The 54,810-nt window shown below is 64.1% G+C and carries 53 protein-coding genes and 1 tRNA gene (1 of these 54 only partly in view); 25 read left to right on the forward strand and 29 right to left on the reverse strand.

Annotated elements, in window-relative coordinates; all coding sequences use genetic code 11:
- Nucleotides 1–218: 218 nt before the first annotated feature.
- Nucleotides 219–842, reverse strand: a complete 624-nt coding sequence (gene msrQ / locus AB1A62_RS03705; RefSeq protein WP_366660020.1) for a protein-methionine-sulfoxide reductase heme-binding subunit MsrQ — start codon at nt 840–842, stop codon at nt 219–221.
- An 11-nt stretch (nt 843–853) separates the two neighbouring features.
- Nucleotides 854–1,759: a protein-methionine-sulfoxide reductase catalytic subunit MsrP gene (gene msrP / locus AB1A62_RS03710; protein ID WP_366660022.1), complete on the reverse strand. Its 906-nt coding sequence runs from the start codon at nt 1,757–1,759 to the stop codon at nt 854–856.
- Nucleotides 1,760–2,035: 276 nt separating this feature from the next.
- Here msrP and AB1A62_RS03715 point away from each other — a divergent pair, with 276 nt between their 5' ends.
- The gene (locus AB1A62_RS03715; protein WP_366660023.1) at nt 2,036–2,605 is read left to right on the forward strand and encodes a hypothetical protein; all 570 of its coding nucleotides are present in this window, start codon (nt 2,036–2,038) and stop codon (nt 2,603–2,605) included.
- A gap of 33 nt (nt 2,606–2,638) precedes the next feature.
- Here AB1A62_RS03715 and AB1A62_RS03720 read toward each other — a convergent pair whose 3' ends face one another.
- Both AB1A62_RS03720 and clpB read right to left on the reverse strand, forming a co-directional pair.
- Complete coding sequence (locus AB1A62_RS03720) at nt 2,639–3,280, reverse strand: TVP38/TMEM64 family protein (RefSeq protein ID WP_366660025.1); 642 nt, start codon at nt 3,278–3,280, stop codon at nt 2,639–2,641.
- 143 nt (nt 3,281–3,423) lie between these two features.
- Nucleotides 3,424–6,042 (reverse strand): ATP-dependent chaperone ClpB, encoded by a 2,619-nt coding sequence (gene clpB / locus AB1A62_RS03725; RefSeq protein ID WP_366660027.1) that lies wholly within the window; start codon nt 6,040–6,042, stop codon nt 3,424–3,426.
- 341 nt (nt 6,043–6,383) lie between these two features.
- On the opposite strand from clpB, the gene pyrF reads away from it, so the two are divergent.
- Nucleotides 6,384–7,100, forward strand: coding sequence for an orotidine-5'-phosphate decarboxylase (gene pyrF / locus AB1A62_RS03730; RefSeq protein WP_366660028.1), 717 nt, complete (start codon nt 6,384–6,386; stop codon nt 7,098–7,100).
- A gap of 396 nt (nt 7,101–7,496) precedes the next feature.
- Here pyrF and AB1A62_RS03735 read toward each other — a convergent pair whose 3' ends face one another.
- The gene (locus tag AB1A62_RS03735; RefSeq protein ID WP_366660030.1) at nt 7,497–7,919 is read right to left on the reverse strand and encodes an NUDIX hydrolase; all 423 of its coding nucleotides are present in this window, start codon (nt 7,917–7,919) and stop codon (nt 7,497–7,499) included.
- 87 nt (nt 7,920–8,006) lie between these two features.
- On the opposite strand from AB1A62_RS03735, the gene AB1A62_RS03740 reads away from it, so the two are divergent.
- A complete protein-coding gene (locus AB1A62_RS03740) occupies nt 8,007–9,260 on the forward strand; it encodes a DNA polymerase IV (RefSeq protein ID WP_366660032.1) in 1,254 nt (417 codons plus the stop codon).
- A gap of 15 nt (nt 9,261–9,275) precedes the next feature.
- Here the strand turns inward: AB1A62_RS03740 and AB1A62_RS03745 are convergent, their stop codons facing one another.
- On the reverse strand, nt 9,276–10,136 hold the full coding sequence (locus tag AB1A62_RS03745) for an N-formylglutamate amidohydrolase (RefSeq protein ID WP_366660034.1): 861 nt from the start codon (nt 10,134–10,136) through the stop codon (nt 9,276–9,278).
- Nucleotides 10,137–10,299: 163 nt separating this feature from the next.
- Here AB1A62_RS03745 and AB1A62_RS03750 point away from each other — a divergent pair.
- From AB1A62_RS03750 to AB1A62_RS03765, 4 genes are all read left to right on the forward strand, one after another.
- A tRNA-Val gene (locus AB1A62_RS03750) sits at nt 10,300–10,374 on the forward strand.
- Nucleotides 10,375–10,453: 79 nt separating this feature from the next.
- Nucleotides 10,454–10,579: a type B 50S ribosomal protein L36 gene (ykgO, locus tag AB1A62_RS03755; protein WP_005648635.1), complete on the forward strand. Its 126-nt coding sequence runs from the start codon at nt 10,454–10,456 to the stop codon at nt 10,577–10,579.
- A gap of 420 nt (nt 10,580–10,999) precedes the next feature.
- Nucleotides 11,000–12,016: a Fe(3+) ABC transporter substrate-binding protein gene (locus AB1A62_RS03760; protein ID WP_366660035.1), complete on the forward strand. Its 1,017-nt coding sequence runs from the start codon at nt 11,000–11,002 to the stop codon at nt 12,014–12,016.
- A gap of 221 nt (nt 12,017–12,237) precedes the next feature.
- Entirely contained in the window at nt 12,238–13,098 is an 861-nt protein-coding gene (locus AB1A62_RS03765) for a CobW family GTP-binding protein (RefSeq protein ID WP_366660037.1), read from the forward strand.
- A gap of 21 nt (nt 13,099–13,119) precedes the next feature.
- Here AB1A62_RS03765 and AB1A62_RS03770 read toward each other — a convergent pair whose 3' ends face one another.
- The 6 genes from AB1A62_RS03770 to AB1A62_RS03795 form a co-directional block, all read right to left on the reverse strand.
- A complete protein-coding gene (locus AB1A62_RS03770) occupies nt 13,120–14,799 on the reverse strand; it encodes an iron ABC transporter permease (protein WP_366660039.1) in 1,680 nt (559 codons plus the stop codon).
- 159 nt (nt 14,800–14,958) lie between these two features.
- Nucleotides 14,959–16,176 (reverse strand): phenylacetate--CoA ligase family protein, encoded by a 1,218-nt coding sequence (locus AB1A62_RS03775; protein WP_366660041.1) that lies wholly within the window; start codon nt 16,174–16,176, stop codon nt 14,959–14,961.
- Between the two features lie 17 nt (nt 16,177–16,193).
- Nucleotides 16,194–17,042, reverse strand: coding sequence for an ABC transporter ATP-binding protein (locus AB1A62_RS03780; protein WP_366660042.1), 849 nt, complete (start codon nt 17,040–17,042; stop codon nt 16,194–16,196).
- A 118-nt stretch (nt 17,043–17,160) separates the two neighbouring features.
- A complete protein-coding gene (locus AB1A62_RS03785; RefSeq protein WP_366660043.1) occupies nt 17,161–18,444 on the reverse strand; it encodes an ABC transporter substrate-binding protein in 1,284 nt (427 codons plus the stop codon).
- A 94-nt stretch (nt 18,445–18,538) separates the two neighbouring features.
- Complete coding sequence (locus AB1A62_RS03790; protein WP_366660045.1) at nt 18,539–19,615, reverse strand: branched-chain amino acid ABC transporter permease; 1,077 nt, start codon at nt 19,613–19,615, stop codon at nt 18,539–18,541.
- A gap of 74 nt (nt 19,616–19,689) precedes the next feature.
- Nucleotides 19,690–19,953, reverse strand: coding sequence for a hypothetical protein (locus AB1A62_RS03795; protein ID WP_260016919.1), 264 nt, complete (start codon nt 19,951–19,953; stop codon nt 19,690–19,692).
- Between the two features lie 102 nt (nt 19,954–20,055).
- On the opposite strand from AB1A62_RS03795, the gene AB1A62_RS03800 reads away from it, so the two are divergent.
- The gene (locus AB1A62_RS03800) at nt 20,056–20,388 is read left to right on the forward strand and encodes an SHOCT domain-containing protein (protein WP_366660046.1); all 333 of its coding nucleotides are present in this window, start codon (nt 20,056–20,058) and stop codon (nt 20,386–20,388) included.
- A 27-nt stretch (nt 20,389–20,415) separates the two neighbouring features.
- Here AB1A62_RS03800 and AB1A62_RS03805 read toward each other — a convergent pair whose 3' ends face one another.
- Nucleotides 20,416–21,402, reverse strand: a complete 987-nt coding sequence (locus AB1A62_RS03805) for a branched-chain amino acid ABC transporter permease (RefSeq protein ID WP_366660047.1) — start codon at nt 21,400–21,402, stop codon at nt 20,416–20,418.
- Between the two features lie 102 nt (nt 21,403–21,504).
- The gene (locus AB1A62_RS03810) at nt 21,505–22,323 is read right to left on the reverse strand and encodes an ABC transporter ATP-binding protein (RefSeq protein ID WP_366660048.1); all 819 of its coding nucleotides are present in this window, start codon (nt 22,321–22,323) and stop codon (nt 21,505–21,507) included.
- Between the two features lie 88 nt (nt 22,324–22,411).
- Between AB1A62_RS03810 and AB1A62_RS03815 the strand changes: the two genes are divergently transcribed.
- Nucleotides 22,412–22,597, forward strand: a complete 186-nt coding sequence (locus tag AB1A62_RS03815) for a hypothetical protein (RefSeq protein WP_019295098.1) — start codon at nt 22,412–22,414, stop codon at nt 22,595–22,597.
- 53 nt (nt 22,598–22,650) lie between these two features.
- Here the strand turns inward: AB1A62_RS03815 and AB1A62_RS03820 are convergent, their stop codons facing one another.
- On the reverse strand, nt 22,651–24,615 hold the full coding sequence (locus AB1A62_RS03820) for an AMP-binding protein (RefSeq protein ID WP_366660525.1): 1,965 nt from the start codon (nt 24,613–24,615) through the stop codon (nt 22,651–22,653).
- Nucleotides 24,616–25,071: 456 nt separating this feature from the next.
- Between AB1A62_RS03820 and AB1A62_RS03825 the strand changes: the two genes are divergently transcribed.
- The 4 genes from AB1A62_RS03825 (at nt 25,072) to AB1A62_RS03840 (ending at nt 28,409) form a co-directional block, all read left to right on the forward strand.
- Nucleotides 25,072–26,973: a PAS-domain containing protein gene (locus AB1A62_RS03825; RefSeq protein ID WP_366660049.1), complete on the forward strand. Its 1,902-nt coding sequence runs from the start codon at nt 25,072–25,074 to the stop codon at nt 26,971–26,973.
- Nucleotides 26,970–27,674 carry a response regulator transcription factor gene (locus tag AB1A62_RS03830; protein ID WP_366660051.1) on the forward strand — a complete coding sequence of 235 codons (705 nt, stop codon included), beginning with the start codon at nt 26,970–26,972 and terminating at the stop codon, nt 27,672–27,674. Before AB1A62_RS03825 ends, AB1A62_RS03830 begins: the two co-directional genes overlap by 4 nt.
- Before the next feature lie 67 nt (nt 27,675–27,741).
- Nucleotides 27,742–28,140, forward strand: a complete 399-nt coding sequence (locus AB1A62_RS03835; protein WP_366660053.1) for an MAPEG family protein — start codon at nt 27,742–27,744, stop codon at nt 28,138–28,140.
- Nucleotides 28,141–28,181: 41 nt separating this feature from the next.
- Entirely contained in the window at nt 28,182–28,409 is a 228-nt protein-coding gene (locus AB1A62_RS03840) for a WGR domain-containing protein (RefSeq protein ID WP_222504269.1), read from the forward strand.
- A gap of 87 nt (nt 28,410–28,496) precedes the next feature.
- Here the strand turns inward: AB1A62_RS03840 and AB1A62_RS03845 are convergent, their stop codons facing one another.
- Nucleotides 28,497–29,696, reverse strand: a complete 1,200-nt coding sequence (locus AB1A62_RS03845; RefSeq protein WP_366660055.1) for a hydantoinase/carbamoylase family amidase — start codon at nt 29,694–29,696, stop codon at nt 28,497–28,499.
- Between the two features lie 144 nt (nt 29,697–29,840).
- Here AB1A62_RS03845 and AB1A62_RS03850 point away from each other — a divergent pair, with 144 nt between their 5' ends.
- Genes AB1A62_RS03850 through AB1A62_RS03870 form a run of 5 tightly spaced genes read left to right on the forward strand, consistent with a single transcriptional unit; the run spans nt 29,841 to nt 33,593 of the window.
- On the forward strand, nt 29,841–30,491 hold the full coding sequence (locus tag AB1A62_RS03850; protein WP_366660057.1) for a histidine phosphatase family protein: 651 nt from the start codon (nt 29,841–29,843) through the stop codon (nt 30,489–30,491).
- A 21-nt stretch (nt 30,492–30,512) separates the two neighbouring features.
- A complete protein-coding gene (locus tag AB1A62_RS03855) occupies nt 30,513–31,127 on the forward strand; it encodes a glutathione S-transferase family protein (RefSeq protein ID WP_366660059.1) in 615 nt (204 codons plus the stop codon).
- 11 nt (nt 31,128–31,138) lie between these two features.
- On the forward strand, nt 31,139–32,191 hold the full coding sequence (locus AB1A62_RS03860) for a saccharopine dehydrogenase (RefSeq protein ID WP_366660062.1): 1,053 nt from the start codon (nt 31,139–31,141) through the stop codon (nt 32,189–32,191).
- Nucleotides 32,188–32,454: a SemiSWEET family transporter gene (locus tag AB1A62_RS03865; RefSeq protein WP_366660064.1), complete on the forward strand. Its 267-nt coding sequence runs from the start codon at nt 32,188–32,190 to the stop codon at nt 32,452–32,454. Before AB1A62_RS03860 ends, AB1A62_RS03865 begins: the two co-directional genes overlap by 4 nt.
- Complete coding sequence (locus AB1A62_RS03870; RefSeq protein WP_366660066.1) at nt 32,451–33,593, forward strand: saccharopine dehydrogenase family protein; 1,143 nt, start codon at nt 32,451–32,453, stop codon at nt 33,591–33,593. Before AB1A62_RS03865 ends, AB1A62_RS03870 begins: the two co-directional genes overlap by 4 nt.
- 70 nt (nt 33,594–33,663) lie before the next feature.
- On the opposite strand, the gene AB1A62_RS03875 is transcribed toward AB1A62_RS03870, so the two are convergent.
- The 4 genes from AB1A62_RS03875 to mutL all read right to left on the reverse strand — a co-directional run bounded on the left by AB1A62_RS03875 (nt 33,664) and on the right by mutL (nt 38,740).
- Nucleotides 33,664–33,987 (reverse strand): DUF3775 domain-containing protein, encoded by a 324-nt coding sequence (locus AB1A62_RS03875; RefSeq protein ID WP_366660068.1) that lies wholly within the window; start codon nt 33,985–33,987, stop codon nt 33,664–33,666.
- A gap of 87 nt (nt 33,988–34,074) precedes the next feature.
- Complete coding sequence (locus tag AB1A62_RS03880) at nt 34,075–35,379, reverse strand: adenylate/guanylate cyclase domain-containing protein (RefSeq protein WP_366660069.1); 1,305 nt, start codon at nt 35,377–35,379, stop codon at nt 34,075–34,077.
- Complete coding sequence (locus AB1A62_RS03885) at nt 35,380–36,756, reverse strand: DNA recombination protein RmuC (protein WP_366660526.1); 1,377 nt, start codon at nt 36,754–36,756, stop codon at nt 35,380–35,382.
- A gap of 37 nt (nt 36,757–36,793) precedes the next feature.
- A complete protein-coding gene (gene mutL / locus AB1A62_RS03890) occupies nt 36,794–38,740 on the reverse strand; it encodes a DNA mismatch repair endonuclease MutL (protein ID WP_366660071.1) in 1,947 nt (648 codons plus the stop codon).
- A 245-nt stretch (nt 38,741–38,985) separates the two neighbouring features.
- Here mutL and deoC point away from each other — a divergent pair, with 245 nt between their 5' ends.
- Both deoC and AB1A62_RS03900 read left to right on the forward strand, forming a co-directional pair.
- On the forward strand, nt 38,986–39,975 hold the full coding sequence (deoC, locus tag AB1A62_RS03895; protein ID WP_366660073.1) for a deoxyribose-phosphate aldolase: 990 nt from the start codon (nt 38,986–38,988) through the stop codon (nt 39,973–39,975).
- 11 nt (nt 39,976–39,986) lie between these two features.
- On the forward strand, nt 39,987–42,323 hold the full coding sequence (locus AB1A62_RS03900) for an aldehyde dehydrogenase family protein (protein WP_366660074.1): 2,337 nt from the start codon (nt 39,987–39,989) through the stop codon (nt 42,321–42,323).
- A 263-nt stretch (nt 42,324–42,586) separates the two neighbouring features.
- On the opposite strand, the gene rpsO is transcribed toward AB1A62_RS03900, so the two are convergent.
- From rpsO to AB1A62_RS03915, 3 genes are all read right to left on the reverse strand, one after another.
- Nucleotides 42,587–42,856, reverse strand: a complete 270-nt coding sequence (gene rpsO, locus AB1A62_RS03905) for a 30S ribosomal protein S15 (RefSeq protein WP_019295116.1) — start codon at nt 42,854–42,856, stop codon at nt 42,587–42,589.
- A gap of 163 nt (nt 42,857–43,019) precedes the next feature.
- Nucleotides 43,020–44,018 carry a calcium-binding protein gene (locus AB1A62_RS03910; RefSeq protein WP_366660076.1) on the reverse strand — a complete coding sequence of 333 codons (999 nt, stop codon included), beginning with the start codon at nt 44,016–44,018 and terminating at the stop codon, nt 43,020–43,022.
- Nucleotides 44,019–44,150: 132 nt separating this feature from the next.
- Complete coding sequence (locus AB1A62_RS03915) at nt 44,151–44,672, reverse strand: DUF1643 domain-containing protein (protein ID WP_366660078.1); 522 nt, start codon at nt 44,670–44,672, stop codon at nt 44,151–44,153.
- Nucleotides 44,673–44,791: 119 nt separating this feature from the next.
- On the opposite strand from AB1A62_RS03915, the gene AB1A62_RS03920 reads away from it, so the two are divergent.
- The gene (locus tag AB1A62_RS03920; RefSeq protein ID WP_366660079.1) at nt 44,792–46,081 is read left to right on the forward strand and encodes a hypothetical protein; all 1,290 of its coding nucleotides are present in this window, start codon (nt 44,792–44,794) and stop codon (nt 46,079–46,081) included.
- Between the two features lie 43 nt (nt 46,082–46,124).
- Here AB1A62_RS03920 and truB read toward each other — a convergent pair whose 3' ends face one another.
- Nucleotides 46,125–47,051, reverse strand: a complete 927-nt coding sequence (gene truB / locus AB1A62_RS03925) for a tRNA pseudouridine(55) synthase TruB (RefSeq protein WP_366660080.1) — start codon at nt 47,049–47,051, stop codon at nt 46,125–46,127.
- A 137-nt stretch (nt 47,052–47,188) separates the two neighbouring features.
- On the opposite strand from truB, the gene AB1A62_RS03930 reads away from it, so the two are divergent.
- Complete coding sequence (locus AB1A62_RS03930; protein WP_366660081.1) at nt 47,189–47,842, forward strand: RluA family pseudouridine synthase; 654 nt, start codon at nt 47,189–47,191, stop codon at nt 47,840–47,842.
- A 9-nt stretch (nt 47,843–47,851) separates the two neighbouring features.
- Here AB1A62_RS03930 and AB1A62_RS03935 read toward each other — a convergent pair whose 3' ends face one another.
- Nucleotides 47,852–48,382: an XRE family transcriptional regulator gene (locus tag AB1A62_RS03935; protein WP_366660083.1), complete on the reverse strand. Its 531-nt coding sequence runs from the start codon at nt 48,380–48,382 to the stop codon at nt 47,852–47,854.
- A gap of 129 nt (nt 48,383–48,511) precedes the next feature.
- On the opposite strand from AB1A62_RS03935, the gene AB1A62_RS03940 reads away from it, so the two are divergent.
- Both AB1A62_RS03940 and AB1A62_RS03945 read left to right on the forward strand, forming a co-directional pair.
- On the forward strand, nt 48,512–49,225 hold the full coding sequence (locus AB1A62_RS03940) for an AzlC family ABC transporter permease (protein ID WP_366660084.1): 714 nt from the start codon (nt 48,512–48,514) through the stop codon (nt 49,223–49,225).
- Nucleotides 49,218–49,511, forward strand: coding sequence for an AzlD domain-containing protein (locus AB1A62_RS03945; RefSeq protein WP_366660086.1), 294 nt, complete (start codon nt 49,218–49,220; stop codon nt 49,509–49,511). Before AB1A62_RS03940 ends, AB1A62_RS03945 begins: the two co-directional genes overlap by 8 nt.
- Nucleotides 49,512–49,679: 168 nt before the next feature.
- Here the strand turns inward: AB1A62_RS03945 and AB1A62_RS03950 are convergent, their stop codons facing one another.
- Entirely contained in the window at nt 49,680–51,119 is a 1,440-nt protein-coding gene (locus AB1A62_RS03950; protein WP_366660087.1) for an aldehyde dehydrogenase family protein, read from the reverse strand.
- A 267-nt stretch (nt 51,120–51,386) separates the two neighbouring features.
- Here AB1A62_RS03950 and AB1A62_RS03955 point away from each other — a divergent pair, with 267 nt between their 5' ends.
- The gene (locus AB1A62_RS03955) at nt 51,387–52,037 is read left to right on the forward strand and encodes a peroxiredoxin (protein WP_366660088.1); all 651 of its coding nucleotides are present in this window, start codon (nt 51,387–51,389) and stop codon (nt 52,035–52,037) included.
- A gap of 69 nt (nt 52,038–52,106) precedes the next feature.
- On the opposite strand, the gene AB1A62_RS03960 is transcribed toward AB1A62_RS03955, so the two are convergent.
- The 3 genes from AB1A62_RS03960 to pnp form a co-directional block, all read right to left on the reverse strand.
- Nucleotides 52,107–53,261: a rhamnan synthesis F family protein gene (locus tag AB1A62_RS03960; RefSeq protein ID WP_366660089.1), complete on the reverse strand. Its 1,155-nt coding sequence runs from the start codon at nt 53,259–53,261 to the stop codon at nt 52,107–52,109.
- Between the two features lie 51 nt (nt 53,262–53,312).
- Nucleotides 53,313–54,191, reverse strand: coding sequence for a glycosyltransferase family 2 protein (locus AB1A62_RS03965; protein WP_366660090.1), 879 nt, complete (start codon nt 54,189–54,191; stop codon nt 53,313–53,315).
- Nucleotides 54,192–54,270: 79 nt separating this feature from the next.
- Nucleotides 54,271–54,810: the 3' portion of a polyribonucleotide nucleotidyltransferase gene (pnp, locus tag AB1A62_RS03970; RefSeq protein ID WP_366660091.1), read on the reverse strand. The gene runs 1,605 nt beyond the window's last position; 540 of the gene's 2,145 nt are visible here — the last part of the coding sequence; its start codon lies off the right edge, out of view — the gene reads right to left on this strand; it ends in the stop codon at nt 54,271–54,273.

Below are 54,810 nucleotides of genomic sequence, written 5' to 3' on the forward strand. Positions count from 1 at the left end.
AAACCAATGCCCGGGGCACTTACCCACAGACTCAACCACCTTACCCACAGACACAAAGCCAGGAATCGCGGATTCCGAAGCCGGGATTCCCTCCGCCCAGCCTCCTGCCGGTCCAAAGCCCCCCCCCCAGGACAGTCGAGAGAAAAGCCAGAAAGAGGGTGGCCTAAAAAAGGACGGCACATCGGCCGCCCTTCGGACGTCTTCCAAAAGCTCCGGATCTAGGTCCGGCCCGAGACCAGCGCGCCCGATGCCTGTCTCAGCCAGCGGCTGCCGGCCAGGCGCAGCGCCAGCAGGAACAGCACCAGTCCCAGGTAGATCAGCGGCTCGATCTGAAATCCCTTCGACACCATTACAAAATGCACGGCACCCAGCACGGCAGCAGCATAGGTCAGCCGGTGCAGCCGGGACCAGGCGCGGCCGAGCCTGCGGACCGAGAGGTTGTTGGAGGTCATCGCCAGCGGCAGCATCAGGACAAAGGCGCCCATTCCAATAGTGATATAAGGACGCTTGGCAATATCGGTGAGGATCTGGCCCAGGATCTGCACATCCAGCACCAGCCAGACCAGCAGGTGGCACAGGACATAGAAGAAGCACAGAAGCCCAACCGCCCTCCGGAATTTCATCAGGTTGAGGCCCAGCAGGCGGCGCAGCGGGGAAATGGCCAGCGTCAGGATCAGAAGCTGCAGCGCCAGCTCGCCGTATTCATGCTCCAGCGCCTTGATCGGCTCCACGCCGAGGCCGCCTGTCAGGCCAAGGCAGAACAGCCAGGGCGCAGGCAGCGCGCCAAGAAGGTAGACCGCCCACACAGGCAGGCGCCGGAGAAGCTGGTTTGCAAATTCCATCCTCGGCCTCCTCAGAAATATTCGCCCAGGTCCATGCCTTCATACAGGACGGCGACCTCGTCCTCGTATCCATTGAACATCAGCGTCGGCTGGCGGCGCGCAAACAGCCCGCCGCCGATGCGGCGCTCGCTGGCCTGGCTCCAGCGCGGGTGCGAGACATCCGGGTTCACATTACTATAGAAGCCGTATTCGCGCGGGTTGGCCATGTTCCAGCTGGCTGGCGGCTCCTCATCGGTCAGGGTGATCCGCACCACCGACTTGATCGACTTAAAACCGTATTTCCATGGCACCACCAGCCGCAGCGGCGCGCCGTTCTGGTTGGGCAGCGGCTTGCCGAAGATCCCGGCCGCCATGATCGTCAGCGGATGCATCGCCTCATCCAGGCGCAGGCCTTCGCGATAGGGCCAGTCGAGCACCTTATAAGCGGTGCCGGGCATCTCGGACGGGCGGTAGAGGGTCTCAAAGGCCACATACCTGGCGCCGTCCTGCACCCCCGCCAGGTTCAGCAGGTCGGCAAGCTCAAACCCCTGCCAGGGCACCACCATCGACCAGGCCTCGACGCAGCGGAACCGGTAGATGCGCTCCTCCAGCGTCATCTCCCCCAGGATCTGCTCAAAGGAGTAGTCGCCGGGGTTATCAACCAGCCCGTCGATCTTCACGCTCCAGGGCTTCGTTGTCATCCGGTCCGCGTATTTGGACGGATCCCCCTTGCCGGTGCCGAACTCATAGAAATTGCAGTAGCTGGTCACCTCATCCCAGGTGTTGGGCTCCAGCGCCTCTTCCGCCTGTGCGCGGCCGCCCAGCGCAGCCGCCAGCCCGCTGCCTGCCAGCCCCGCCATGATCCGGCGCCGGTTCCAGAACGCAGCCTCCGGGGTTGCATCGGCAAGGGTCAAGTCATTGGTCCAGCGGCGCGCCATCTGCGTCTCCTGATTTTGCGGGTCTCTCCTGAGGTAACGGTCCCGGGCGCAAAACCCAAAACATATCCCGTCACGACTGCGCGAGAGAGATGTAACGTTGCAAGCCCTGCCAGTATCCGCGAAAAACCGGCCGCGTGCGCCTCCGCTGACAGAAATGTGAAGCCATGCCCGGTCAAGAGGCCGGAATTTCCCCGGGAGCCGGAAAATTCCCCGCTGCACCCCGGGAGCGATTTCACTATGCTGGCTGGAAATCAAAACCGCTTCGGGCAGACCACGATGAAATCCCTAGTTGCACCCCTGATGATGCTGGCCGCCGCGGCACTGGCTGCCTGCACGGCCGCCCCGACCGCGACCAAAAACGATGTCGAGGCGCTCTCACTCGCCATCCAATCCCTTGATCCGCAGGTGGACGCCGGCGAGGCCCGCCGCGCGGCTGAGCTTGCGTACAGCCACTCTGCCCGGCTGGCGGAACAGTATAATGTCACCACCTCTCCGATCATCCACAACACGCTGGTGAACAGCGGCGTCAAGGAGCGCGGCATCTGCGTGCATTACGCCGAGGACATGGAAGCGCGCCTCGATCAGGAAAACTTCCGGACGCTCACAATGCTGCGCGCCATTGCCGAGCCCAAGAACGAGTTCCGCATCGACCACTCGACGGCGGTGATCGCCGCCAGGGGCGACGGCATCTACGAGGGCATTGTGCTCGACCCCTGGCGCTATGGCGGCAAACTCTACTGGTCGGCCACCACCGACGACCCCCGTTATGACTGGGAACCGCGCCTGAAGGTCCTGCGCCGCAAGTATGAGCGCCGGATGGCCAAGGAAGCGGCGGCGGGCACCTAGTCCTTACACAATTCCGCGCGGCTTGGCCCGGTATCAGATCCAGGGCCGCGCCAGACGGTGTATGGCAAACAGGACAATCAGCAACCCGGCCGAAACCGCCGCCAGCACCGGCCAGTCCATATCCAGCATCTGCGCCCCGAACCATGTGGACAGCAGTGTCACCGGCAGGATGCCCAGCGCCGTGGTCCACACAAAGGTCCAAAGGCTGACCCGGGTCAGCCCTGCGGCATAGTTGATCAGATTGAAGGCGATCACCGGGATCAGGCGCGCGGCCAGAAGCGCCAGCGTCCCCCGCTCCTCGGTCCAGGCATCCAACTGCCGCGCCTGCGTTTCGCTCAGCCAGGCCCGGACCGTCTCCTGCCCCAGCCGGCGCGCCAGCCAAAAGGCCACCAGCGCCCCCAGCATCGCCCCGGCCCAGATCAGCGCCGCCCCCAAAAGCGTGCCGAAAACCGCCCCCGCGCACAGCGCCAGGATTTCCGCCGGAAACGGCACAAAGGAATGCACCACCATCAGGACGATCACCGCCAGCGGCGCCCAGGCCCCTGTGCTGCGCAGCCAGGCAACCATGTCCTCCACCGGGCGCGCCTGCCCATCCAGCACATAAGCCGCCAGCGCGCCGCACAGCAGCACGAGGAGAAATGCGGCAAAGGCCGTTCTGCGCCTGATGCGGATCATGGGACCGGCGCCTTTGCTAGGAACAGCTGCCAGTCTAATGCTTTCCGCCACCGCCGCAAAATGCGCGCCCCGGCAGACATGAAAAGGCCCGCCGCAACGGACGGGCCTTTCCGGGTCACATCCTGCGCTGAATGCACGACCGTTTAATGCACCACGGCATCATCGGGGCGCGGCCTGCCGCTGGTGCCCAGCCGCTCGCCGATAATCAGCCCGTCGCTGCCGGCCGAGACCGGGACGGTGTCGCCGTCCTTGATCTCGCCGCCCAGCAGGGCCTCCGCCAGCGGGTTCTGCAGGGCGCGCTGGATCACCCGCTTCAGGGGCCGGGCGCCGAACACCGGGTCATAGCCCTCATCCGCCAGCCAGGTCTTGGCCGCCTCGTCCAGCTCCAGCGTGATCTTGCGGCCTGCCAGGCGTTTCAGCAGCCGGGCCAGCTGGATCTCGACGATACCGTCCATGTCGGCGCGGGCCAGACGGTCGAAGATGATGGTCTCATCCAGCCGGTTCAGGAACTCGGGCCGGAAATGCGCCCGGACCGCATCCATCACATCACGCCGCGCGTCCGAAGCATCAGCCCCTTCCGGCAGCTGGCTCAGCGCCTGCGCACCCAGGTTAGAGGTCAGCACGATCAGCGTCTGCTTGAAGTCCACGGTGCGGCCCTGGCCGTCGGTCAGGACACCATCGTCCAGCACCTGCAGCAGAACGTTGAACACATCCGGATGCGCCTTCTCGACCTCGTCGAACAGCACCACCTGATAGGGGCGGCGGCGCACGGCCTCGGTCAGCGCTCCGCCCTCGTCATACCCGACATAGCCCGGAGGCGCGCCGATCAACCGGGCGACCGAGTGCTTCTCCATGTACTCGGACATGTCGATGCGCACCATCGCGTGCTCGTCGTCGAACAGGAACCCGGCAACCGCCTTGGTCAGCTCCGTTTTACCCACGCCGGTCGGCCCCAGGAACAGGAACGACCCCAGCGGCCGGTTCTCGTCATTCAGACCCGCCCGCGCCCGGCGCACCGAATTGGCAACCGCAGTTACGGCGGCATTCTGGCCGATCACCCGGCGGTGCAGCTCATCTTCCATGCGCAAGAGCTTCTCGCGCTCGCCCTCCAGCATCTTGGAGGTCGGAATGCCGGTCCAGCGTTCGACAACGGCCGCAATCTGCTCGGGCCGCACGGCCTCCTCGACCATCAGCCCCTGCTCTTCCTTCTTCTCGGCATCCGCCAGCTGCTTCTCGAGCCCCGGAATGACGCCATAAGACAGCTCCCCTGCCTTGGCGAGGTTACCTTCCCGCTTGGCGATGTCCAGTTCCGCACGGGCGCGGTCCAGCTGCTCCTTCAGGTCGCGGGCCGAGGCCAGCTTGTCCCGCTCCGACTGCCACTGCGCGGTCATCTCGGCGGACTGCTCCTGCAGCTCAGCCAGTTCCTTTTGCAGCTTTTCCAGCCGGTCCTTGGATGCGGCATCATCCTCCAGCTTCAGCGCCTCTTCCTCGATTTGCATCTGCAGGATCTGCCGGTCCAGCGCATCCAGCTCTTCCGGTTTCGAATCCACCTGCATCCGCAGGCGGGAGGCCGCCTCGTCCATCAGGTCGATTGCCTTGTCCGGCAGGAAGCGGTCGGTGATATAGCGGTTCGACAAAGTCGCCGCCGCCACCAGCGCCGCGTCGGCGATGCGCACCCCGTGGTGCAGCTCATACTTTTCCTTGATGCCGCGCAGGATCGAGACGGTGTCCTCCACCGTCGGCTCTGTCACCATCACCGGCTGGAACCGGCGGGCCAGGGCCGCATCCTTCTCCACATATTTACGGTATTCATCCAGCGTGGTCGCACCGACGCAGTGCAGCTCGCCGCGTGCCAGCGCCGGCTTGATCAGGTTGGCCGCATCCATCGCGCCGTCGGATTTGCCGGCACCGACCAGCGTGTGCATCTCGTCGATGAACAGGATGATCTCGCCTGCGGCCTCGGTCACTTCAGTGAGCACTGCCTTCAAGCGCTCCTCGAACTCACCCCGGTATTTCGCGCCGGCAATCAGCGCCCCCATGTCCAAAGACAGGAGCTTCTTGTCACGCAGGGATTCCGGCACATCGCCATTCACAATGCGCAACGCCATGCCCTCGGCAATCGCGGTCTTACCAACGCCCGGCTCGCCAATCAGCACAGGATTGTTTTTGGTCCGGCGCGACAGCACCTGCATCGAGCGGCGGATTTCCTCGTCCCGGCCGATGATCGGGTCGATCTTGCCCTCACGCGCCGCCTCAGTCAGGTCGCGGGCGTATTTCTTCAGCGCGTCATAGCCTTCCTCAGCCGTGGCAGAGTCTGCCGTGCGCCCCTTGCGGATGTCATTGATCGCTTCATTCAGCTTCTGCGCAGTGACGGCACCGGCCTCCAAGGCGTCCTTGGCCTTCGACTTCACCATGCACAGCGCCATCAGCAGGCGCTCCACCGGCACAAAGCTGTCGCCCGCCTTCTCGGCGATCTTGGCGGCCTCATCCAGCACCTTAGCAGTCTGCCCGTCCAGATAGATCTGGGCCGCATCGCCGCTCACCTTGGGCTGCTTGGCGACAGCGGCGTCAACGGCCTCGGCGACGCGCGCAGGCGCACCGCCCGCGCGGGAAATCAGGTTGCTCGCCAGCCCCTGATCATCGTCCATCAATGCTTTCAGAATATGCTCCGGCACCAGCCGCTGGTGCCCCTCACGCATCGCAATGGTCTGCGCCGCCTGCACAAAACCCCGTGCACGCTCCGTGAACTTGTTCAAGTCCATCTTGCTCTCCTTTTTCAAGCGCCCAGTTTTTGGCAGCGCCCGCTTGGCGGCACGCCCCGGTCCGGGCCTCAAGGTTCAATTTGGGAAGCGATCCCGCCGCTTCAACCCATACTCGCCGGAAAAGGTGAGCAAATCCCTGACCTGCGTCAACTTTGCACCCAACCCGCCGCTGCCGGGCGCGGCCCCGCCGCGCGCCAGCGCAGCGCAGGGCCCAAAACTGTTATCTGTCCCGCAAGGGGCAGCTTCAGTTGCGGGAGCGCCCTGCTGCGCCTTGCCCATTCGCAGCCCCTTGCGTATGAAACGCCAGTTTCACGCCGAACCCGCCACAAGAGGACCCCGCCATGACCCAAACTCCGCGCGCCGATGACCGCCTGATTGTTGCCATGGATGTTCCCAATGCACTGGCGGGGCTGAAGCTGGCCGAGCAGCTGGGCGATGCGGTCTCCTTCTACAAGATCGGCCTTGGCATGCTCACCGGCGGCGGGCTGGCGCTGGCCAATGAGCTGAAGCAGGAGCACGGCAAGCGCATCTTCCTCGACATGAAACTCTTTGATATCGGCGCCACCGTGGAAAACGCGGTGCGCGGCCTTGCGCAGTTCGACCTCGACTTCCTCACCGTGCACGGCGACCCCTATGTGGTGCGCGCCGCCAAGGAAGGCGCGGCAGGCAAGGATCTCAAGATCCTCGCCGTCACCATCCTCACCTCACTCGACCGTCAGGATCTGGACGGCGCACTGATCAAGGACGGCGCGGTGCAGGATCTGGTGCTGGAGCGCGCAGGCAATGCCTTTGCCGCCGGCGCCGACGGCGTCATCGCCAGCCCGCAGGAAGCCGCCCTGATCCGCGCCCTGCCCGAGGCTGAAGGCAAGCTGATCGTCACCCCGGGCGTCCGCCCGGCCGGAGCGGACCTGGGCGACCAAAAACGCGTCGCCACCCCGGCCAGCGCCATTTCCGATGGCGCTGATCACATCGTGGTGGGCCGACCGATCTGGAAAGCGGACAGCCCCCGCACCGCAGCAGAAGCCATCCTGGCAGAGCTGGCCGGGGTAAAAGCGTAGACCCCGGACACTGCCGGAAACGGGGAAGACAGCGGAAACCGCACGTCCCGTAACCGGTACAGCCTCGCTTCTGCCTAAAATTTAGGCAGAAAGAAAAATGTGCGGCAGGTGCACCATTTCCTGACAAGGCGCACCTCCGCCCGCCAGTGACGTAACGTCAAGCCGCTCTTTTCGCTGACGAAACCCGTCGCAGAGGCGATTTCTGCGCCAAATCGTCCTGTGCCTCAAAAAGCACACCCGCAGAACCAGCAGCCAATGCACGGCCCCGCAAACTTTGCGAAACAGCGCCATGTGGGAGATTCTCAAATTGAGACACTCCCCAGACGGGCTTTTCTTCCTGAGACCCGTCACCTTCCCCCCGCATACCAGCGGGGGATCTTTCTTTTCAGCCCTCAGTCACTCCGGCCGCACGGCAAGATATTCCCGCAGCCGTTCCGCGAAATGGGGCACCGCCAAAGGGTGCGCGCAATAGGCCTCTGGCGCCATCAGCGCCCAGCCCCGCCCCTCATTGCCGAACCGGATCGCGCTGACAGCCTCCGCAGGCAGATGCGCGGCAAAGAACCAGACCCGCCCGTGCGGCCGCTGATACACCCTGGACCAGATCAGCAGCTCCGGCGGCAGCACCAGGCCGACTTCTTCATATGTCTCGCGCAGCGCGCAGTCCGCCGGGCTTTCATCCGCCTCACGGCCGCCGCCCGGCAGGTCCCAGTGCCCGGGGTAAGGGATATCCGGCTTGTCATCGCGCTGTATGACCAGCAGATCCTGCCCCAGAAACACCGCCAGCTTTGCGCCGGCAAAATCTTCGCCTGCTGATGTCATGACCTGTCACTTGGCAACCCGCCGCGCTAAAGACAAGGCCTCCGACGCAAGCTAGACTTACCCTGCCCGAATTCAGCGACCCGCCCGATGCACGCCCTCTGCCGAGACTGCCTGAGCCAGATCACTCCCGCCCGGCGCTGCCCCCATTGCGGCAGCCCGCGGATCAAGGCGCATGAGGAGTTGTTCTCCCTCAGCATCGCCCATATGGACTGCGATGCCTTCTATGCCAGCGTCGAAAAACGCGACAACCCGGAGCTCGCCACCAAGCCGGTGATCATCGGCGGCGGCAAGCGCGGCGTGGTCTCCACCGCCTGCTACGTCGCCCGCATCCGCGGCGTGCGCTCCGCCATGCCGATGTTTCAGGCGCTCAAGCTCTGCCCCGACGCGGTGGTGATCAAGCCGCGGATGAATGTCTACGTCGAGGTCAGCCGCGAAATCCGCAAGATGATGAATGAGCTGACCCCGGACGTGGAGCCGCTGTCGCTGGACGAGGCCTTCATGGATCTGACCGGCACCGAAAAACTGCACGGCGCGCCGCCCGCGGTGATGCTGGCGCGGCTGGTCAAGCGGATGAAGGATGAGCTGGGTGTCACCGGTTCCATCGGCCTTTCCCATAACAAGTTCCTGGCCAAGGTCGCCTCCGACCTCGACAAGCCGCGCGGATTCTCGGTGATCGGCAAGGCCGAGACCGCCGATTTCCTGCGCGAAAAACCGGTGCGGCTGATCTGGGGCATCGGCCCCGCCGCCCAGGAAAGCCTGGACAAGGCCGGCATCCGCACCTTCTGCGACCTGCTGCGCTGGGACCGCGAGGCGCTGCACAGCCGCTTCGGCTCCATGGGCGACCGGCTCTGGCTTCTGGCCCGCGGCCAGGACCGGCGCCGGGTCTCTGCGCATGAGCCGGTCAAGTCGATCTCCAACGAGACTACCTTCTTTGAGGATACCGCCTGCCTGGACGTGCTGGACGGCCACCTGTGGCGGCTGGCTGAAAAGGTTTCGGACCGGGCCAAGGCGCGGGAACTGGCGGGCCGGGTAGTGACGCTCAAACTGAAACGCGCCAACCATTCCGCTCTGACCCGCCGCGTCACCCTCCGCAGCCCGACCCAGATTGCCGACCGCATCTACCGCACCGCCCGCAGCCTGCTGGATCAGGTGGGCGACGAAGGCCCCTACCGGCTCTTGGGCTGCGGGATTTCAGACCTGGTGCCCGAATCGCAAGCGGACGACAGCGGCGACCTGCTGGACCCGGATGCCGGCAAGCGCGCAGAGGCCGAACGCGCCACCGACGCCATCCGCAAGAGATTCGGCGACAGCGCGATTCTGAAAGGCCGCGCCCTGCGCTGAAATCACGGCACAGGATTATTCCGCCGCCAGTGGCAGTTCCTCCCGCCCGATTGCTGCAATTTCGGCCACCACCTGGCGCAGCAGCTGCTGCAAGGCATCGAAATTCGCATTGGGCCGGATGCTGGCCTCATCCATGTAAAGCGCCCGGTCGAGCTCGATCTGTACCGCATGCTGGCGCCGCGACGGGCGGCCATAGGTCTGGGCGATATAGGCCCCGGCAAAGGGTGTGTTGCGCGCGACCTTCAGCCCGGCCGCGGCAAAGGCCGCCTCGATCCGGTCCACCACGCCGCTGTCCGCAGCTGCCCCGAACCGGTCGCCCAGCACCACCTCCGGCTTGCCCGCGCCCCGCGGGGCCATCGCCTCCACCGCCTCATGCGGCATTGAATGGCAATCCACCAGAATCGCCTGGCCGAATTCCCGGTGCGCCTGATCCAGCAGCCCTTTCAGAGCCTGATGGTAGGGATGCCAGCAGCACCTGATCCGCCGCTCCGCTTCTGCCAGCGGCAGCTTGCCGCTGTAGATCGCCCGGCCGTTGGCCACCACCCGCGGAATCACCCCAAGGCCGGAAGCCACCCGCGGGTTCTGCCCGCGCCGCTGCACCCCCTCGATCACCGCAGGGTCCAGCTCATCGGGAGAGCGGTTCAGGTCCAGATAGGCCCTTGGTTTCAAGGCCTTCAGCAGCGGCGCCCCGAACTCCGGCGCGGCTAGGAACAGCTGGTCAACAAAGGCGTCCTCCGAGCTGCGGATCTCCCGCCGCCCCAGAATCGACTGTGCCAGAAAGGAATCGGAATAGTCCGTGCCGCTGTGCGGAGAGGCAAAAACCGCCGCCGAGGCCAGTTTCTGCGGGGAAATCACGGAAAACGCTGTATCAGGCATCCTTGCTCCGGTGCTTCTTGTGCAAGAAACAGCATATCGCGGAAATTTCTGCGGTCAAAAGCTCTTGCGCCCGCCGGCGACTCTATTTATAGACCCCCTCACCGGCGCGGCACCCCGCGCCCCTTTCACTTCTGAGGGGCAGGAACGGCGCGCAGGCCAGAGTGGGCGATTAGCTCAGCGGTAGAGCACTTCGTTGACATCGAAGGGGTCACAAGTTCGATCCTTGTATCGCCCACCATTCCATTCACTGCCCTGGCCACGGCCAAGGCACCCGCTAACCCAGGCGCTGGTTCGCGCCGCAGACAAGGAGAGAGACCATGAAGGTCAAGAACTCGCTCCGTTCGCTGAAGAACCGGCACCGCGATTGCCGGGTTGTGCGCCGTAAAGGCCGCGTGTACGTGATCAACAAGACCCAGCGCAAGTTCAAAGCGCGCCAGGGCTAAGATCCGCTACAGCGACATGCAGAAAACCGCATCATCCGATGCGGTTTTTTTGCGTTTGGGGCTGCCTTCTTTTTGAACCAGGCCAAGGCGGCACTCCCGCACCTCCAGATACCCCGGCTGCTGCCAAGCAATATTTGGCCGCCCGTTGGGCGTGGCAGCACGCGTGGCGCGGTGCCGCGCCCAACGGGAGCGGACCTGCATAGGCCCGGCGACAGACGGGAGAAGCCAACAGTAAACGGGCCAGGCCCGGCATCGCGTCCCGAACAGGTGCGGCCTGAAACCAGCAGGGCTCCGCCCCTGACGTGCGCCGCCGCGGCAAATTATCCGATTTCTTTTGTCGGAAATTGATTGCATCCGCCGGAAAACTCCTTAATTGACTATTTCAGTCGGAAAAAGAGCCACTAACGAACGGGACAAAACATGCTGAAAGCCACCACCGTACTGGCCGGCGCGCTGACCGCTGCCATTGCCACCACTGCTGCAGCCGAGGGCGAGCTGAACATCTACTCCTCGCGCCACTATGACACTGACGAGCAGCTCTACTCTGAATTCGAAAAGGCCACCGGCATCACCATCAACCGGATCGAAGGCAACGCCGATGAGCTGATCGCCCGGATGAACGCCGAAGGCGAAAACTCCCCGGCGGACATCCTGATCACCGTCGACACCTCCCGCCTGACCCGGGCCAAGGATGCCGGCGTGCTGCAAAGCATCGAGAGCGACGTGCTGGAGGCCCGCGTGCCCGCCTATCTGCAGGACGAGGGCAACCAGTGGTTCGGCTTCAGCCAGCGCTCGCGGATCATCTTCTATGACAAGGACGAGGTCGCCAATCCGCCGCTGACCTACCTGGACCTGGCCGACCCCGCCTACAAGGGCAAGGTCTGCATCCGCTCCTCCAAGAACACCTACAACCAGACCCTGCTGGCCTCGATCGTGACCCATCACGGCGCCGAGAAGGCCCGCGGCTGGGCCGAAGGCGTGGTCGCCAACATGGCGCGCGACCCGCAGGGCGGCGACACGGACCAGATTCGCGGCCTGGTCTCCGGCGAGTGCGATATCGCGGTTGCCAACAGCTATTACTTCGCCCGCTCGATCCGCAAGGAGGTCAAGGGCGTGTCGGAACACCGTGACCAGATCGGCTGGCTGTTCCCCTCGCAGAACGAGGAAGGCGCGCATATGAACCTGTCCGGCGGCGGTGTTGCCTTGCACGCACCGAACAAGGAGAACGCCATCAAGTTCCTGGAATACCTCGCCAGTGATTCCGCCCAGGCGTATTTCTCGGCCGGCAATGATGAATACCCGGCAGTCTCCGGCGTTGGCCTGGCCCCGTCAATTGCGGCGCTTGGCCACTTCAAGCCGGATGACGTGAACCTGTCCGAGGTCGCCAAAAACCTCCCCGAAGCGCAGAAGATCTTCAACGACGTCGGCTGGAAGTAACGCCAGCCTTCAAAGAAACTGGAAAAGCGCGGCCCTGGCCGCGCTTTTTTATGCCTGTACGTTTCCCAAATGGCACAGCAGCCGCCAGTTTGGCAAAAGTTCGAAGCAATCCCAGCTTTTCCTAGACCCGCTTGCACCACATGCCTATAGGTTCGCGCATCTTGAAATTCGGGGGGAAACATGCAGTCGGGAGCACGCCGCGCTCTGGAGGAACAGAGCCTATGAACCGGTTGCCAGTAACGATTATCAGCGGATATCTGGGTGCGGGGAAGACCACCCTGATCAACCGCCTGCTGGCCGAGGATCACGGGCTGAAACTGGCCGTGATCGTCAACGACTTTGGCGCAGTCAATATTGATGACGCCCTGATTCAGGACGCGGATGGCGGCAAGATCGCCCTGACCAACGGCTGCGTCTGCTGCACCATGGGCGATGATCTCGCGCTTGCCCTGCGCGATGTTCTGAACCGACCCGAGCGTCCGGATCACCTGGTGATCGAGGCCAGCGGCATTTCCGACCCGGTGGCCATCGCCAATTCCGTCCTGAATGAATCCGGCCTCAGCTACGGCGGCATCGTCTCCCTGGTGGATGCGGAAAATGCCGGGACCCTGCTGAACGACCCGCTGCTCGCACCGCAGGCGGAACAGCAGATCCGTGCCGCTGACCTGGTGATCGCCACCAAATGCGATGAACTGGACGAAGCGCTCAGCGCGCTGCTGGCCAAGGCAGGCGCCCGCACGCCCACCGTGCTGAACAGCTCGCCGGTGGCGGAATTGCTGTTTGACGTGGTGCCGCTGCCCAAGGGCCGCGCGGTGGCGGCGCATCCCGCCTACACCACCTGGCAGCACCGCAGCAGCACTGTTCTGGACCGACGCGCGCTGGGGGACAAGCTGGCGGCGCGGCCCACGGGGCTTTACCGGATGAAGGGCTTTGTGCTGACCACCGGCGGCGCCTATGAGCTGCATGTTGTCGGCCGCCATGTCGAAGCCAAACGCTGCGCGGCGGAGGAAACCGTCCTGGTCGGCCTGGGACCGGCAGACCGGATTTCCCGCGACGAGATCGAGGCCTGGTGGGCGGCATAAGCCGCCCCAAAGCGCTGCTCTTTAGCGCCGCTGCCCCACTTGGCGGCAGATCAGGATCACCGGCAGCAGCCCCACCGCCATGATCACCAGCGACGGCACCGCGGCCCCCTCCAGCCGCTCGTCTGCGGCCAGCCGGTGCGCCTGCACCGCCAGGGTGTCAAAGTTGAAGGGCCGCATGATCAGCGTCGCGGGCAGCTCCTTCATCACATCGACAAATACGATCAGCAGCGCCGTCAGCAGGCTGGGCGTCAGAATCGGCAGATGCACCCGCCGCAGCATGCCCATCGGCCCCTGCCCCAGAGACCGTGCCGCCGCATCCATATTCGAATGCATCGTGGCCTGGCCGCCCTCATAGGCCCCCAAAGCGGCCGCCATGAACCGCACGCCGTAAGCCGCCACCAGCAGCCAGATCGAACCGGTGACCAGCAGCCCGGTGCGGATGCCGAAGCTCTCCCGCATCCAGGCGTCCAGCGCGTTGTCAAAGGCGGCGAAGGGCACGATCAGCCCCACCGCGATCACCCCGCCCGGCACCGCATAACCCAGCCGCGCGAAGTACGCCGCGGTCGCGGACAGCCGCCCGGGCCGCAGCCGCTGATAGAACCCGAGGCAAACCGCCGCTGCCACAGTCAGCACCGCCGCCGCCGCGGCCAGGGTGATCGAGTTGGTGGTGAAATCGATGTAGCGGCGGCTGAACAGGTTCTGCTCGGAATCAAAACTCATCGCGAACAGCACCGCCACCGGCAGCAGGAAGCCCAGCACCACCGGCACCGCGCAGAAGAAAACCGCTACTGCCGCCTTGATCCCGCCCAGCTCGGCCGGCGGCATCTGGTTGTGATGCTTGCCCGCGTGGTGGTATTTCGCCCGCCCCCGCGTGGCCCGCTCCACCACCGCCAGGGTCAGCGCAAAGCCCAGCAGGCACAGCGCCAGCTGCGCCGCGCCGCCCCGGTCGCCCAGCGAGAACCAGCTGGTGTAGATGCCGGTGGCAAAGGTCTGCACCCCGAAGTAGGAGACCGTGCCGAAATCCGCGATGGTCTCCATCACCGCCAGCAGCACGCCCGAGGCAATGGCCGGCCGCGCCATCGGCAGGCTGACCAGCCAGAACGCCTGCCAGGAATTCTTGCCAAGCGCCCGCGCCGCCAGAAAAGCGCCTGCGCTCTGCTGCATGAAGGCCGCCCGCGCCAGCAGGTAGACATAGGGGTAGAGCACCAGCACCAGCATCGCCGCCGCCCCGCCGGTGGAGCGGATCTCCGGGAACCAGTAATCCCGCGGCCCCCAGCCGGTCACCTCGCGCAACGTGGACTGCACGATGCCGGGATGATCCAGGATATGGGTATAGGCATAGGCCAGCACATAGGCCGGAAAAGCCAGCGGCAGGACCAGCGCGATCTCCAGCAGCCGGGCGCCGGGAAACCGGGTCATCGTCACCAGCCACGCCGCGCCAGTGCCGATCGCAAAGGTGCCAAGCGCCACCATCGCCACCAGCGCCAGCGTGGTCAGCGAATACCCCGGCAGCACGGTCCCGGCCAGATGGCTGATGGTATCGGTGCCGCCGAACGCCGCTGCGAATGCCACCGCAACCATCGGCAGCAGGCAGGACAGCGCCACCGCCCAGGCCAGCACAGCAAAGACACCGCCACCGGTCTTGCCGCCGCGGCGGCGCCCGTGCGGGGCATATTCTATGGGATCGTCTGCAGCTGTCATTTTGCGGATGCCTGGGTCCGGTTTAAGCGTCACACCGCCCTATTTCGACTATTCCAGTCAGAAATTCCAGCCGGAAAGCGCGGCCTCGCTCTTCGGCCCCTCAAAACAGAAAACGGGCGCCCGCATCCGGCGCCCGTGCTTGCCTGCAAAGCAGACATCTCAGTCGTAGGTCCGCTGATCCTCGATCACCAGCCCGTCCTTGGGCAGCGCCCCGGGCGCGACCACCTCGACCTTGCCCTTCAGCTTCAGCACCTCGATCACCGACCGCGCATATGCCGCCTCGTCGCCGCCTGCGGCTTCGATCTGCACGGTCATCGCGTCCATTTCGCCGTCGCGGCTGGCAATCACCCGGGCCTTGACGATCTCGTCATGCTTCTCGACCAGCGCCGCCACCTGTTCCGGGCGCACGAACATGCCCTTGATCTTGGTGGTCTGATCGGCGCGGCCCATCCAGCCCTTGATCCGCATATTGGTGCGGCCGCAGGGCGAGACCCCCGGCATCACCGCCGACAGATCGCCGGTAGCGAACCGGATCAGCGGGTAATCCGGGTTCAGCGTGGTCACCACAACTTCGCCCACCTCGCCAGGGCTGACAGGATTGCCGGTGCCGGGGGTGACGATCTCGACGATCACATGCTCGTCGACAATCATCCCCTCCATCGCTGGGCTTTCATAGGCGATATTGCCCAGATCGGCGGTGGCATAGCACTGCAGGCAGGAAATCCCGCGGTCGGCGTATTCCTGGCGCAGGCTCGGGAACAGCGCGCCGCCGCCCACCGCGGCCTTGGAGAACATCAGTTCCACGCCCATGGCGTCGGCCTTGTCCAGGATCACCTTCAGGTAATCCGGCGTCCCGGCATAGGCGGTGGCACCGACATCATGCGCGGCGGTCACCTGCAGCTCGGTCTGGCCGGTGCCGGCCGGCAGCACCGCGGCGCCAACCGCCCGCGCGCCGTTTTCAAAGATCATGCCGGCAGGCGTCAGGTGGTAGCCGAAACAGTTCTGCACCACATCGCCCTGGCCGATCCCGGCGGCGTTCAGGAACCGCCCCATACGCCACCAGTCGCCGTCCACGCCGCCCGGCTCATAAATCGGGCCGGGGCTCTGGAAGATATGGGCAAAGCCGGTTGCAGGCTTCACGGTGAAGCCGCCAAAGGGCGGGTTTGCCGCCTGGGCGCGGCTCAATTCGGACTTGCGCAGCACCGGCAGTGCCGCCAGCGCCTCAGCCGAATTCACCGCTGCAGGGTCCACCCCGTCCAGCAGCCCGGCATATCCGGCTGCGGTTTTGGCGCGGGCAATCTGCTCCGGCAGCGCCTTGGCCAAGTCTGCGGCGCGTTCGTCTGCGCTGCGGGTTTCAAGCGTGTCAAAATAGCTCATCACATCACCATCCCGCATCAGCTCAGCCACCGCTTGCGGCGGCGGTAGGACCGCACGTCGCGGAAGCTCTTGCGCCCCTCATCCGACATGCCGAGGTAGAATTCCTTCACGTCCGGATTCTCCCGCAGCTCTGCCGCGGGCCCGTCCATCACCACCCGGCCGGATTCCAGGATGTAGCCGTAATGGGCATAGCGCAGCGCCACGTTGGTGTTCTGCTCCGCCAGCAGGAAGGTCACGCCCTCCTGCTCGTTGATCGACTTCACGATCTCGAAGATCTGCTCCACCAGCTGCGGCGCCAGCCCCATCGACGGCTCGTCCAGCAGGATCGTCTCCGGCCGGGACATCAGCGCGCGGCCCATCGCCACCATCTGCTGCTCGCCGCCAGAGGTATAGCCCGCCTGCGATTTGCGGCGCTCCTTCAGGCGCGGGAAGTAATGATAGACCATCTCCAGGTCTTTCTGGATATCGGCACCGCCGTCGCGGCGGGTATAGGCGCCGGTCAGCAGGTTTTCCTCCACCGTCAGGTGCTCAAAGCAGTGGCGGCCTTCCATCACCTGAATGACGCCCTTCTTCACCAGCTCCGCCGGGTCCTGTTCATGCACGTGCTCGCCGCGGTACTTGATCGATCCCTTGGTCACCTCGCCGCGTTCCGAATGCAGCAGGTTCGAAATTGCCTTCAGCGTCGTGGTCTTGCCGGCCCCGTTGCCGCCCAAAAGCGCGGTAATGCCGCCCTTGGGCACATTCAGGCTCACGCCCTTCAGAACGAGGATCACGTGATTGTAGATCACCTCGATATTGTTGACCTCCAGCAGGGTCTCGGCCTGCACGTCGGAAGTATCGGCGGCGGTGTTCGCTGCATCCAGCATCAAAGCGTGTCCTCATACCTGTCCCGGATCTTGTCCCGGGACCCTGTTTGCGTGGCGCGGCGGCTCCCCGCCGCACCGGTTGTTTCCGGCCCCGCCACGGCAGGGCCGGAGGGAGCCCTTAGTTGCAGCGGGGCTCGATGTTGTTCTCAGACGCGTAGGCGGCCGAGTCCTCTTCGATCAGCTTGCCGATCACTTCGGTATCAGACGGTTTGAAGTCCGAAATCAGCGACCAGGTCTGGGTGTCCGCGTCCCACTGGGTCACGCCCACCAGGCCGGGCCCGCCGTGGTTTTCGCAAGAGACGTTGAAGGCCGGGCCGAAGTTCGGCATCCCCAGCGCCGCCATCTTGGCTTCGTCGATCACCAGCGCTTCCATGCCGTCACGCATCATCGCCGCGGTGATATCCGCAGTGCCGTGGATTTCCTGTGCGGTCTTGGCGGCCTCTGCTGCCAGCATCGCCGCGTACATGCCGCGGTTATAGAGCACATTGCCCACCTGATCGCCTGCACCTGCGGCCTTGCCCGCATCCACGACATATTTCTGGATGTCGTCAAACACCGGGAAGTCGCGGCCCACGTTGTGGAAGGTCACCGCCTTGTAACCGTCGGCCTTGGCGCCTGCCGGCATCACGTCATGCTCGGCACCGGACCACCACACGCCGATGAAGTTCTCCATCGGGAAGCGGATGTTGGCGGCTTCCTGGATCGCCACTTGGTTCATCACGCCCCAGCCCCACATCACGACATAGTCGGGACGGTCGCGGCGGATCTGAAGCCACTGCGACTTCTGCTCCTGGCCCGGGTGATCCACCGGCAGCGCCACCAGCTCAAAGCCATGCTTCGCGGACAGCTCCTCCAGGGTGCGGATCGGCTCCTTGCCGTAAGCCGAGTTGTGGTAGACCAGCGAGATCTTCTTGCCGCTCAGATCGCCGCCGTTTTCCTCCAGCAGGTAGTTCACCACACCCGAGGCACCGTTCCAGTAGTTGGCCGGGTAGTTGAACACATGGCTGAACACTTCGCCGTTTGCCGCCGAGGTGCGGCCGTAACCCATGGTGTGCAGCGGGATGTTGTCGGCAGTCACTTTGGGGATCAGCTGATAGGTGATGCCGGTGGACAGCGGCTGATAGATCAGCGCGCCCTGGCCCTTAGTGGACTCGTAGCATTCCACACCCTTCTCGGTGTTATAGCCGGTCTCGCATTCGACCACTCGGGCCGGAACACCGCCGATGCCGCCGTCGCGCTCGTTCAGCAGGGTGAAATAGTCGTTGTAGCCGTCCGAGAACGGGATGCCGCCCGCCGCATAAGGCCCGGTCCGGTAGCTGAGGTCCGGGAACACCAGGTCCGCCATTGCCGGACCGGCTGCCATCGCGGCGCCCAGCGCCAGTGTGGTCAGTGTCTTTTTCATCGGCTTAAATCCTCCCTTTGGTCTTATCCGATGGTTGTCTTCAAACGGGGGTGGTCTTCTTGTTCTCCCCGCCAGCTCTCGAAGGCCGCCCGCATCAGTGCGGGAAGGGCCACAGTCTCAGTTTCTCCTTGGCGACGCGCCACAGCTGCGCCATCCCGTGCGGCTCCGCGATCAGGAAGACGATGATCAGCGCGCCCACGATCACCAGCTGGAAATGCGCCACGATGTCGGTGGGCCAGCCCATCAGGTCGACACCCACCACCTTCAGCACCACCGGCAGCAGCACCAGGAAGGCAGCCCCGGCAAAGGAGCCGAAGATCGAGCCCAGCCCGCCCAGGATCACCATGAACAGCACCAGGAACGATTTCTGGATGCCGAACGCCTCGCCGACCTCGACCGCACCCAGGTAGACCGCAAAGAACAGCGCGCCGGAGATGCCGATGAAGAAGCCGGAGACCGCAAAGGCCGTCAGCTTGGCTTTCAGCGGGTTCACCCCGATGATCTCGGCGGCGATGTCCATGTCGCGGATCGCCATCCAGGTCCGGCCCACGGTGCCGCGGGTCAGGTTGCGGGCAATCAGCGCGCAAACGGTCAGGAAGATCAGGCAGAACAGATAGGTGGCCCAGGCCGGCGCATTGGGGCCGGTGATGATGATGCCGAAGGTGTCACGTTCCGGCGCGTTGATCTGGCCGGAGGCGGAGTAGTTGTAGAACCACGGCACCCGGTTGAACAGCCACACCAGGAAGAACTGCGCCGCCAGCGTCGCCACCGCCAGGTAGAACCCCTTGATGCGCAAGCTGGGCAGGCCGAACAGAACGCAGACAAGCGCGGTGATGCCGCCCGCCAGCAGCACATGGATGAACATGCTGACTTCCGGAAAGGCGGTCATCAGCTTGTAGCAGGCATAGGCCCCCACAGCCATGAAGCCGCCGGTGCCGAGCGACACCTGCCCGCAGTAGCCGACCAGAATGTTCAGCCCGATCGCCGCGATCGAATAGATCAGGAACGGCAGCAGGATCGCATTGGCCCAGTAATCATTGATCAGGAAGGGGATGAGACCGAACGCAACCGCCAGCACCGCATAGTAGCGGTAGCGGTCGAACTTGATCGGAAACGTCTGGCTGTCATCGGCATAGGAGACTTTGAAATCCCCGGCTTCACGGTAGAACATGTCTCAGATGCTCCCTTTCTGTTGCGCGTGGGCGGTGCTGCCTGCGCGGATACTGTTTCTTGTTACGGCGGCGCTCATTCGATCTGCCCCCACTGGGCCTGCGCCGCATCGCGCTGATCGCGCGTCATCCGGTTCGAAGGCTTGGCATAGCCGCTGCGCTCGCTGCCGCGCACCAGCCGCAGATAGGCGATGATGCCGGTGATCAGCCCGGCCGAGGCCAAGAGCGCCGCGGTCACCACCTGGGTCTCGCTGTAGCTTTCCGCCGAAAGCGCCAGGTAGCCGAAGGCCCAGAACCCGGCCCAGGCAATGACGTTGATGACGGCGATCAGCTTGGTCATGCCGCACCCCCGGCGTTAACCACTTTGTCAGATTTCCGGGCTTGGACACATTTTGCCCACTTCTTTGTGGAACCCTGCGCTTGGGTAGAGTGAGTGGAACCAATGACCGTGATTTTCGAGGAAATCCGGCGGCTGGAGGCCGCGCGGAAGAAGGGCGACATATCCGAAGCCGAATTTGCCAAAGCCAAGCGCCGGCTGCTGGAAACCGTGGAAGACGCAACCGTCCTGCCGCCCTTCGAGTTTGAGCAGCCGCGGCGGCGGGTCTCCGGCGCAGCACCCGGACCGTGGGGAACGGTGCTGATCGGGCTCTTGATGGCCGGGCTGCTGACCTTCGTGGCCGGGCAGATGATCGGCAACATCACCATTGCCTTCACCCTGGTTGCCACGGTCTGCGCCGCCATCGTCGTTGCCGCCTTTCGCCGGCTGGAGGGCTGAGTGTGCCGGGAGCAGATCATATGAGCCTCAGACCCGTTCAATGATCTTCTCCCCGAACAGGCCCTGCGGGCGGAACACCAGGAACAGAAGCGCCAGCACATAGGCAAACCAGTTCTCGGTCGCGCCGCCCACCAGCGGGCCGATGGCGAATTCGAACAGTTTTTCACCCACGCCGATGATCAGCCCGCCGACGATGGCGCCGGGGATCGAGGTGAAGCCGCCCAGCATCAGAACCGGCAGCGCCTTCAGCGCGATCAGCGACAGCGAGAACTGCACGCCGGATTTGGTGCCCCAGACGATGCCCGCGACCAGCGCCACGAAACCGGCAACCGACCACACCAGCACCCAGATGAAATTCAACGAGATGCCGACCGACAGCGCCGCCTGGTGGTCATCCGCCACCGCGCGCATCGCCCGGCCCTGCTTGGTGTACTGGCTGAAGGCCACCAGACCCGCCACCAGCAGCGCTGCAATCACCGTCGCCACGATATCCAGATTGTCGATAAAGAAGCCGTAGCCGAAGATGTTGAAGGTGGTCTCGTCGATCCACAGGTTGATGCCCTGCGGCAGGCCGACGTCCAGCGTCTTGATCTCGGAGCCCCACATCAGGTCGGCAACGCCTTCCAGGAAGTAGGCCAGACCGATTGTCGCCATGAACAGGATGATCGGCTCCTGCCCCACCAGGTGCTTCATCACAAGGACCTGAACCAGCCAGGCCAGCAGCACCATCACGCCGACGGTCAGCGCAATCGCCACGGCGCCCGGAACATTCCAGCCGAAATGGGTGATATGGCCGCCAAAGACGGCGTTGATCAGATGCGAGAACGGCACCTGCCCCTGCATGATCCCTACCAGCGTCATCGCCGCAAACAGCGCCAGAACACCTTGGGCATAGTTGAAGATACCGGAGGCCTTGTAGATCAGGACGAACCCCAGCGCGACCAGCGCATACAGAACGCCGGCCATCAGGCCGTTCAGCGTCACTTCCATCGCAAAGACGAGTTGTTCGGGCATTAGAGGCTCTCCTCGGAATTCTGCGCTGCGGCGGTGCACAGGCGGTGCACAGGGGGTGTACGGGTGTCACCCTGCCGGGGCCGGGTGTTGCTGCGGTGCAACTCAGTCATGGCTGACCCCCAGGTAAGCGTCGATCACATCCTGGTTGTTGCGCACCTCATCCGGGGTGCCGTCGCCGATTTTCTTGCCGTAATCCATCACCACGACCCGGTCGCTGAGGTCCATCACAACGCCCATATCGTGCTCGATCAGCGCGATGGTGGTGCCGAACTCGTCGTTCACATCCAGGATGAAGCGGGACATGTCCTCCTTCTCCTCGACGTTCATGCCGGCCATGGGTTCATCCAGCAGCAACAGCTTCGGTTCCGCCGCCAGCGCGCGCGCCAGTTCGACCCGTTTCTTCAGGCCGTAGGGCAGCCGCGCCACCGGCGTCTTGCGGATGTGCTGGATCTCCAGGAAGTCGATGATCTTCTCCACCACTTCCCGGTTCTCGGTCTCTTCGGCCTCTGCCTTGCCCTTCCACAGAGCCTGGGAAAACAGGCCTGTTTTCATGTAGTTGAGTCGCCCGGTCATGACGTTGTCCAGCACACTCATGCCTTCGAACAGCGCAATGTTCTGGAAGGTGCGGGCGATGCCCTGGCGCGCAACCTCATAGGGGCGCATCGGCGGGCGGCGCTTGCCGTGGAACAGCACTTCGCCTTCCTGCGGCACGTAGAAGCCGGAGATCACGTTCAGCATCGAGGACTTGCCGGCGCCGTTGGGGCCGATGATCGCGCGGATCTCGCCCTCGCGGATGTCAAAGGAGATATCCTGGATCGCCACCACACCGCCGAACCGCAGGGTGATGTTCTTCATCTCCATCACCACACCGCCGATGGTGCGGCCGTCATCAGTCACGTAGCTCTCGGAATTGTCAAGCATAACAACGGCCTCCATATTTCTGCCGCATAGAAATTTTAAGATTTCCATGCGATACTTGTTCAAAACGAGCAGCAAGGAGATCGACGTTATGTTCGGCGAACTTGAGCATTCCTGCCTTTTGAAGATGGCACTTGAATGCAAACAGATGGGCCTCAGCCAATCCGAAAGCCTGGCCTCCATCATGGAGCAGACACACGGGTTCAGCTCCCCCTTCAAGATCCAGCAGGTGGTCAACACCGCCTACAATCCCGGCCTCAACCCCGACCTGATCTGAGGATCTTCCGGCCTGCCCGGCACGGGGCAGGAGATTTTCCGGTGAAACGTGCATCATTCCGCGGCCACCTTGTGAACCGCTGCCGGTTTTACTTCGGCATCGACGATGGTCAGCGTCGCCTTGATTGAGCCCTTGCGGCCGTCCTCATAGGTCACTTCGGTGACGGTCGAGACCTTTTCCGAGCCGTCGTAGAGCGCAGTGATGATATCGTCGAATTTCTCCTCGACGATGCGGCGGCGCACCTTGCGGGTACGGGTCATTTCGCCGTCATCGGCATCCAGCTCTTTGTGCAGCACCACAAAGCGGTGCACCTGGCAGCCCGACAGCATCGGGTCCTCGGCCACTGACTTGTTCACCGCAGACACATGCGACCGGATGGTTTCCAGAACCTTCGGATGGCCTGCCAGCTCCTGATAGGAGGCATAGGCGATATTGTTGCGTTCCGCCCAGTTGCCCACCGCCGTCAGGTCGATGTTGATGAAGGCGACGCAGCGGTCGCGGCCATTGCCGAACAGCACTGCCTCCAGGATGTCCGGGTAGAATTTCAGCTTGTTTTCAACATACTTGGGCGCAAACATGCTGCCATCGGCCATCTTGCCCACGTCCTTGGCGCGGTCGATGATCCGCAGATGGCCGGAGCCTTCTTCGAAGAAACCCGCATCGCCGGTAGCCACCCAGCCCTCCGGGTCCTTGGTCGAAGCGGTGGACTCCGGATTGTTGAAATACTCAACAAAGGTGCCGGGCGAGCGGTAGTGGATCTCGCCGTTGTCGTCGATCTTGATCTCGACCTCCGGCGCCGGCACGCCAACGGTATCGGCACGCACTTCGCCATCCGGCTGCACGGTGATGAACACGGTGGCCTCGGTCTGGCCGTAGAGCTGTTTCAGGTTGATGCCCAAGCTGCGGTAGAAATCGAAGATCTCCGGCCCGATCGCCTCCCCCGCGGTATAGCCCACACGGATGCGGCCATAGCCCAGGGTGTCCTTAAGCGGGCCGTAGACCAGAACATTGCCCAGCGCGTATTTCAGGCGGTCCATCAGGCCCACCGGCTTGCCGTCCAGAATGTTGCCGCCGACCTTTTTCGCGTGCGCCAGGAAGTGGTGGAACATCTTGCGCTTCAGGGCGCCTGCGTCCTCCATCCGGATCATCACATTGGTCAGCTGGCCTTCGAACACCCGCGGCGGCGCAAAGAAATAGGTCGGGCCGATTTCGCGCAGGTCGGTCATCATGGTGTCCTGGCTTTCCGGGCAGTTCACGCAGAAGCCGCACCAGTAGGCCTGGCCGATCGAGAAGATGAAGTCGCCCACCCAAGCCATCGGCAGGTAGGACAGGATATTCTCGCCCTGGGTCAGATGGTCGAACTCGGCAGAGTTCTTGGCGCTTTGAATCACGTTGCGATTCGACAGCACCACGCCCTTGGGCTTGCCGGTGGTGCCGGAGGTGTAAAGCATCACGCAGGTGCTGTCGTAGTCCAGCTTGGCCTGGCGCGACTGCAGCTCGCCGATCAGTTCGTCATGGGCGGCGCGGCCCTGGTCCTGGATGTGGCTGAACTGGTGCAGCTGGGTGTGGTCGTACTTCCGCATGCCGCGCGGATCGAGATAGATCATGTGCTCGAACTGATGCAGCTGATCCTGGATCTCGATCACCTTGTCGGCCTGCTCCTGGTCGCCAACGATCACGAAGCGCGCGCCGCAATGGCCCAGCACATAGGCCATCTCCTCGGCCACCGCGTCCTGATACAGCGGCACCGGCACGGCACCCACAGCCTGCGCGGCAACCATCGACCAGTAGAGGTAGGGGCGGTTGCGGCCAATAATGGCAACGAAATCGCCTTCCTTCACGCCAAGGTTGATGAGACCCAGCGCCAGCGCCTCGATTTCCTTTGCCGTCTCGGCCCAGGTCCAGCATTGCCAAATGCCGAATTCCTTTTCCCGGTAGGCCGGCGCGCCCGCGAATTGCGCCGCATTGCGTTGAAGCAGCGCCGGCAGGGATTGCATCCCTTCGGCGCCCGTCTGCATCTGAGCCAACTTTCTCTCCTCCCTTTCCGGCGTCACTGCCGGACTGGCCGCTGCCCGCGGCTCTGGCCCCGATTAGGGACAGCGGCAGGTTAGCCCGTCAACTTTTTCCTGATGTTTTCCCAAATCTTACGAATTGTAACAGCGCAATTCCCCTTGTTTTGAAGCCTGTTACGCTGGCAGCTGACACTCCGCGAAAGCCGAACATTGCGTTGCGGATTAACCAACAGGGCACATTCGCGCGCGATACGACCAAAAAGATGATGTTTCGAATCAAACTTCGGCAGGTGATTTCTGAAACATCCGGTCAGGCGGCTTGCTGCCCGGGATCTGTGTTCAGAAACCCCCGGCAACCAGAGGACGATCTCACCTTTGACGCCACGGCATCTGCCCCCCCCGCGGCCGAATGGCAATTTGCCCCTCACCCGCCCCGGTGCTAGCCATGAACCGGGGAGAGCCATGAACCGGACAAGCAAACAGCACGCCGCCATGACCACCGCCGGGCTGAATCTGATCGCCCAGGCGTTGTCGATCTATGACAACGATCTGCGGCTGGCGGTCTGCAACCGGCGCTTCCAGGAGATGTTCAACCTGCCGGATCATCTGGTTCAGCCCGGCGCATCCTTTTCCGACACCATCCGCCACCTGGCCGAAGCCGGTGAATACGCGCCGGAAAGTGATATCGAGGAGATCGTGCAGAGCCGGGTCGATCAGGCGCTGGATTTCGTGCCTCACTATCTGGAGCGCGAGCGGCCCAACGGCCAAACGATTTCAATCGAAGGCTCACCGCTGCCGCAAGGCGGCTGGGTCACCGTCTATACCGATATCTCCCGCGCCAAACGGGCGGAGCAGCTTTTGCGGTCCCGGTCAGAGGAGCTGTCAGAAAAGCTGATTGCCCATACCGAGGAGCTGTCTGCAGCCAACCGCCAGCTAAAAGCAGCGAATACTGCCCTGGAAGAGGCCAAGCGCCAGCTGACCGAAATCGAAGGCCGCACCCGCCTGACGACGGAGATGATGCCCGCCCATATCGCCCATGTGGATGCGGACGGTCATTACACCTATACCAACCGCCGTCTCAGCGCGGTGTTTCCGGGCCGCCCGTCAGAGATTCTTGGGATGCATATCTCCGACGCGCTGGGAGAGGCCGCTTTTGAACGGATCGAGCCGCATTTGCTGGCCGCCTACAAGGGCAGCAGCCCGGTATTCGAGTTCACCGAAAGCCACGGCAGCCGCCGGATCCGGGTGGCCTTCACCCCGGATCAGCAGGGCGGCGTCTATATCCTGTCAATGGATGTGACCGAGGAAACCCAGACCCGTGTCGCCCTGCAGCAGGCCCGCCGCCGCGAGATGGCCGCGCAGATGACCAGCGGGTTGGCGCATGATTTCTCCAACCTTCTGACCATCATTCTGGGCATGCAGGGCAAGCTTGAGAAGATGGGGCTGGGTGGCGAAGCCGGGGATCTGGTCCAAGGCACTCTCTCAGCCGCCCGGCGCGGCGGCCGGCTTTTGAACCGGATTGCCGAGATGACCAGCCAGCGCACCCTGCGCCCGCAGGCCACCGATATGCACGCGCTTCTGGATGAGCTGAAAGTGCTGGCCTCGCCCTCGCTGCCGCAGGGCGTCGGGCTCAGCATTCTTGATAATCTGCCGGATCAGGTGCTGCTGCTGGACGCCGGCAAGCTGCAGGATGCGCTGCTGAACCTGATCCTGAACGCCCGCGACGCCTGCAGTACCTCCGGCCAGATCACCGTCAGCGCCCATGCCGTCGGCCAGACCTGGGTCGAAATCACCGTGACCGACACCGGCCCCGGGTTCTCACCCGAGGCACTGGAAAAGGCGCTGAACCCCTTCTTCACCACCAAGGGCAGCGAGGGCTCCGGCCTCGGCCTGCCCATGGTCTATGACATGGCAAAACTCGCCGGCGGCGACATGCGGCTCGGCAACGGCATCACCGGCGCCGCGATCACCCTGCGCCTGCCCTACCGCCCGGCCCCGGATGCAGGCGGCGGCATGGCGCTTCTGGTCGAGGACAGCGAGGAGCTGCGCGCCGCCTTCCGCGACATGCTGATCGACCTCGGCTTTTCGGTGATCGAGGCCGCCAGCGTGGATGAGGCCTGCGCGCTGACAGCTGACTTGCCGGACATTGCCCTCGTGCTGTCGGATATCAAGCTCGAAGGCACCGCCACCGGCGTCGACCTGGCGGCCCGGCTGGACGGCTCCGGCCTGCCCTGCATCCTGATGACCTCTCTGCCGGTGAGCGACCCGCTGTTCCGCAAGGCATTGAAATGCGGCCCGGTTTTGCGCAAACCTTTCACCATCCACCAGCTGTCCGAGCTGATCCAACCGGAGCGCGCCGCATGACATCGCCCTTGGTCACCATCCTGGATGACGAGCCGGAAATCCGGCAGATCCTGACCGAAACCCTGGAGGACGCAGGTTTCCGCACCCAAAGCTTTGCCCGCGCCCGCGAGTTCGAGGCCGCGCTGAACCGGGTGACGCCGGATGTCTGCCTGGTCGACCTGTCGCTGCCCGACACCGACGGGCTGGCGCTGGTGCACCGGCTGGCGCTGGAACAGGGCGCCGCTGTGATCATCATCTCCGGCCGGGCGCAGGTGCAGGACCGGGTGACCGGACTGGAGCTGGGCGCTGATGATTACATCACCAAACCCTTCGATCCGGCCGAAGTGGTGGCCCGCGTCCGCGCCCGGCTGCGCAGCGGCCCCCGCACCTCAGCTCCTGCCAGCAACACCGCGCTGTTTGCCGGCTGGACCGCCCATTTCGACCGCTACGTGCTGGAGGACGAAAACGGCGCAGAAACCCCGTTCTCCCACGCGGAGGGCGAAGTGCTGCGGCTGTTTCTGGACAGCCCCAAGCGGCTGATCTCCCGCGCCCAGATGCAGGAGATGCTGGGTGGTGCAGCCGGTGACAGCTTTGACCGGGCGATGGATGTGCGCATTTCCCGCCTGCGCACCAAGCTGCGCGAAGACCCCAAGAACCCGCGGCTGATCAAGACGATTTACGGCGCAGGCTATATCTTTTTGGGTGATGTGGAGTGGGCCTGACCCCCTTCAGGTAGAAAACCGCCCGCCCCGCACTACGCTCAATCTGATCAATCAGAAGGAGCGAAAGATGACGCAGCTGCAGTATTTTACCGCCCTTTCCGGACTTTGGGTGGCGCTGGCCTGGCTGCCCTATATCCTGGACCGGGTCATGGTCCGCGGGCTGATGGGGGCGATGGCCAATCCCGGTCCCAGCGACCTGCCGCAATCGCTGTGGGCGCAGCGCGCGCACCGGGCGCATATCGTCGGCGTCGAACTGTTTGCCGCCTTCGCGCCGCTTTCCATCCTGGCGATGCTGGTGCTGCCACCAGAGGATCAGCCCGGCACCCTGGGCCTCACCTTCTTCTTCGGCATGGCGGCGCATTACATCATCTACACCATCGGCCTCCCGGTCCTGCGCACGCTGGCCTTTTCGGTGGCGGCCCTGTCTTCCGCGATTCTGGGCCTCGCCCTTCTCGGCGCAGCATAGAGATTCTTGCCCGGGCGAATCACTTGGCATAGAATCGGCACATGGCCACCTGTCTGCTCTACCGCCAAGCCCCCTCGCGCCCGTCGCGGTTCTACCGCATTGAGCTGGCGATGAACCTGTTCTCCGAAGTCTCCGTGCTGCGGGAATGGGGCGTGGCGGGCGGCAACGGGCAAAGCGTGATCAATATCTATGGCAACCTGCGCGAGGCCTCGCTGGCCGCCGACAAACATCGCAACCGGATGATCAAACGCGGCTACGGCCGGGCCTGACCCGCGCCGCGCCAGCGGCGCCCTGCCCAACTGTGACCGCCTTCCGCCAGGTGGGCAGGGAACAGGCGGGAGAGCGCCTGCGTAATATCAAACCGCCAAGGCAAGGGCAGCGCGGTCCAGCACCTTCAGCCCAAGCACCAGATCCGCTTCATCGGTGTCCTCGTCAAAGGCATGGCTGATGCCGCCGATGGACGGGACAAACAGCATCCCTGCAGGCATCACTGTTGCCAGATTGGCCGCATCATGCAGCGCGCCTGAGGGCATCTTCTGCCACTTGCTAGGGGCCAGCGCCTCCGCCGCGTCTGCCAGTTCCACCTGGAACCGTGCAGCCATCGCGGCCGGTTCTATGCCCATCACCGGACCAAGCTTCGCCGTCACGCCGTGGCTGGCAGCTATCTCCTGCGCGGTGTCCTCGATGATGGCTTCCATGCGTGCCAGCCGGCCGGCATCCGCATCCCGCCACTGCATGGAGAACTCCACCCGCCCCGGCACCACAGAGGACGCATTGGGATGCAGCGCCACATGTCCGATGGTCCAGACCGTGGCGGGGGTCACCACATTGGCAAACCGGCTGTTTAGAACCGCATTGAAGGCGGAAAGCGCCTGGAACGCATCCCGGCGCAGATGCATCGGCGTGGTGCCTGCGTGGTTCTGGCGGCCTTCGAACGTGATGCGCATGTCGCGGATGCCGACGATATCCGTCACCACCCCAAGCCTCAGCCCGGTTTCCTCCAGATAGGGCCCCTGCTCGATATGCATCTCCAGAAAGCCGCTGAACCGGCTGTGCGGCAGGAAATCCCCGGCCTGTTCCGCGATCTGCGCCCGCATGTCCGCTAGGGTATTGCCAGTGTTGTCGGCAAAGCCGTCCGCCTCAGCCAGCGCCAGCTTGCCGGTCCAGACATCCGAGCCGGTCAGCACTCCGAACCGCCCCTCCTCATCCTGGAAGCTGACGCAGGAGATGGGCGGCCCCCCTGCTTCCCTGGCCGCGCGGGCAACCTCCAGCCCGGCCGCCACACCCAGCGCCCCGTCCAGCCATCCGCCCTCGGGCTGGCTGTCGCTGTGCGACCCCAGCAGCAGGCTCTTCTCCGCGGCCAGCCCGAACAGGTTGCCGAGCGGGTCGAAATGCGGCTCTAACCCCGCCTTTTTCATCCGTCCCGCCAGCCATTTGCGCGCAGCGATGTCGGCATCCGAGTAGGCCTGCCGCACCACCCCCTTGCCCACGCCCGACGCGCCAAAGCTGCGCAGTTTGCGCAGGTCATCGAGAAAGCGCTGAGGGTCGAGGGGCATGGCAGGTCTCCTATCTGGCAACAGCACACTGGGCCAAGTTTTCCTTGGCCTCAACGAATTTGATCTTGGCGGCGGCAAGCCTGCCCTTTTCTCTGCCTGCAAGCTCCCCTAAGACTCCCCCGGTAACAACGGAGCCGCCCGCCCATGTCCCACATCACGCTGATCCGCCACGGCCAGGCCAACACCCAGGCCCGCGACGAGGCCAGCTATGACCGGCTGAGCGATCTGGGCCACCAGCAGGCGGCCTGGCTGGGTGACCATCTGCGGGCCAGCGGCAGCCATCATCCGCGTATCTATTGCGGCACGCTGACCCGGCATACCGAAACCGCAGCCTCGATGGGCTTTGCCGATGCGGTGCAGGACGCCCGCCTGAACGAGATGGAGTATTTCACCCTCGCCGAGGCGATGCGCGATCAGCACGGGCTGCCGATTCCAGAGGAACGCGAGGGGTTCGTCGAGCACCTGCCCAAGGTCTTTACCGCCTGGGCGGCCGGCGACATTGCCGAACCATACGAAAGCTGGGAAAACTTCGAGACCCGCACCCGGCAGGCGCTGGAAGAGATCGCGGCGGGAGACGGCCCGGCATTGGTGGTGACCTCCGGCGGGCTGATCTCGATGGCGCTGCGGCAGGCGATGGGGCTGGACACCGCGGGCATGGCCCGGATTGCCCTGGCGGTGATGAACACCTCGATGCACCGGCTGTTCCCCATCGGCGGCCACTGGAGCCCGGTTTTGTTCAACGCGGTGCCGCATCTGGAAGCGCCGGACCGGCATTTTGCCCAGACACATCTCTGAGACATTAACGGGAGGGACGACATGCAGCTCTACTACGCCCCCAACACCATTTCTGTGGCCGTGGCCATCGCGCTCGAAGAAGCCGGGATCGAATATGAAGCGGTGAAGATCGACTTTGCCGCCAAGGAACAGACCGGTGCGGCCTATGCCCAGATCAACCCCAAGGGCCGGGTGCCCGCACTGGCGGTCGAGGGCGGCATCCTGACCGAAACCGGCGCGCTGCTGGAATACATCGCCGACATGGCGCCCGAGGCAGCTTTGCGCCCGCAGGACCCGGTGCTGCTGGCCCGGATGCGCGAGGTGATGTTCTACCTCGCCTCCACCATGCATGTGAACCACGCGCACCGCTTGCGCGGCGCCCGCTGGGCCAAGGAGCGGACCAGCTGGAAGGACATGCAGAAGATGGTGCCCCAGACCATGGCGGCCTCCTGCGGCTACATCAGCCAGTTCGGGCTGCGCGGGCCTTTTGTGCTGGGGGACGAGGTCAGCCTCGCCGATTGCTACCTTTACGTGGTTTGCACATGGCTGGAGGGCGACGGGGTGAACGTGGCGGACTTCCCGAAAATCCAGAACTTCATGACGGCAATGGAACAGCGCGCATCTGTGCGCGCAGTCTATGCCAAGGGAATGCTTTGAAGGACATGACAATGACGCATCTGTGGGTACGGGCCGAGCAGCGCCCCAACGAAGACCGGGTGGGCCTCACCCCCGAAGGCGCCAAGGCGCTGCTGGCCGCGGGCATCAAGGTCACGGTCGAGGAAAGCTCGGTGCGGGCAATCCCGCTGCAGGGCTACATTGATGCAGGCTGCGAGATTGCGCCGGAGAACTCCTGGCCGGGAGCGCCTGCGGACGCGATCATCTTCGGCCTCAAGGAGCTGCCCGAGGACGGCACCCCGCTGCCGCACCGCCACATCATGTTCGGCCATGCCTTTAAGGGCCAGCACTCCGGCAAGGCTTTGCTGGAGCGGTTCAAGGCCGGCGGCGGCACGCTTTATGATTTGGAGTATCTGGTCGATGAAACCGGCCGCCGGGTCGCCGCCTTTGGCTACTGGGCAGGCTATGCCGGCGCCGCAGTGACGCTGAAATCCTGGGCGGCCCAGCAGCGCGGCGAGCTGTGCGGGCCGGTTGGCGTCTATCCCGGCAAGGACGCGCTGCTGGCAGAATTGGGTGCTGAGCTTGACGCCCTGAACGTCAACCGCCCGACCGCCATCGTGATCGGCGCGCTTGGCCGCGTCGGCACCGGTGCGGCTGATCTTTGCGAAGCAATGGGCGTCGCCGTCACCAAATGGGACATGGCCGAGACCGCAAGCGGCGGCCCGTTCCCGGAAATCCTGGCCCATGACCTGTTCCTGAACTGCATCTTCGCGCGCCCGGGCACCCCGGTTTTTGTCCCGCGCGAAGCTTTGACTGCGGACCGCAAACTGACCGCCATCGGCGATGTCGCCTGCGACCCGGACAGCGACTACAACCCAGTGCCGGTCTATGACCGCGCCACCACCTGGGAGGCCCCCGCCCTCCGCGTGGCCGAAAACCCGGTGCTGGACGTGATGGCGATCGACAACCTGCCGTCGATGCTGCCGGTTGAAAGCTCCGAGGATTACGCGGCCCAGCTGCTGCCCTCGCTGCTGGCCCTGACCGATCTGGACAGCGGCGTCTGGGGCCGGGCCAAGGCCACCTTCCTGGAGCACCTGCCGGAATGACCGCAACTTCCATCGGGTTTCTGGCGGCCATCCTCGGCACCATCTGCTGGCTCCCCCAAGCCTGGAAGGCCTGGGCCACGCGAGATACGGCAGGGCTGTCGCTGCCTGCAAACCTGATGTTTCTCGGAACCGTCAGCCTGTGGCTGATCTATGGACTGCTTATGGGCGATGCGCCCATCATCCTTGCCAATGCCTGCTCCATCGTCATCGTTGTGGCGATCATCGGGGCAATCCTGAAATTCAAGAAAGGGACTGACACATGACTATTCACTGGTGCGGCACCGGCCTGTCGGCAATCCCCGGCCTGCGCCGCCTGCTGGAAGCGGGCCATGACGTGGCGGTCTGGAACCGGACCACCGACAAGGCGCGCGAGGCGGTTGGCGACCTGACCACTAACATCCACGCCTTCAGCATCGCCAACCTGGGCCAGATGCTGAGCCCCAAGGACGTCATCGTCTCCATGCTGCCCGGCGACTGGCATGTGCCGCTGGCAGAACTGGCCATCGAGCACGGCGCACATTTCGTCTCCTCCTCCTACATCGCACCGGAAATGCGGGCGCTGGACCAGAATGCCAAGGACGCAGGCGTCTGCCTGATAAACGAGGTGGGCCTGGATCCCGGCATCGACCACCTGATGGCGCATGCGCTGGTTGCGGACTACAAGGCTTCCGATGCTTTTGATCCGGTAAACGAGATCAGCTTCATCTCCTATTGCGGCGGCATCCCCAAGACGCCGAACCCGTTCCGCTACAAGTTCAGCTGGTCGCCTTTGGGCGTGCTGAAGGCGCTGCGCTCACCCTCCAAGTCGATCCGCGACTTCAAGGCGCTGGACGTTGCCCGCCCCTGGGACGCGATCTCCTCCTACGAGGCGCCGCTGCCCGCACCGGAAAGCTTCGAGGTCTACCCGAACCGCGACTCGATCCCCTTCATGGGCCAGTACGAGTTCGGCGAAGACTGGAAAGTGAAGGAATTCGTCCGCGGCACCCTGCGCCTTAACGGCTGGGCCGATGCCTGGGCGGATGTGTTCAAGGAGGTCGAAACCCTTTCCGGCCCCGAAGGCGACGCCCGCCTCAAGGAAATGTCGGATCAGTTCTGGGCCGAGAATGCTTATGACGAGGGTGAGCCGGACCGAGTGGTGCTCTGCGTCGGCCTGAAAGCCGAGAAAGACGGCGCCGAGGTCTGGCACAAGACCTATGTCATGGACGCCTGGGGCGACGAGCGCGGCACCGCCATGGCGCGTCTGGTCTCCTATCCGGTGTCCTTTGCCATCGAGGCCGCGATGAACGGCAAGATCGCCGCCGGCGTCCACGCCGCGCCGAGCGACCCAGCCCTGGTCGAAAAGTGGATGGCTGAGATCGGCAAGCTGGCCCAGCATCTTGAGGTCGTTGACAGCAAGGCTTGATAACACGTTGCAAAATGCAGAGGGCGCCGGATTGCGGCGCCCTTTTGCATTGCGAACCAAAGCTGCGGGTTCAGCGGCCGATCACATCGTCCTCGACATCATTGACGTCGATCCCCAGCGCTTCCAGCCCGGCCTCCAGATTGTCGGCCAAATGCGGCGTGCCAAGCAGGTAATCGACAGTCGGCGTGGTAGCTTCCTGGCGGGCGGTATAGATCGCATCCGCCAGTTCCTCAGGCTCGAAACTGCCGCGGCCGACCCACATGATGCCGACCAGTTCGGATTGCTGGTCCTCGCTCATCCGGTCGATGAAGGCGCGCAGCTCTCCTTCCGCCCGGCCCAGTTCCCGGGCCATCATCGCCACCTGCGCCACTTTGCGGACTGAGATCTCCAGCATTGCTCCATTCCTTCTGTTCGCTGCCTCAGCATATCAAACCGCAGGCAAAACGCCTAAGTCTTTGATCTGGGGCAAATGGAGCGGCGGCTACCCCTGCGCCTTCCCGAAGAGCGCAAGCCCCTTGCTGTGCCCGCGCAACACCTCTGCCGGCAATGCGGTCCAGCCGTCGCGCGCGGGCTCTGCCCCGGCCTCCCGCAGCAGCGCGGCAGAGGCGATCACCGCCATGCCCTGCGCCTTGGTCAGCTGCTCGAGCCGCGCCGCAGTGTTCACCGTGTCGCCAAAAACAGAATACTCCAAGCGCTTCGGCGTGCCGGTCACGCCCGAATACACCTCGCCCCAATGCACCCCGATCCCCACGCCCAGACCGGTTTCCCCGGCCGTCTCCCGCTCCCGGCGCCAGCCCTTCATTTGCGCCAGCAGCCCCTCCGCGCAATCCAGCGCCCGCACCGCGGCCCGCTCGCCATCAAACAGGATCATCGCCGCGTCGCCGATGTATTTGTCGATCAGACCTCCGGTCCCGGCCGATACATCTTCCACCCGCGCCCTGAATTCCGTGATCAGGCGGCTCACTTCCTGCGGCTCGCGGCCCTCGCACCAGCTGGTGAAGCCGCGGATGTCGATGAACAGGATCGCCATCTGGAGCTGGCGGCCTTCCCGCAGCGCCTCCAGCCCGCCCCCGGCCAGGCGGTCTGCCAGCTGCGCCGGCAGGTAGCGGGTCAGGTTTGCCTTCTGGCGGGCCTCTTCGATGGAGCGATGCAGCAGAGCCCGCATCCGCACCGCAGCCACCACCAATACCGCGCCAGCCAAGCACAGCATCACCAGGCGCATGAAATTCGGCGGCGAATCCAATGTCAGCCTGATCCTTCCCACCAGATCCGGAGCAGCTTCAGGCGGCTGCCACAGGATCATCCAGCCAAACCCGGCTGCGATCAGCAGCAGCATCACCGCAAGACGCAAGGGGCTGAGCCGCAGCACACCGAAGGCCAGCACAACGGGGGCCATCCAAACGGCGGGCATGGCAAAGACCGCGCCGCCTGGCACACCGGTATTCACCAGCGACAGAAAGGTGTTCAAAAGAAGGAATGAGCAGTCTGTCAAAACCGCCAGCCAAATCATCCAAGGCTTGAACAGCCCTCTGCCGATCATCCAATAGATCAGCACTCCGACCGCCAGATAAGAAAGCATGGTGGCTGCCGCCAGCCCGATCTGGCGCCGCAAATGCGGCTCGTCAATCACGCGCACTGACTCTACTGCCAGCATCATCGCCAGCAAAAGCCCCACTGCCACGGCAATCCGCAAAAGCGCAACGATGCGTTCGGCTTCCACCTCAGCTGCGTTCAACAGCGCTGCCTCTCCCGCAGCCCCTGCACGCAATGCCGTCGGCAGCCGCATCTACTCTTCCGCCAGCAGCGCCACCTGGCGCGGTTCGACTTCCACCTGGCCCGGATCTTCCAGCTCAGCACCGTTGGAAACCACCCCCATCGCTTCGAACCGCCGGGCAGACGGCAGCACCCGGGCCTCCAGCGAGCCCACCGCCTTGTTGTAGTTGTTGACCGAAGAGGACAGCGACCGCCCGACCGACGCCAGGTTCTTGGAGAAGGTCGCCAGCCGGTCATAGAGCTCCTTGGCGGTCTTCTGCACTTCAACCGCGTTCTCCGCCATCTTTTCCTGCTGCCAGCCGTATGCAATCGACTTGACCAGGGCCATCAGCGTGGTCGGTGTGGCGATCAGAACCTTGTTTTCAAAGGCATACTCAATCAGCCCTGGGTCCGCTTCCGCCGCAGCCGACACAAAGGTTTCGCCGGGGATGAACATCACCACGAAATCCGGCGTCTCGCCCAGGGCACTTTGATAGGACTTGGAGGCCAGCTGCCGCACATGGGTCTTCACATGGTTTGCGTGGCGGGCCAGCGCCGCCTGCTGCTGATCCGGCGTCTCCGCCTCAAGCGCATCCAGATAGGCCTCCAGCGGCGTCTTCGCGTCCACCACGATGCTCTTGCCGCCGGGAATGCGCACCACCGCGTCGGGGCGGCGCAGGCCGTCATCGGTGCCGACGCTCTTCTCCAGCTCGTAATCCACGTGTTCGGCCATGCCGGCCATCTCGAACACCTGGCGCAGCTGCATCTCGCCCCAGCGGCCGCGGGTCTTGGGCGCCCGCAGGGCCTGCACCAGCTTGCGGGTCTCGCCGCCCAGCGCCGCCTGACCCTCGGCCAGATGCTTCACCTGCGCCTTGATCGCGCCATACGCCTCGTTGCGGGCCTGCTCGATTTCCTTGATCCGCTCGCCGAACTGGCCCAGCTTCTGGTCCAGCGGTTTCACCAGGCTTTCGATCGCGGCGTGGCGCTTGGCCAGATCCGCATCCGCTGTCTTGCTGTGCGCCTGGAACCGCTCGCTGACCAGGCTCAGGAAGCTCTCGGAATTCTGCTTCAGCACGCCATTGGCCAGCGCGGCAAACTTGTGCTCCATCTGCTGGTTCATGTGATTGAGCTCTTCCAGCCGCGCCGCGTGCTCGGCTTTCAGCGCCTGCACCTGCGCCTCCGCATGATAGCGCGCGGCGCGTTCATTTTCGCTGGTGCGGCGCAAGGTTGTCAGCTCGTCCGTCAGCTCCGGCAGCCGGGCGACTTCGGCTTTCAGTCCGGCGATATGGCTGCGCTGATCCGCGTTCACCTGCTCCAGAAGCCGCGCGGCACCGCGCAACCGCCAGCCTGCCAGCGCCAGAAGCGCGGCCAGCCCCGCCAGCGCGTAGATTGCCCATTGGGCCTGTTCCATTGTCACTGCTCGTCCTCCCTTTAGCGGGGGTTCTTGTTCATGTGCGCCCGAACAGGCGCTCGATATCTGCCAGTTTCAGTTCCACATAGGTCGGGCGGCCATGGTTGCACTGGCCGGAATGGGGGGTTGCCTCCATCTCGCGCAAGAGCGCGTTCATCTCCTCCCCCCGCATCCGGCGGCCGGAGCGGATCGAGCCATGGCAGGCCACCCGGCTCAGGATCGCCTCCACCCGGGCCTGCACCAGCTGGCTTTCGCCCTGATCCGACAGCTCATCCAGGATGTCCTTGATCATCGCCTCGGCGTTCACCTCGCCCAGGATCGCCGGAGTTTCCCGCACCGCAATGGCATTGCCGCCGAACGCCTCGATGCCAAGCCCGAACTTTGCCAGTTCATCGGCCACCCCCAAAAGACAGGCGCAGTCGTTGTCGCTGAGTTCGATGATTTCCGGGATCAGCAGCGCCTGCGCCGCGACGCCGTTTTCGGCCATCTGGCGTTTCAGCTTCTCATAGACCAGCCGCTCATGCGCGGCGTGCTGGTCGACAATCACCATGCCGTCGGTGGTCTGGGCGATGATGTAATTCTCATGCACCTGGCCGCGCGCCGCGCCAAGCGGCAGGGCTTCGGCCCCGGGCGCGGCGGCTTCTGTCGCATCCGAGGGCTGACCCGAGGCCATCGGAGCCTCCGGCGTTTCTGTCACTTGGCCGCTGTAGGCGCCGGCCAGCTCCGCAAAGCCCGGAGACGCCGGGGGCTGATAGGCGGGCGCGGGCGCAAAGCTGTCCGGCTGCTGCCCCGCATAAGATGCCGTCCGTGCGCCTAAGGAGGGACGGTCCATCTGATAGATCCGGGGGGCACCGGTTGCCGTGGGCTGCTCCGCCTTCATCGCCCCCAGCGTGGCACCGGCCACGGTGGTCGAGGCGCGGTGCCCGGCCTCCGCCAGCGCATGGCGCAGGGAGGAAACGATCAGCCCGCGCGCCAGGCCGGGATCCCGGAATCTCACTTCGGATTTCGCCGGATGCACGTTCACGTCCACCAGTTGCGGGTCGCAATCGATGAACAGTGCCGCCGCCGGGTGGCGGTCGCGGCTGAGGAAATCGAAATAGGCCGCCCGCAGTGCCCCGGTCAGCATCTTGTCCTTCACCGGCCGGGTGTTCACAAACAGGAACTGCGCCACTGCTGCGCCGCGCGAATAGGTCGGCAGCGCCGCATAGCCGTAAAGCCGGATGCCCTCGCGGCTGGCGTCGATCTTCAGCGCGTTTTCGGCAAACTCCCGCCCCAGAACCGAGGCCAGCCGCCCGTGCAGCGCATCGAACAGGTCGCCGCTCAAGGGATCGGCGCGGAAAGTGACCCGCCCCTCACCGCCGCCCGACACATCGCGCAGCGTGAACCCCACCGAAGGCTCCGCCATCGCCAGACGTTTTACAGTATCCCCGATCGCCTGAGCCTCGGCTCTGTCTGTGCGCATGAACTTGAGCCGCGCCGGGGTGGCAAAGAATAGGTCGCGCAGCTCGACAATGGTGCCCGCGCGCAAGGCGGCCGGCTTCACCGGCTCCAGCTTGCCGCCGGAGACCCGGATCTGCGCCGCCTCATGGCCCTGCGCCCGGCTGGTGATCGTCAGCCGCCCGACCGCGCCGAGTGAAGGCAATGCCTCGCCGCGGAAGCCGAAGGTGTGGATGTTCAGCAGATCAGAGCCGTCGATCTTGGATGTCGCATGGCGGCTCAGCGCCAGCGGCAGGTCCTCCGGCGTCATGCCGCAGCCATCGTCGGTGACCCTGATCAGGGTTTTGCCGCCATCGGCGATCTCCACCGTGATCCGAGTGGCACCGGCGTCAATGGCATTTTCCACCAGCTCTTTCACGGCTGAGGCGGGGCGTTCCACCACTTCGCCCGCGGCAATCCGGTTGATTGCGCTGTCATCCAGCTGGCGGATGATTGGCCGACTGTTCAGGGCGTTTTCTTCGCCGATATGGGGTTCTGCACTGCTCATACCCCTAAATTTAGCATGTATGGGCGATTCTTCCACCGGAATGCGCAGCCGCCCCGCCGCGATTGAGTTAAACCAAAAAGTACCCCAATAGAGCCATGTCCCAGCGGCTTTCCGCGCGGGCACAGGCCCTGCCTCTTGAAATTTTTGTCCATTTAGTCAAAAAACATGCCCGTCTGCGGGGCCGCTCGCTTGCCAATATGCCGCACCCGTGCGATTTTCGCACGGAACTCTTCCGAGGATTTCCAATGGATAGCCAAACCGCTGAACGAAGCGCGCAGCTGCCGCAGCTGGCAGAGCCGCGCAATCCGGGCATGGATCTGGACCTGGACTGGGTCGCTGCCGTGCAGGCCAACACATCGGCCATCGAACGCCGCTGCGCCACCCTGCCGGGCCGCCGCAGCGTCAAGAAAGACCACCAGGCCGCCTGGCTGCTGAAAGCCATCAGCCTGATCGACCTCACCACCCTGTCCGGTGACGACACCGAAGGCCGCGTCCGCCGCCTGTGCGCCAAGGCGCGTCAGCCGGTCAGCGCAGGCCTTCTGCGCAGGCTGGGGATGGAGGGCCTCACCACCGGCGCGGTCTGCGTCTACCACGACATGATCCCGACCGCGGTCAAGGCGCTGGAAGGCACCGGCATTCCGGTTGCCGCGGTCTCCACCGGTTTTCCGGCCGGCCTGTCGCCGTTTCACCTGCGGGTGGCGGAGATCGAGGAAAGCGTCAAGGACGGTGCCGAGGAGATCGACATCGTGATCACGCGCCGTCATGTGCTGCAGGGCAACTGGCAGGCGCTTTATGACGAGATGAAAGCCTTCCGCCAGGCCTGCGGCGACGCCCATGTGAAGGCGATCCTCGCCACCGGCGAGCTAGGGTCCTTGCGCAACGTGGCGCGCGCCTCGCTGGTCTGCATGATGGCCGGCGCCGATTTCATCAAGACCTCCACCGGCAAGGAAAGCGTCAACGCCACCCTGCCCGTCTCGCTGGTGATGATCCGCGCGATCCGCGATTACTACGACCGCACCGGCTACCGCGTCGGCTACAAGCCTGCGGGCGGCATTTCCAAGGCCAAGGACGCGCTGGTGTACCTGGCGCTGATGAAGGACGAGCTGGGCGACCGCTGGCTGCAGCCCGACCTGTTCCGCTTTGGCGCCTCCTCGCTGCTGGGTGATATCGAGCGCCAGCTGGAACATCATGTCACCGGGGCATACTCCGCCGGCTACCGCCACTCCATGGGCTGAGGGCTGAACACATGACCATCAAAGAGATTTTCGACACCATGGACTACGGCCCTGCCCCCGAAAGCGCTGCCGAGGCACTGGCCTGGCTGGTTGATCAGGGCAGCCGGTTCGGCCATTTCATCAACGGCGGGTTCACCGCCCCCGGCGACGGCTTCGACAGCAGGAACCCGGCCACCGGCGAGGTGCTGGCCACCCTGACCCAGGCCACGCAAGGTGATGTGGATGCCGCAGTTGAGGCCGCCCGCAAGGCGCAGGGCAGCTGGGCCGGTCTTGGCGGCGCGGGCCGCGCCAAGTACCTCTATGCCATCGCGCGCCTGCTGCAGAAACACGCCCGCCTGTTTGCGGTGCTGGAGACGCTGGACAACGGCAAACCGATCCGCGAAAGCCGCGACATCGACATCCCCCTGGCGCAGCGGCATTTCTACTACCACGCGGGCATGGCGCAGCTGATGGAGAGCGAGCTGCCGGATGCCGAGGCCCTCGGTGTCTGCGGCCAGATCATCCCGTGGAACTTCCCGCTCCTGATGCTGGCGTGGAAAATTGCCCCGGCCATCGCCATGGGCAACACGGTGGTGCTGAAACCAGCGGAATACACCTCCCTGACCGCACTGCTGTTCGCCGACATCTGCCGCCAGGCGGGCCTGCCCAAGGGCGTGGTCAATATCGTCACCGGCGACGGCGCCGTAGGCGAGATGATCACCGCAGCGGATGTGGACAAGATCGCCTTCACCGGCTCCACCTCCGTCGGCCGCAAGATCCGCGAGGCCACCGCAGGCAGCGGCAAGGCGCTGACGCTGGAGCTGGGCGGCAAGTCGCCCTACATCGTCTTTGACGACGCCGATATTGATTCCGCCATCGAAGGCCTTGTCGACGCCATCTGGTTCAACCAGGGCCAGGTCTGCTGCGCCGGCTCGCGCCTCTTGGTGCAGGAAGGCATCGCTGACCGCTTCCACACCAAGCTGAAGGCCCGCATGGACGGGCTGCGCGTCGGCAACCCGCTCGACAAATGCATCGACGTCGGCGCCGTGGTCGACCCGGTGCAGCTGGACACCATCAGCGGCATGGTTGCGGCCAACACCGCAGGCACCATGCACCAGGCACAGGTCGAGATGCCCGCGGGCGGCTGCTTCTACCCGCCGACGCTGATCGAGGGGCTGTCGCCCGCCGATCCGCTGATGCAGGAGGAGATCTTTGGCCCGGTGCTGGTCTCCTGCACCTTCCGCACCCCGGCGGAAGCCGTGGAGCTGGCCAACAACACCCGTTACGGGTTGGCTGCGACCGTCTGGACCGAAAACGTCAACCTGGCCCTCGACATGGCGCCGCAACTGGCCGCGGGCGTGATCTGGGTCAACGGCACCAATATGTTCGACGCCGCCGCCGGTTTCGGCGGTGTGCGCGAAAGCGGCTTCGGGCGCGAAGGCGGCTGGGAGGGGCTTGCCGCCTATACCCGTCCGAAATCGAAGGCCAAGCAATTGGCCAAGGTTGAGGCGTTTGCCGGCAATGGCGCCCCGGTGGACCCGCTGGATCGCACCGCCAAGCTCTACGTCGGCGGCAAGCAGGCGCGCCCGGATGGCGGCTACAGCCAGGCCGTCTATGGCAAGTCCGGCGCGCTGCTGGGCCACGTTGGCCTTGCCAACCGCAAGGATATCCGCAACGCGGTGGAGGCTGCGGCGGGTGCTGGCAAGTGGTCCAAGACCACCGGGCATCTGCGGGCGCAGATCCTCTATTACATCGGCGAAAACCTTTCCGCCCGCGCGGATGAGTTTGCAGCCCGCATCGACGCGATGACCGGCAAGAAGGGCGGCGCGGCAGAGGTCGAGGCTTCGATCCAACGCCTGTTCTCCGCTGCGGCCTGGGCCGACAAATACGATGGGCAGGTGCATGGCGTGCCGATCCGCGGCGTGGCGCTGGCGATGAAGGAGCCGGTTGGCTTGATCGGCGCTCTCTGCGCAGATGAGGCGCCGCTGCTGGGCCTGGTCTCGGTGATGGCGCCGGCCATTGCCATGGGCAACCGGGTGGTGCTGGCGGCCTCCGAACCCTTCCCGCTGGCGGCAACCGATTTCTACCAGGTTCTGGACACTTCGGACGTGCCCGGCGGCGTGGTCAACATCCTGACCGGCAGCCATGCGGAGCTGGCCAAGCCGCTGTCCTCGCATCTGAACTTGGATGCGGTCTGGAGCTTCTCCTCCACCGATCTGTCCGCAGGAATCGAGGCGGCTTCGGCGGGGAACCTGAAGCGCACCTGGGTCAACAACGGCACCGCAACCGACTGGATGCAGGACCGGACCAAGCGCTTCCTGCAGGAGGCCACCGAGATCAAGAACATCTGGGTGCCCTACGGCGAATAACCCGCGCCGCTTCCGGCAAAGACAAAACGCCGCTCCATCCGGGGCGGCGTTTCGTTTTCAAACCGGCCACGGGCCCGCAAAGGCCTGCCGTGCCGCAGGCAGCAACCGCCCGTGTGCAGCACGGGCCACGCCCAAGGCCAAAGGCTGCCCGCGCAGCCGTGGGGCCTGCAGGCGGGGGAGCACACCGCTGTATTGCAAGGCAGGTGTAAAAGAAAACGCCCGCTCCTTTCGGAACGGGCGCAGAAAATCCGGATAAGCGCGGATTAGCGGCGGATGCCCAGGCGCTTGATCAGGTCCTGGTAACGGGCCTCATCCTTGCCTTTGGTGTAGTCCAGCAGCTTGCGGCGCTGAGCAACCATTTTCAGGAGGCCACGGCGGCCGTGGTTGTCCTTCTTGTGGGTTTTGAAGTGCTCAGTCAGGGTGTTGATGCGCGAGGTCAGGATTGCAACCTGGACTTCCGGGGAACCGGTGTCGCCTTCTTTGGTTGCGAATTCTTTCATCAGGCGCGCTTTTTCTTCCGCAGTGATCGACATCGGGGTCTCCTTCATAGGTTAGAGTGGATGGCTCAGGCCGGGATGTCGTCCAGCACAGGCCCGTGGAGATACCTGCCGCAGAATCGCGGCAGATGCGGGCGTATAAGCTGTTTCCGCTGCAAAGGCAAAGACTATGTGGGCGGTCCGGCATCAGCTGTCCAGACTACTGCGGCAGCATTCCGGCCGCCGCAGCCGATGCAGTGTCGATCAGCACCAAGTCAGCCACGGTCAGGCCTTCTGCGCCCGAGACCCGCAAAACCGGTTCCCCGTTCACAAGTATCAGCCGCTCTCCTTCGGCTACCGGATTCTGCTGCACCGCCACCTGCGGTTCCTCACCGCCCTCGAAGTCCCAGACCAGCACCAGCTGGTCCTCTGCGGCATCATAATCCATCAGCTGCACGACTCCGGCAGTGCCGGTCCAGCTGCCCGCTGCAAAGAGATCGGCACCTGCGCCGCCGGTGAGCACATCACCTGCCCCGGCAACCAGCGTGTCATCCCCATCACCGCCGTTGAGAAAGTCCTGCTCAGTGCCATCCCCGGCGCCGGATACCGCGTCATTACCGGTGCCGCCGAACAACGCATCTTCACCGGCGCCGCCAGTCAGGCTGTCGTCGCCGTCATTGCCATGCAGCGAATCCGCGCCGTCTCCGCCTTCCAGCCAATCCTCCTCCCGGCCGCCATGCAGCACATCCGCACCGCGGCCGCCCAGCAGGCTGTCATTGCCGAAATGCCCGTACAGTGTGTCGCCGCCTTCCCCGCCTTGCAGGGCGTCATCTCCGTCTTCGCCATGCAGCAGGTCCTCATCTGCACCGCCAAACAGGCTGTCATCTCCGGCACCGCCGTGCAGCACATCGCTGCCGGAACCGCCCTCCAGCCAGTCCTCCCCGCCATACCCGCCGATCTGGTCATCACCACCGCCGCCGCTGATGCTGTCGGCCTGGCTGCTGCCCGCCAGCACATCGCCGTGTTCGGTGCCGGTCAGGGTTTCGCCATCTTCCGCGCCTGCTGACTCCGCGCTGCCCCCGTCTGCCACCGCCTCGCCGCCGGGCTCGATGAAGCCGCCGTCCAGACCGTCACCCTCCGCCTCAGGGCCGGACGGGGCGCTGCTGCCCTCATCCTCATCGGTCCCGGTCTCCGCCAGGACGGCTCCGCCTACCGCCATCAGTCCCAACATGCTCGCCAGCCACAACATCGCCACTCAACCCCAAGACACAAAAGCAATCAAGAACACACTTTCATGCTGCAAACCGAATAGCAAAACAAAACAAGAACATCAGTTAACGGGTGTTTGAGATCAGGACCCGGTGCCCGCAAGCCACGGCTGCGGCTGCTGGCTGTAGGCGATGTACAAAGGATGCTTCGGATGACCCGCCTTGCTGAGGCCAAGGTGATGGAGCGGTTTGCCCGTTTCCCGCAGCGTGCTTTCCACCCGTGCGCCCTGGCCGCGATGTGCGCCATGGGTACCCCAGGCGCAGATCACCATATCCGCCCACTCCATGCCTTCAAGGATGGCGGCCATGTTGTCCGGCCCCTCCGGCGTCTCCAGCCTGCGCATCTCCCGCGGGTCGGTCACCCGGCAGGCAAAGATGTTGGTGGCCCGGAACCCGCCGAACCCCAGTGCCCGGGCGCGCCGCTCGCAGCGCTCGATGGTGGGGTCGTTCTGCACTTCGGTTGCGGTCGAAGGGTTCAGCATCACGAACATCACCCGCGGCCCGGCCGGATCCCAAACCCGGGTCAGGCTGTAGCGGTAGGTTTCGCAGTCGGAATAAACGGCGGTCGAGGGCGCATCGCCCTTGGTGTGGCTGCGGATGATCATGGCGGCGTTTTTAGACCGGCACAGGTTGCGTTCCAAGCAGGTTTACCGCAATCTGAAGCAGAACCGCGGGCGCATTTATTACCGCGATGGCTTTGATCGGTTTTTTTGACCTGAGCGATATGGAACTTCTTATCTTCCTTGCACTTGCAGGCTCCGCCATAGCACTTGGCTTTGACGGAGCAGAAAACTCCGGCGAAGAAACCGCCGGACCGGCGGAACCGGACACTCCGGTTGAACCAGACCCGCAACCCCAATCCATCCAACTGTCCGGCACCGCGGGAACAGACGACGTGCTGGACGGCGGGGATGGAAACGACACGCTGACGGGCAATGCCGGCGACCTGGATCTGCTGGCCGGCGGCAGCGGCGATGATGAATTGCATCTGGGTGCGGACAATACCGCCCGGGGCGGCCCGGGGGCAGACCGCTTTGTCCTGGACGATGAGGGCAGCCGTCAAACGCTGATCGAGGATTTTGAACTGGGCGCCGACCGGCTGGCCCTGACGCCCAATAACTTGGGTTACGTTGAGCTGATCGAGGCCGAAGACGGCATCGGCCTGCGCTTCATCGACACCCTCAACAACCAAACGATCCTGACCCTGCCGGGCGTTTCCCTGGGTGAAGGTGAAACTCTGCAAGTGGATTTTCTGACCAGTGGTGGCGACGTTGACCGCACGGTGCGCTTTGAAGGACCCGGCGGAACCGCGCCGTTCACCCTGGATGCGATCCGCGGCACATCGGGCGGCGACAGTCTGAGTGGCACTGCAGGCGACGACGTGATCTTTGGCGAAAGCGGTGCTGATACCCTGTCCGGCGGCGCAGGCGACGACACGCTATTCAGCGGCAGCGGCGCGGTCCACTATGATGGCTCCTACAATCACTACCCCGGCGACCTGACCCAGGTTGGCGACGACGGCGATGTGCTCGACGGCGGCGCCGGGGATGACCAGCTGTGGATCGGCCCGGGCACCATCGCCACAGGCGGCGAGGGGGCGGACAGCTTCCACGCCTATACCAATGTTTACGAAGCCGGAACCCCAGCAGCGGAAATCACCGATTTCGATCCTGCAGAAGATCAATTGCGGATCGACTTCCCGGTTGTTGCCGGCTTCGGGTCCGTTCCCAGCTACAGCTTCGAAGATGCCATTGCCGGGCTGAGCGTTGCCTACGACGCGGACGAGGACAGCACCCTGATCGCCATGGACGGCATCGCTGTCGCGGCATTGCCAGGCGACCAGTCAGGGATCAGCATTGCCTTCCACGACGACTATTCTACGGATGAAGACCGCTGGATGGATGCGGCGGGAAATACAATCAGCGCCGTGGAGGGCAGGCAGGCAGCTATCATCCTGACCGCGCAAGAGTATTACTCTGTGTTCGGGGAAAACGGAACAGCCGGTTCAGTATAGTCCGGGCCGCAACAGCAGCGCTGACCCAAAAAGTTGCGCCTTGTTAACCGGCGCTTGCGTCCTGATTGAAGACCCGGCTGGGATGCAGGGTGCCCGATTTATAAACGCCAACCGCCACCGCCTGGCCGTCGAGCGAGGCCCAGGCCTCATCGCCGTATTCAACTTCATCGCTGGGCATTACCATGCCCGGGTTGCCGTTGCGCAGCCGGACTGCACCTTCGAGGGTGCATTTGACCTCAGGCAAATCGGCCAGCCCTTCCTCCAGCGGGCGCAGGTAGGCGTCCAGCTCCGGCGTGCGCGCCAAACGGTCGATCTCCTCCAGCGAAATCCCGTCCTCAGCCGCATCAAAGGGACCGGACCAGATCCGGCGCAGTTCCTTGACATGCCCATGGCAGCCCAGCGCTGCGCCCAGGTCACGGGCGATCGAGCGCACATAGCCGCCCTTGCCGCAGGTCATCTCCAGCACCACGTGGTCTTCGTCCGGGCGGTCCACCATGATCAGCTCCTCGACCCACAGCGGGCGGGCTTCGATCGCCACATCCTCACCATCACGGGCGAGCTTGTAGGCGCGCTGGCCGTCGATCTTGACCGCGGAGAATTTGGGGGGCACCTGCATGATCTCGCCCAGGAAGGGCAGCAGGGCATCCTTGATCTGTTCATCGGTGGGGCGTTCGGTGCTTTCGGCAATCACCTCGCCCTCGGCATCGTCGGTATTGGTCGCCTGCCCCAGCCGCACAGTGAAGGTATAGGCCTTCAATGCGTCGGTGATATAGGGAACGGTCTTCGTCGCCTCGCCCAGCGCCACCGCCAGAACGCCGGTTGCCTCCGGATCCAGGGTGCCCGCATGGCCGGCCTTCTTGGCCTCCAGCGCCCAGCGCACCTTGTTCACAACTGCCGTCGAGGTCAGCCCCGCGGGCTTGTCCACCACCAGCCAGCCGGAAATATCGCGCCCTTTGCGTTTGCGTGCCATGCATCGTCCCCATGTGTCAGTGAGGCGCGCCGGTTACCGGATCGCCGGGACAGTGTCAATTTAACAAAGGCACCGCCTGCGGGAAAGCCGCGCGGCGCCGCTTGCCCTTGCCCTGATCCCGCAGTAGGCAAGCGCCCATGGCCGTATCAAGCGAATACACCCCGCCGCAGGAGCCGCTGGAGATCCTGCACCACGACGCCGAACTGCTGGCGGTGAACAAGCCTGCTGGCCTGTTGTCTGTGCCGGGGCGCGGGGAGCATCTGGCCGATTGCCTGATCAGCCGCATCCAGGCAGTGTTCCCCGAGGCGCTGCTGGTGCACCGGCTCGACCGCGACACCTCCGGCGTGATGGTATTCGGCCTCACCCCCCATGCGCAGCGGCATCTGTCGATGCAGTTTGAAAAGCGCACCGCCAAGAAAGCATATGTCGCGCGGGTGGCCGGCCGGCTGGAACCGCGCAGCGGCACCGTGGACCTGCCGCTGATCGTCGACTGGCCAAACCGCCCGAAACAGATGGTTTGCCATGAAACCGGCAAGCCGGCCGTCACCGACTGGCGGGTGATGAAGTATGAGGACGATGCCACACGGGTGCGGCTGACTCCCAAGACAGGGCGTTCGCACCAATTGCGGGTGCATATGCTTTCACTGGGCCATCCGATCCTGGGCGACCCGCTTTATGCAAGCGGCGCGGCATTGGAGCACCCGCGGCTGATGCTGCATTCCGAGGAGTTGCGGATCAAGCACCCCGACAGCGGCGAGTCGCTGAAGTTCCGGGTGAAGCCCGATTTCTGAGGGCGCCGGTCAGGGCGCCTCCATCACCATCAGGAACATCGTGCCGCTCCGCCGCGCCTCATAGGTATGCGGATGGTCTCCCGGAAAGATGTAGTAGTCACCCGGCCACAGCTGTTCTTCCTGCCCCTCCGGCCCGGCCCTCATCTGGCCGGAACAGACCAGCATATGCTCGACCGTGCCGCGCGGGTGCGGCTGGGCGCGGCGGATCTCTCCGGGCTGCATCACCACCCGGTAGATATCCCGGCGCACGTTTGGCGGGCTGCGCGACAGCAGCACCGCGGCGAAATCGGACTGCTCCGACGCCAGCACCTCACCCTCGCTTGCGCGGATCAGCCTGGTGGCCGGCGCCTCGGTTTCAAACAGCAGGCTCAGCGGGATATCCAGCGCCGCCGCCAAGGCCCAAAGCGTCTCTACACTGGGGTTTCCATTGCCTGCCTCCAGCTGGGACAGGGTCGACTTGGCAATTCCCGCTTTGGCCGCGAGGGCAGAGAGCGACATCCCGGCGCGGCTGCGCTCGCGCTGGATGGCGGCGGCAATCATCTGGTGAGGCGCGGAATCGTTCAATATTTCACCCAATCGTTCGACTTGACGAACATCCTGTTCGTTCGGTATGGAAAACTAACGTTCGGTATAGATGAATGTCACACCTGTTACCAGAGGAGCCTAACAATGGCCGTTCAGCAGATCACCGCCCTCCCCGGCGCCCGCAGCCAGCTGATGGACGGGCTGCGGGACATCCTGCCGCTGGCGGTGGGCGTCGCAGTCTACGGGCTTGCCTTTGGACTGCTTGCCGCGCAGGCGCAGATGGACGGGCTGCAGACCGGGGTGATGGGCACCATCGTCTTTGCCGGCTCCTCGCAGATCATCGCCGTCGAGCGGCTGGTGACGGGCGCAGGAGCAGGCGCCGCCCTGCTGGCGGGCCTTGCGCTGAACCTGCGGCTCCTGCTGATCACCGCCTCTCTGCGGGATGAGCTTGCCGGACGGCCCTGGTGGCAGGTGCTGTTGGGCGTGCATCTGGCCACGGATGAGAACTGGGCGCTGATGCACGCCATGCGCGCCCGCGGCCATCGCGCGGGCTACTGGTATCTGGTGGGCGGCGGATTGGGGCTGGTCGCGGTCTGGGTGCTGGCCACTGTGGCGGGGGCCAGCGTCGCCACGGCAGTGCCGGAGCCCAAGGCCCTGGGCATGGATTTTGCCTTCACCGCTGCCTTTATCGCCATCCTGCGTTCCCTGTGGAGCGGCAGGGCCATGCTACTGCCGTGGGGCGTGTCCATCGCCACCGTGCTGCTGGCGGGCCTGCTGACGCCGCTGGATCCCACCTGGACGCTGATCCTGGGCGGCGCGGCCGGTGCTGCCATTGCCGGAGTGCTGGGCAATGACTGAGACTTGGACCCTGATCCTCGGCCTGGCAGCGGCAACCTTTGCCGTGCGGCTTTCGGGCTATCTGCTGGGCCGGCGGCTGCCGGACCACGGCCCCTGGGCGCGCGGGCTGCAGGCACTGCCGGGCTGCCTGATCCTGTCGCTGGTCACCTATCTGCTGATGCAGGGCGGGCCGCAGGAATGGGCGGCTGGGACTGCCGCGCTGATTGTGGCACTGATCACCCGCAGCCTGCCGCTGACGATGGGTACTGGAATCGCCGCAATCTGCCTGTTTAGAGCCTTTTTCTGATCTCATGACCCCTTGCCCGAGCGCAGCACGGGCCACGCCCAAGTCCGAATCCAGCCTAGCGCAGCCGGGGGGCTTGAGGGCGCGGGAGCACCACCCCTCCTGAACACATCTGGAAAAAAAGAAAGCCGCCCCGAAGGGCGGCTTTCCGTTACGTCCAAAGCGAAGGGCTTACTCGGCTGCCCAGCCGCCGACGGCTTTCACTTCCAGGAAGTCCTCGATGCCCCATTTGCCGCCTTCGCGGCCCTTGCCGGACTGTTTCATGCCGCCGAAGGGCGAACCGGCCGAGCGGGACTTGCCGTTCATTTCCACCATGCCGGAGCGCAGCGCGCGGGCCATGCGGTTGGCGCGGGCGCCGTCCTGAGTCTGCACATAGTTGGTGAGGCCATAGGGCGTGTCGTTGGCAATCTCGATGGCTTCTTCCTCGGACTCGAAGGGGATGATCGACAGCACCGGGCCAAAGATCTCCTCGCGCGCGATGGTCATCTGGTTGTTCACATCGGCAAAGACCGTGGGCTTCACGTAGTAGCCCTTGTTCAGCCCGTCCGGGCGGCCGGTGCCGCCGGCCACCAGTTTGGCGCCTTCGTCGATGCCTTTCTGGATCAGGTCCTGGATCTTGTTCCACTGCATCTCGTTCACCACCGGGCCGATATGGCGGCCCTGCTGGTCTGCCGGGCCGACCTCAACCTTGGCGGCCACTTCCGCCGCCTCGGCGACCACCCGGTCATAGATGCTGTTCTGCACCAGCATCCGGCTGGGGGCGTTGCAGCTCTGGCCGGTGTTTTGCATCATGTGCAGCACGCCGCGCTTCACGGCCTTTTCGTCGGCATCTTCAAAGATCACGTTGGCGCCTTTGCCGCCCAGTTCCAGATCCACTTTCTTCAGCGTCGGCGCGGCAGCCTGGGTGATCGCGATGCCCGCGCGGGTGGAACCGGTGAAGGAGATCATGTCCACGTCCGGATGGGTGGTCAGCTGCGAGCCGACGCCCGGGCCGTCGCCGTTCACCAGGTTGAAGACACCCGCCGGGAAGCCGGCCTCGTCCATCAGCTCGGCAAAGATCATCGCGTTGAGCGGGCTCTGCTCGGACGGTTTCAGCACCATGGTGCAGCCGGCCACCGCCGCAGCGCCGACCTTCAGCGTCACCTGGTTCATCGGCCAGTTCCAGGGCGTGATCAGGGCGCAGACGCCCACCGCCTCGTGAATGATGCGGTCGTTGGGGCTTCGGTCGTTCAGCGGCGCGTCAAAGGGAAACTCCTTGGCCGCGGCGATGAAGTTGCGCAGGTGCCAGCTGCCGGCACCCACCTGCGAAGTGCGCGACATGTCGATCGGCGCGCCCATTTCCAGCGACATCGCCTGAGCCAGGTCCTCGGCGCGGGCCTCGTAGACATCAATCAGTTTCTCGACCAATGCGATGCGCTCCGCCACCGGGGTGGCCATCCAGCCCGGCAGGGCCGCCTTAGCCGCCGCCACGGCAGCGTTGGTGTCGGCTTCAGAGCCCAGCGAGATCACTGCGCAGGGTTCTTCGGTCGAGGGGTTGATCACCTCGAAATCGTTGGCGCCAGAAGGGGCGACCCACTGGCCGTTGATGTAAAATTCGCGTTTCTCGATCATCTGGGAACTCCCAATTCAGAGGTGTTTCTGGTCCCGGCTTGCCGGTTTGGCGGCCACTTTGTCACTGCGCTTTGGAGTGGGCAAGGGGATTTACGCATAATTTGATCAAATTATCACGCGCCCTGTCAACCCTCAGCTTCGGCAGCCGCCGGCGCCGCAAACAGGTGAAATTTTGCGGTTTCCTTGTACGGCGACTTTATCGTTGCGTTAGAGTACTTAGGTATCAGCCAAGACGACTCAATACTTAACTGACAAGGAGACGCCACCATGGGTTTGCGCATTAACGACACGGTCCCAGATTTTACCGCGGAAACGGATCAGGGCACCATTACTTTCCATGACTGGATCGGCGACAGCTGGGCGATTCTGTTCTCCCACCCCAAGGATTTCACCCCGGTCTGCACCACAGAATTTTCGGTTGTCGCGCAGCTGGGCGACGAATGGAGCAAGCGCAACACCAAGGTGATCGGCGTTTCGGTCGATGGTGTTGAGGACCACAAGAAGTGGAAGAAGGACATCGAGGAATACGGCAAGGCCGCACCGGGCTTCCCGATCATTGCAGACGATGGTCTGGCAGTGTCCAAGGCGTTCGACATGCTGCCGGCTGAGGCCTACCTGCCCGATGGCCGCACGCCTGCCGACAGCGCCACGGTGCGTTCTGTCTTTATCATCGGCCCGGACAAGCAGCTGAAGCTCTCGATGACCTATCCGATGACCGTGGGCCGCAACTTTGCCGAGATCCTGCGGGCGCTGGACGGGCTGCAGATGACTGCCAAGGGTGTTGCCACCCCGGCGAACTGGGTGCCCGGCGAGGATGTGATCATCCCGCCCACCGTTTCGAATGAGGAGGCCAAGGCGAAATTCGGCGAGTTCGAGACCATCTTCCCCTACCTGCGCAAGGTGAAGGCACCGGAATAACGCCGCAAATCAATAGGGCTGTGCAGGCAAACCTGCGCAGCCGCCGCACTCCGGATCAGGGACTGGAAGTCAGATTGCCGGGAACCCCGGTGCCTTTTCCCGGCGAAGGGTCTCGGCCTCCTTGGCAATGACATCACCGAAATCACCGCTCAGGGTCCTGGCGAACCGGATCGTTGTTTCCGAGCCTTTCTCGTCCAGCCAGCATGGCGACTTCTTCAGGAAGGCCGCGCCATACAGCCGCCGCATCAGGTCCGGCTGCACGTAGCTCGCGCCTTGAATCGCTACTGCTGTCAGCAGAAAAGCCGTCAGGTCCTCGGCGGATGCATCATCCGCCAGCAGCCGCTCCCGCAGCGCATCAAGACGCGGGCGGTCCAGAAAAACCGATCCCCGCACTGCGGCCTTGATGTCCTCGTGCGAAAGTTCTGCCAGCCGTTGATCCAGGTCGCTTGGGTCGCTCGTCATCCCATGGGAGTAGCCGCTGGAGGTGATCCATTGGCTGAGGCCGATCTCGCCGCGGCGCACCGTCACCTTCTTGTCGCTGGTCAGCGGGAACCGTTCCCAGAACTTGATAAACTTCGGGTCTGCCATCAGCCGGCCCGACATCATTAGCGCAAAGGAACAATAATGGAAGTTCCGGTGCGAGGTGGTGTAGCTCCACCGGATGCTCCGGAAATCCTCGGGATCGACCCGGGCGTGGCCATAGTTTGACACCGCCCCGGTGAAATCCAGCCCGGTCCTTTCTGCTTCGGCGAGCCAGTCCTGCGCCCCCGGCAGCGGGAACCAGGAGGAATCGTTGAGCAGCACCAAGCGGTCGATCTGCGCAGCCTTGCCCCTGGCCAGCAGGATGCCGTCGCGGTAGCCGCCAAAGTCATAACCGTAGTTGGCCCGTTCCAGGCACAGCCAGCAGAGATCCAGAACCCGGGCCCGGTCTGCTTCCGGCAGCGGCAGGTTGGACACTACCAAGGGCGTATAACCGCGGGAGATGAGGTACTGCAGGGCTTCAATGTGCGAAGCCAGAACACCCTGTCTGGGAAAGATCAGATAGACGGCAATCCGCGGGCTGGGCACCGCCCTGCCTGCGGTGCAGCGGGAGTTTTTCGCCAGGAACCAGTCGTAGTACTTATTTCCGAAGACATAGGTGCCGATCCGGCTGGGCAAGAGCTTCAGCTGCGCCAGCGGGCGCTTCAGCTCTCTGGTGATCTTCCAAAGCGGGGGCAGTTTCATCTTCTCTGGCCTCTTTATGTCTTCAAAGATCTGGCGCTTCCGGGCCAGGTCTTAAACCCAGGGCGGCTGCCTGTCGGCGCTCTGCTTTCCGCGGCTGCTGAGGATGGCACGGAAGTAATACCAGGTCTTGGCCCGTTTGCGTGCCGACAGGAGGTTGAGCGGCGAGATCAGCTGCAACCCAGCCTCTAAGAGCGCCCGGGAAAAGCCAAAAGGCTGGTCATGCTTACGCGCGGCATAGACCCGCGACTGACCCATGTACCAGGCTTTCAGCGCCGCAGTCTTGGCGGAACGCTCGGTAGAATGACCCAGGAGGTGGCGGACCTGCGCATCATAGACATACCGCAGCGGGCCGCACTCTGCTTTCAGGCGCAGGCTGAGGTCGTCGTCCTCGTGGAACAGGAAAATCTTGGGATCAAACCCGCCCACCTGTTCGAAGGCGGATCTGCGCGCCAGCAGCGCGCCCCCGGACAGCACCGGCACCTCGCCATCCTGCTTCGCGGCGTCGCGGCCCAGCCAGAGCGATTTCGGAATCAGCTTGCTGCGGCGCTTGAAGAACAGCGAGCCGTCGCCTTTGACGATGCGGGTGTTAAAGGCTGATGCCTCCGAATGGGTATCCGCGGCGGCCAGCAGGTGCTCCAGCGTGTCCGGGAAAAGCTCGGCATCCGGGTTCACAAAGAACAGGAACTCGGTATCGGCTTGCTTCGCGCCCTGATTGCACGCGCGGCCGAAACCCGCGTTTTCAGAGTTGGCAATGAAGCAGGCGGCATGTTCCGCGGCCAGGGTCCGGGTTGCATCAGCATCGCGTGACGCGTTGTCGACCAGGATGACGGAAACCCCGGACGGGATGGAGCGCAGCAGGTTTTCAACAATCACCGAGGAATTATAGGTGACCGTAATGATGGAAATTCGGGAATTCAAAGGCTGGTCCATAAGCGTCCCGGCAGAAATTGAATAGCCCGGGGCACGGCTTATGCGCGCCCCGGGCTGTTTATGTCCGGTCAGAGAAGGATTAGTCCTGCTCTGCCTTTTCTTTCTTCTCCGGCTGGATTTCCTCGCCGGTCTCCTGATCAACGATCTTCATCGACAGGCGGACCTTGCCGCGGTCGTCGAAGCCCAGCAGCTTAACCTTCACTTCCTGGCCTTCCTTCAGAACGTCCGACGGATGGTTCAGGCGGCGGTTCTCGATCTGGGAGACGTGCACCAGGCCGTCACGCTTGCCGAAGAAGTTCACGAAGGCGCCGAAGTCGACGATCTTAACAACCTTGCCGGTGTAGATCTGGCCTTCTTCCGGCTCTGCCACGATCGAATAGATCATGTCATAGGCCTTCTGGATGGCGTCGCCGTTCGGGCTGGCGATCTTGATCACGCCGTCGTCGTTGATGTCGACCTTGGCGCCGGACACCTCGACGATCTCGCGGATCACTTTGCCGCCGGAGCCGATCACTTCGCGGATCTTGTCGGTCGGGATCTGCATGGTCTCGATGCGCGGGGCGTGGACCGAGAACTCGTTGGTCTCGGACAGGGCCTTGCCCATCTCGTTCAGGATGTG

The organism is Leisingera sp. JC11, assembly GCF_040704725.1.
In the GTDB taxonomy this organism is placed as follows: Bacteria; Pseudomonadota; Alphaproteobacteria; order Rhodobacterales; family Rhodobacteraceae; genus Leisingera.

Excerpts from the sequence above, each read along its gene's own strand:
- AB1A62_RS03875 (WP_366660068.1), bottom strand. The coding sequence starts at position 33,987 with ATGCTGGAGATCTCAGTCCGCAAAGTGGCGCAGGTGGCGATGATGGCC.
- AB1A62_RS03800 (WP_366660046.1), top strand. The coding sequence starts at position 20,056 with ATGACCGTGATTTTCGAGGAAATCCGGCGGCTGGAGGCCGCGCGGAAG.
- ykgO (WP_005648635.1), top strand. The coding sequence starts at position 10,454 with ATGAAGGTCAAGAACTCGCTCCGTTCGCTGAAGAACCGGCACCGCGAT.
- AB1A62_RS03715 (WP_366660023.1), top strand. The coding sequence starts at position 2,036 with ATGAAATCCCTAGTTGCACCCCTGATGATGCTGGCCGCCGCGGCACTG.
- AB1A62_RS03865 (WP_366660064.1), top strand. The coding sequence starts at position 32,188 with ATGACCGCAACTTCCATCGGGTTTCTGGCGGCCATCCTCGGCACCATC.
- AB1A62_RS03965 (WP_366660090.1), bottom strand. The coding sequence starts at position 54,191 with ATGGACCAGCCTTTGAATTCCCGAATTTCCATCATTACGGTCACCTAT.
- pyrF (WP_366660028.1), top strand. The coding sequence starts at position 6,384 with ATGACCCAAACTCCGCGCGCCGATGACCGCCTGATTGTTGCCATGGAT.
- AB1A62_RS03835 (WP_366660053.1), top strand. The coding sequence starts at position 27,742 with ATGACGCAGCTGCAGTATTTTACCGCCCTTTCCGGACTTTGGGTGGCG.
- AB1A62_RS03845 (WP_366660055.1), bottom strand. The coding sequence starts at position 29,696 with ATGCCCCTCGACCCTCAGCGCTTTCTCGATGACCTGCGCAAACTGCGC.
- AB1A62_RS03805 (WP_366660047.1), bottom strand. The coding sequence starts at position 21,402 with ATGCCCGAACAACTCGTCTTTGCGATGGAAGTGACGCTGAACGGCCTG.
- AB1A62_RS03880 (WP_366660069.1), bottom strand. The coding sequence starts at position 35,379 with ATGCGGCTGCCGACGGCATTGCGTGCAGGGGCTGCGGGAGAGGCAGCG.
- AB1A62_RS03795 (WP_260016919.1), bottom strand. The coding sequence starts at position 19,953 with ATGACCAAGCTGATCGCCGTCATCAACGTCATTGCCTGGGCCGGGTTC.
- AB1A62_RS03920 (WP_366660079.1), top strand. The coding sequence starts at position 44,792 with ATGGAACTTCTTATCTTCCTTGCACTTGCAGGCTCCGCCATAGCACTT.
- AB1A62_RS03765 (WP_366660037.1), top strand. The coding sequence starts at position 12,238 with ATGAACCGGTTGCCAGTAACGATTATCAGCGGATATCTGGGTGCGGGG.
- AB1A62_RS03900 (WP_366660074.1), top strand. The coding sequence starts at position 39,987 with ATGACCATCAAAGAGATTTTCGACACCATGGACTACGGCCCTGCCCCC.
- msrP (WP_366660022.1), bottom strand. The coding sequence starts at position 1,759 with ATGGCGCGCCGCTGGACCAATGACTTGACCCTTGCCGATGCAACCCCG.
- AB1A62_RS03815 (WP_019295098.1), top strand. The coding sequence starts at position 22,412 with ATGTTCGGCGAACTTGAGCATTCCTGCCTTTTGAAGATGGCACTTGAA.
- AB1A62_RS03790 (WP_366660045.1), bottom strand. The coding sequence starts at position 19,615 with ATGTTCTACCGTGAAGCCGGGGATTTCAAAGTCTCCTATGCCGATGAC.
- AB1A62_RS03735 (WP_366660030.1), bottom strand. The coding sequence starts at position 7,919 with ATGACATCAGCAGGCGAAGATTTTGCCGGCGCAAAGCTGGCGGTGTTT.
- AB1A62_RS03885 (WP_366660526.1), bottom strand. The coding sequence starts at position 36,756 with ATGGAACAGGCCCAATGGGCAATCTACGCGCTGGCGGGGCTGGCCGCG.
- AB1A62_RS03810 (WP_366660048.1), bottom strand. The coding sequence starts at position 22,323 with ATGCTTGACAATTCCGAGAGCTACGTGACTGATGACGGCCGCACCATC.
- AB1A62_RS03855 (WP_366660059.1), top strand. The coding sequence starts at position 30,513 with ATGCAGCTCTACTACGCCCCCAACACCATTTCTGTGGCCGTGGCCATC.
- AB1A62_RS03935 (WP_366660083.1), bottom strand. The coding sequence starts at position 48,382 with ATGATTGCCGCCGCCATCCAGCGCGAGCGCAGCCGCGCCGGGATGTCG.
- AB1A62_RS03915 (WP_366660078.1), bottom strand. The coding sequence starts at position 44,672 with ATGATCATCCGCAGCCACACCAAGGGCGATGCGCCCTCGACCGCCGTT.
- AB1A62_RS03825 (WP_366660049.1), top strand. The coding sequence starts at position 25,072 with ATGAACCGGACAAGCAAACAGCACGCCGCCATGACCACCGCCGGGCTG.
- truB (WP_366660080.1), bottom strand. The coding sequence starts at position 47,051 with ATGGCACGCAAACGCAAAGGGCGCGATATTTCCGGCTGGCTGGTGGTG.
- AB1A62_RS03870 (WP_366660066.1), top strand. The coding sequence starts at position 32,451 with ATGACTATTCACTGGTGCGGCACCGGCCTGTCGGCAATCCCCGGCCTG.
- clpB (WP_366660027.1), bottom strand. The coding sequence starts at position 6,042 with ATGGACTTGAACAAGTTCACGGAGCGTGCACGGGGTTTTGTGCAGGCG.
- rpsO (WP_019295116.1), bottom strand. The coding sequence starts at position 42,856 with ATGTCGATCACTGCGGAAGAAAAAGCGCGCCTGATGAAAGAATTCGCA.
- AB1A62_RS03775 (WP_366660041.1), bottom strand. The coding sequence starts at position 16,176 with ATGAGCTATTTTGACACGCTTGAAACCCGCAGCGCAGACGAACGCGCC.
- mutL (WP_366660071.1), bottom strand. The coding sequence starts at position 38,740 with ATGAGCAGTGCAGAACCCCATATCGGCGAAGAAAACGCCCTGAACAGT.
- AB1A62_RS03745 (WP_366660034.1), bottom strand. The coding sequence starts at position 10,136 with ATGCCTGATACAGCGTTTTCCGTGATTTCCCCGCAGAAACTGGCCTCG.
- AB1A62_RS03740 (WP_366660032.1), top strand. The coding sequence starts at position 8,007 with ATGCACGCCCTCTGCCGAGACTGCCTGAGCCAGATCACTCCCGCCCGG.
- AB1A62_RS03840 (WP_222504269.1), top strand. The coding sequence starts at position 28,182 with ATGGCCACCTGTCTGCTCTACCGCCAAGCCCCCTCGCGCCCGTCGCGG.
- AB1A62_RS03770 (WP_366660039.1), bottom strand. The coding sequence starts at position 14,799 with ATGACAGCTGCAGACGATCCCATAGAATATGCCCCGCACGGGCGCCGC.
- AB1A62_RS03850 (WP_366660057.1), top strand. The coding sequence starts at position 29,841 with ATGTCCCACATCACGCTGATCCGCCACGGCCAGGCCAACACCCAGGCC.
- AB1A62_RS03955 (WP_366660088.1), top strand. The coding sequence starts at position 51,387 with ATGGGTTTGCGCATTAACGACACGGTCCCAGATTTTACCGCGGAAACG.
- AB1A62_RS03940 (WP_366660084.1), top strand. The coding sequence starts at position 48,512 with ATGGCCGTTCAGCAGATCACCGCCCTCCCCGGCGCCCGCAGCCAGCTG.
- AB1A62_RS03860 (WP_366660062.1), top strand. The coding sequence starts at position 31,139 with ATGACGCATCTGTGGGTACGGGCCGAGCAGCGCCCCAACGAAGACCGG.
- AB1A62_RS03780 (WP_366660042.1), bottom strand. The coding sequence starts at position 17,042 with ATGCTGGATGCAGCGAACACCGCCGCCGATACTTCCGACGTGCAGGCC.
- AB1A62_RS03830 (WP_366660051.1), top strand. The coding sequence starts at position 26,970 with ATGACATCGCCCTTGGTCACCATCCTGGATGACGAGCCGGAAATCCGG.
- AB1A62_RS03720 (WP_366660025.1), bottom strand. The coding sequence starts at position 3,280 with ATGATCCGCATCAGGCGCAGAACGGCCTTTGCCGCATTTCTCCTCGTG.
- AB1A62_RS03945 (WP_366660086.1), top strand. The coding sequence starts at position 49,218 with ATGACTGAGACTTGGACCCTGATCCTCGGCCTGGCAGCGGCAACCTTT.
- AB1A62_RS03950 (WP_366660087.1), bottom strand. The coding sequence starts at position 51,119 with ATGATCGAGAAACGCGAATTTTACATCAACGGCCAGTGGGTCGCCCCT.
- AB1A62_RS03930 (WP_366660081.1), top strand. The coding sequence starts at position 47,189 with ATGGCCGTATCAAGCGAATACACCCCGCCGCAGGAGCCGCTGGAGATC.
- AB1A62_RS03785 (WP_366660043.1), bottom strand. The coding sequence starts at position 18,444 with ATGAAAAAGACACTGACCACACTGGCGCTGGGCGCCGCGATGGCAGCC.
- deoC (WP_366660073.1), top strand. The coding sequence starts at position 38,986 with ATGGATAGCCAAACCGCTGAACGAAGCGCGCAGCTGCCGCAGCTGGCA.
- AB1A62_RS03760 (WP_366660035.1), top strand. The coding sequence starts at position 11,000 with ATGCTGAAAGCCACCACCGTACTGGCCGGCGCGCTGACCGCTGCCATT.
- AB1A62_RS03910 (WP_366660076.1), bottom strand. The coding sequence starts at position 44,018 with ATGGCGGTAGGCGGAGCCGTCCTGGCGGAGACCGGGACCGATGAGGAT.
- AB1A62_RS03960 (WP_366660089.1), bottom strand. The coding sequence starts at position 53,261 with ATGAAACTGCCCCCGCTTTGGAAGATCACCAGAGAGCTGAAGCGCCCG.
- AB1A62_RS03820 (WP_366660525.1), bottom strand. The coding sequence starts at position 24,615 with ATGCAGACGGGCGCCGAAGGGATGCAATCCCTGCCGGCGCTGCTTCAA.
- msrQ (WP_366660020.1), bottom strand. The coding sequence starts at position 842 with ATGGAATTTGCAAACCAGCTTCTCCGGCGCCTGCCTGTGTGGGCGGTC.